General features: G+C 57.0%; 40 protein-coding genes and 1 pseudogene (1 of these 41 only partly in view). 22 read left to right on the forward strand and 19 right to left on the reverse strand.

Annotation, left to right across the window (positions count from 1 at the left end; genetic code table 11):
- The 6 genes in view from ABJI08_RS20360 to ABJI08_RS20385 are tightly spaced (at most 33 nt apart) and all read right to left on the reverse strand, a layout consistent with a single transcriptional unit that may run on beyond the window.
- Nucleotides 1-307: the beginning of a class III extradiol dioxygenase family protein gene (locus ABJI08_RS20360; RefSeq protein ID WP_348403691.1), read on the reverse strand. 542 nt of this gene lie to the left of the window's left edge; only the first 307 of its 849 coding nucleotides appear in the window; its start codon is at nt 305-307; its stop codon lies off the left edge, out of view.
- A gap of 3 nt (nt 308-310) precedes the next feature.
- Nucleotides 311-670: a protocatechuate 4,5-dioxygenase subunit alpha gene (locus ABJI08_RS20365; protein ID WP_348403692.1), complete on the reverse strand. Its 360-nt coding sequence runs from the start codon at nt 668-670 to the stop codon at nt 311-313.
- Between the two features lie 15 nt (nt 671-685).
- Nucleotides 686-1573 (reverse strand): amidohydrolase family protein, encoded by an 888-nt coding sequence (locus ABJI08_RS20370; RefSeq protein ID WP_348403693.1) that lies wholly within the window; start codon nt 1571-1573, stop codon nt 686-688.
- Entirely contained in the window at nt 1570-2625 is a 1056-nt protein-coding gene (locus tag ABJI08_RS20375) for a 4-oxalomesaconate tautomerase (protein ID WP_348403694.1), read from the reverse strand. The genes ABJI08_RS20370 and ABJI08_RS20375 overlap by 4 nt, the downstream gene beginning before the upstream one ends.
- Before the next feature lie 33 nt (nt 2626-2658).
- On the reverse strand, nt 2659-3351 hold the full coding sequence (gene ligK / locus ABJI08_RS20380) for a 4-carboxy-4-hydroxy-2-oxoadipate aldolase/oxaloacetate decarboxylase (RefSeq protein WP_348403695.1): 693 nt from the start codon (nt 3349-3351) through the stop codon (nt 2659-2661).
- The gene (locus ABJI08_RS20385; RefSeq protein ID WP_348403696.1) at nt 3348-4085 is read right to left on the reverse strand and encodes a PIG-L deacetylase family protein; all 738 of its coding nucleotides are present in this window, start codon (nt 4083-4085) and stop codon (nt 3348-3350) included. The genes ligK and ABJI08_RS20385 overlap by 4 nt, the downstream gene beginning before the upstream one ends.
- Before the next feature lie 133 nt (nt 4086-4218).
- On the opposite strand from ABJI08_RS20385, the gene ABJI08_RS20390 reads away from it, so the two are divergent.
- The 6 genes from ABJI08_RS20390 (at nt 4219) to ABJI08_RS20415 (ending at nt 9145) form a co-directional block, all read left to right on the forward strand.
- Nucleotides 4219-5424, forward strand: coding sequence for a LysR family transcriptional regulator (locus tag ABJI08_RS20390; RefSeq protein WP_348403697.1), 1206 nt, complete (start codon nt 4219-4221; stop codon nt 5422-5424).
- A gap of 59 nt (nt 5425-5483) precedes the next feature.
- Nucleotides 5484-6449, forward strand: a complete 966-nt coding sequence (locus tag ABJI08_RS20395; protein ID WP_348403698.1) for a DUF1932 domain-containing protein — start codon at nt 5484-5486, stop codon at nt 6447-6449.
- A gap of 21 nt (nt 6450-6470) precedes the next feature.
- Complete coding sequence (gene ligA / locus ABJI08_RS20400) at nt 6471-6875, forward strand: protocatechuate 4,5-dioxygenase subunit alpha (RefSeq protein WP_348403699.1); 405 nt, start codon at nt 6471-6473, stop codon at nt 6873-6875.
- A complete protein-coding gene (locus ABJI08_RS20405) occupies nt 6875-7729 on the forward strand; it encodes a class III extradiol dioxygenase subunit beta (RefSeq protein ID WP_348403700.1) in 855 nt (284 codons plus the stop codon). The genes ligA and ABJI08_RS20405 overlap by 1 nt, the downstream gene beginning before the upstream one ends.
- A gap of 11 nt (nt 7730-7740) precedes the next feature.
- Nucleotides 7741-8685, forward strand: coding sequence for a Gfo/Idh/MocA family oxidoreductase (locus ABJI08_RS20410; protein WP_348403701.1), 945 nt, complete (start codon nt 7741-7743; stop codon nt 8683-8685).
- A gap of 178 nt (nt 8686-8863) precedes the next feature.
- Nucleotides 8864-9145 carry a hypothetical protein gene (locus ABJI08_RS20415; protein WP_348403702.1) on the forward strand — a complete coding sequence of 94 codons (282 nt, stop codon included), beginning with the start codon at nt 8864-8866 and terminating at the stop codon, nt 9143-9145.
- A gap of 70 nt (nt 9146-9215) precedes the next feature.
- Here ABJI08_RS20415 and ABJI08_RS20420 read toward each other — a convergent pair whose 3' ends face one another.
- Both ABJI08_RS20420 and ABJI08_RS20425 read right to left on the reverse strand, forming a co-directional pair.
- Nucleotides 9216-9833, reverse strand: coding sequence for an exonuclease domain-containing protein (locus ABJI08_RS20420; protein WP_348403703.1), 618 nt, complete (start codon nt 9831-9833; stop codon nt 9216-9218).
- A gap of 42 nt (nt 9834-9875) precedes the next feature.
- Nucleotides 9876-12158, reverse strand: a complete 2283-nt coding sequence (locus ABJI08_RS20425) for an adenosylcobalamin-dependent ribonucleoside-diphosphate reductase (RefSeq protein ID WP_348403704.1) — start codon at nt 12156-12158, stop codon at nt 9876-9878.
- 179 nt (nt 12159-12337) lie between these two features.
- Between ABJI08_RS20425 and ABJI08_RS20430 the strand changes: the two genes are divergently transcribed.
- Entirely contained in the window at nt 12338-12769 is a 432-nt protein-coding gene (locus ABJI08_RS20430; RefSeq protein ID WP_348403705.1) for a DUF1489 domain-containing protein, read from the forward strand.
- A gap of 135 nt (nt 12770-12904) precedes the next feature.
- On the opposite strand, the gene hisG is transcribed toward ABJI08_RS20430, so the two are convergent.
- Genes hisG through hisS form a run of 3 tightly spaced genes read right to left on the reverse strand, consistent with a single transcriptional unit; the run spans nt 12905 to nt 16295 of the window.
- The gene (hisG, locus tag ABJI08_RS20435; protein WP_348403706.1) at nt 12905-13594 is read right to left on the reverse strand and encodes an ATP phosphoribosyltransferase; all 690 of its coding nucleotides are present in this window, start codon (nt 13592-13594) and stop codon (nt 12905-12907) included.
- Nucleotides 13591-14676 carry an ATP phosphoribosyltransferase regulatory subunit gene (locus tag ABJI08_RS20440; protein ID WP_348403707.1) on the reverse strand — a complete coding sequence of 362 codons (1086 nt, stop codon included), beginning with the start codon at nt 14674-14676 and terminating at the stop codon, nt 13591-13593. Before ABJI08_RS20440 ends, hisG begins: the two co-directional genes overlap by 4 nt.
- Complete coding sequence (gene hisS / locus ABJI08_RS20445) at nt 14676-16295, reverse strand: histidine--tRNA ligase (protein WP_348403708.1); 1620 nt, start codon at nt 16293-16295, stop codon at nt 14676-14678. The genes ABJI08_RS20440 and hisS overlap by 1 nt, the downstream gene beginning before the upstream one ends.
- 159 nt (nt 16296-16454) lie before the next feature.
- Between hisS and ABJI08_RS20450 the strand changes: the two genes are divergently transcribed.
- The 8 genes from ABJI08_RS20450 to ABJI08_RS20485 all read left to right on the forward strand — a co-directional run bounded on the left by ABJI08_RS20450 (nt 16455) and on the right by ABJI08_RS20485 (nt 23891).
- Complete coding sequence (locus ABJI08_RS20450) at nt 16455-16649, forward strand: SlyX family protein (RefSeq protein WP_348403709.1); 195 nt, start codon at nt 16455-16457, stop codon at nt 16647-16649.
- Between the two features lie 349 nt (nt 16650-16998).
- Nucleotides 16999-17868: a 5-bromo-4-chloroindolyl phosphate hydrolysis family protein gene (locus ABJI08_RS20455; protein WP_348403710.1), complete on the forward strand. Its 870-nt coding sequence runs from the start codon at nt 16999-17001 to the stop codon at nt 17866-17868.
- A 24-nt stretch (nt 17869-17892) separates the two neighbouring features.
- Nucleotides 17893-19092: a toxic anion resistance protein gene (locus ABJI08_RS20460; protein ID WP_348403711.1), complete on the forward strand. Its 1200-nt coding sequence runs from the start codon at nt 17893-17895 to the stop codon at nt 19090-19092.
- On the forward strand, nt 19089-20009 hold the full coding sequence (locus ABJI08_RS20465; protein ID WP_348403712.1) for a DUF2927 domain-containing protein: 921 nt from the start codon (nt 19089-19091) through the stop codon (nt 20007-20009). The genes ABJI08_RS20460 and ABJI08_RS20465 overlap by 4 nt, the downstream gene beginning before the upstream one ends.
- Before the next feature lie 30 nt (nt 20010-20039).
- Nucleotides 20040-21182: an SPFH domain-containing protein gene (locus tag ABJI08_RS20470; protein ID WP_348403713.1), complete on the forward strand. Its 1143-nt coding sequence runs from the start codon at nt 20040-20042 to the stop codon at nt 21180-21182.
- A gap of 119 nt (nt 21183-21301) precedes the next feature.
- Entirely contained in the window at nt 21302-22408 is a 1107-nt protein-coding gene (locus tag ABJI08_RS20475) for a TFIIB-type zinc finger domain-containing protein (RefSeq protein ID WP_348403714.1), read from the forward strand.
- Between the two features lie 12 nt (nt 22409-22420).
- Nucleotides 22421-23092, forward strand: coding sequence for a nitroreductase (locus ABJI08_RS20480; RefSeq protein ID WP_348403715.1), 672 nt, complete (start codon nt 22421-22423; stop codon nt 23090-23092).
- A gap of 34 nt (nt 23093-23126) precedes the next feature.
- Nucleotides 23127-23891, forward strand: a complete 765-nt coding sequence (locus ABJI08_RS20485; RefSeq protein ID WP_348403716.1) for a nuclear transport factor 2 family protein — start codon at nt 23127-23129, stop codon at nt 23889-23891.
- 116 nt (nt 23892-24007) lie between these two features.
- Here the strand turns inward: ABJI08_RS20485 and ABJI08_RS20490 are convergent, their stop codons facing one another.
- From ABJI08_RS20490 to ABJI08_RS20500, 3 genes are all read right to left on the reverse strand, one after another.
- Nucleotides 24008-25075 carry a DUF2235 domain-containing protein gene (locus ABJI08_RS20490; protein ID WP_348403717.1) on the reverse strand — a complete coding sequence of 356 codons (1068 nt, stop codon included), beginning with the start codon at nt 25073-25075 and terminating at the stop codon, nt 24008-24010.
- Nucleotides 25053-27350 (reverse strand): xanthine dehydrogenase family protein molybdopterin-binding subunit, encoded by a 2298-nt coding sequence (locus ABJI08_RS20495; RefSeq protein WP_348403718.1) that lies wholly within the window; start codon nt 27348-27350, stop codon nt 25053-25055. Before ABJI08_RS20495 ends, ABJI08_RS20490 begins: the two co-directional genes overlap by 23 nt.
- A gap of 74 nt (nt 27351-27424) precedes the next feature.
- Complete coding sequence (locus ABJI08_RS20500) at nt 27425-28555, reverse strand: type III PLP-dependent enzyme (protein WP_348403719.1); 1131 nt, start codon at nt 28553-28555, stop codon at nt 27425-27427.
- 107 nt (nt 28556-28662) lie between these two features.
- Here ABJI08_RS20500 and ABJI08_RS20505 point away from each other — a divergent pair, with 107 nt between their 5' ends.
- From ABJI08_RS20505 to ABJI08_RS20515, 3 genes are all read left to right on the forward strand, one after another.
- Nucleotides 28663-29100 carry an Lrp/AsnC family transcriptional regulator gene (locus tag ABJI08_RS20505; RefSeq protein ID WP_348403720.1) on the forward strand — a complete coding sequence of 146 codons (438 nt, stop codon included), beginning with the start codon at nt 28663-28665 and terminating at the stop codon, nt 29098-29100.
- A 97-nt stretch (nt 29101-29197) separates the two neighbouring features.
- The gene (locus tag ABJI08_RS20510) at nt 29198-29824 is read left to right on the forward strand and encodes an HD domain-containing protein (RefSeq protein WP_348403721.1); all 627 of its coding nucleotides are present in this window, start codon (nt 29198-29200) and stop codon (nt 29822-29824) included.
- Between the two features lie 130 nt (nt 29825-29954).
- Nucleotides 29955-33110: a valine--tRNA ligase gene (locus ABJI08_RS20515; RefSeq protein ID WP_348403722.1), complete on the forward strand. Its 3156-nt coding sequence runs from the start codon at nt 29955-29957 to the stop codon at nt 33108-33110.
- 91 nt (nt 33111-33201) lie between these two features.
- Here the strand turns inward: ABJI08_RS20515 and ABJI08_RS20520 are convergent, their stop codons facing one another.
- Nucleotides 33202-33993: a crotonase/enoyl-CoA hydratase family protein gene (locus ABJI08_RS20520; RefSeq protein WP_348403723.1), complete on the reverse strand. Its 792-nt coding sequence runs from the start codon at nt 33991-33993 to the stop codon at nt 33202-33204.
- 116 nt (nt 33994-34109) lie between these two features.
- Here ABJI08_RS20520 and ABJI08_RS20525 point away from each other — a divergent pair, with 116 nt between their 5' ends.
- Both ABJI08_RS20525 and ABJI08_RS20530 read left to right on the forward strand, forming a co-directional pair.
- Complete coding sequence (locus tag ABJI08_RS20525; protein ID WP_348403724.1) at nt 34110-35213, forward strand: pyridoxal phosphate-dependent aminotransferase; 1104 nt, start codon at nt 34110-34112, stop codon at nt 35211-35213.
- A gap of 76 nt (nt 35214-35289) precedes the next feature.
- Nucleotides 35290-35466, forward strand: a complete 177-nt coding sequence (locus ABJI08_RS20530) for a hypothetical protein (RefSeq protein ID WP_348403725.1) — start codon at nt 35290-35292, stop codon at nt 35464-35466.
- Here the strand turns inward: ABJI08_RS20530 and ABJI08_RS20535 are convergent.
- Nucleotides 35447-36658 carry an aminotransferase class V-fold PLP-dependent enzyme gene (locus ABJI08_RS20535; RefSeq protein ID WP_348403726.1) on the reverse strand — a complete coding sequence of 404 codons (1212 nt, stop codon included), beginning with the start codon at nt 36656-36658 and terminating at the stop codon, nt 35447-35449. The genes ABJI08_RS20530 and ABJI08_RS20535 overlap by 20 nt on opposite strands.
- A 232-nt stretch (nt 36659-36890) precedes the next feature.
- Here ABJI08_RS20535 and ABJI08_RS20540 point away from each other — a divergent pair, with 232 nt between their 5' ends.
- Entirely contained in the window at nt 36891-38720 is a 1830-nt protein-coding gene (locus ABJI08_RS20540; RefSeq protein ID WP_348403730.1) for an ABC transporter ATP-binding protein, read from the forward strand.
- 131 nt (nt 38721-38851) lie between these two features.
- Here the strand turns inward: ABJI08_RS20540 and ABJI08_RS20545 are convergent, their stop codons facing one another.
- The gene (locus tag ABJI08_RS20545; protein WP_348403727.1) at nt 38852-39652 is read right to left on the reverse strand and encodes a glutathione S-transferase family protein; all 801 of its coding nucleotides are present in this window, start codon (nt 39650-39652) and stop codon (nt 38852-38854) included.
- Between the two features lie 4 nt (nt 39653-39656).
- Nucleotides 39657-40100, reverse strand: coding sequence for a cupin domain-containing protein (locus tag ABJI08_RS20550; RefSeq protein WP_348403728.1), 444 nt, complete (start codon nt 40098-40100; stop codon nt 39657-39659).
- A gap of 112 nt (nt 40101-40212) precedes the next feature.
- On the opposite strand from ABJI08_RS20550, the gene ABJI08_RS20555 reads away from it, so the two are divergent.
- Nucleotides 40213-41145, forward strand: a complete 933-nt coding sequence (locus ABJI08_RS20555) for a LysR family transcriptional regulator (RefSeq protein ID WP_348403729.1) — start codon at nt 40213-40215, stop codon at nt 41143-41145.
- A gap of 132 nt (nt 41146-41277) precedes the next feature.
- On the opposite strand, the pseudogene ABJI08_RS20560 reads toward ABJI08_RS20555, so the two are convergent.
- Nucleotides 41278-41397, reverse strand: a pseudogene (locus tag ABJI08_RS20560) (IS30 family transposase); the annotation flags it as partial.

The following is a 41397-nucleotide window of genomic DNA, read 5'->3' on the forward strand; positions in this document are numbered from 1 at the left end:
GCCAGCTCAGCTCGGGCGCGCCGGGAAACGGATCCAATGACGGCAGGCCCCAGCCCTCGTCTTCGTTGCGATATTCATGGGCCGCCCCGATCGCGAATGTCGGCATCCGGTCCAAAAAGAACCCAAGACCGTGATCATTATAGATGTTGATCACATAGTCCGGCTTATTGTCTTTGATCCACTGATGTACCTTTGGATAGCCGTCGAAAAACGGTTTCCAATACGGATCGTCCTGCAAATTGTTTTGAATGGCGTTTCCGACTGCCGGAATATGGGATGTCGTGATGCCGCCTAAAATACGTGCCATATCCTATTTCCCCGCATCCAGAAGTTTTTGCCTGAATTCGCCGGTGGTCACACCGGTCTGCTGAGCGCCCACATCCTGCACCCCCAGTTTGAAGATGCCCGCGAATTTTGCGAGGTAGTAAATGTTTCCGCCCGCCGCGATCAGGTCGAGCACATTGCGGTCGCGAATGGCCTTTTTTTGCTGATCATTCAGGCCGAACTGATCCATATAGCCTTCTTCGTCGGCAACAAAAGCGTCACGGCATTTTTGGGCGTTAAAGGAATAACACATCTTGTTCAGCGCATAGCCTTTCATGGCCTGTTTGCCGTCAAAGATCGTCGTCCCGGGAATGTCGATGTGATAGTCAAAACCTGGCTGATCCATCGCCGCCTCCTTTGATTACTGCGCCCAATAAAGACGCATAGGGTTATCCACGAGCAGCTTGCGCTGCTGTTCAGGCGTTCGCGCGATTTTCGGAATATAATCGACCAGTGCACCGTCATCGGGCATGTGTGATTTCATGTTTGGATGAGGCCAGTCCGTACCCCACAAAACACGGTCTTCAAACTTGTCGACAATGGTTTGGTAGAATGGAATGACGTCGTCATATGGCGGACCAGCCACACTCAGCCGTTCCGGGCAGGTGACTTTAGTCCAGATATTTTCATTTTCCGTCATCAGTTTGATAAAACGTTGAAAATCCGGGTGATCGACGCCTTTTGGCACATCCGGGCGCCCCATATGATCAACAACAATGATCCCGGGCAGCTGCTTTAGAAAAGGCTCCAGATCCTCCAGATCGGCGGCCTCGAAATAGACGACAATTGACCAACCAAATTCCTGAATTTTCTCTGCAATACCGACAAAAACCTCGCGCGGCGTGGCATCCACCAACCGTTTGACAAAGTTAAACCGACCCCCCCGCACGCCGGCTGCGTGCATGTCAGACAGGTCGTCGCGGGTGATATCCGGCCCGACGCTGGCCACACCACGCGCCAGATCACCGGCTGTGCGGCAGGCATCCACCATGGCGCGATTGTCTTTGCCGTGACATGTCGCCTGAACAATCACATTGCGGGAAAAACCCAAATGGTCGCGCAACGCATAAAGCTTGTCCTTGCCCGCATTGCACGGCGTGTATTTGCGTTCGGGCGCATATGGAAATTCCGGGCTGGGTCCAAAAACATGGCAATGTGCATCCACCGCCCCTTGGGGCAAAACAAAATCGGGTTTCTTCGGGTCCGGGTGAAATTCCAGCCAGTCCGCGTCCATTTTTTGATCGCTCATGCGAACACCTCTCCGTCCATCAATTTGCGTACAGTCCGTAATATCGCAGCCTGCGCCACGGTGCCGGTTTCATCCAGCGTGGCAATCACAGTCATTTCACCAGTGGGATGTTCCACCGACAACGTGCGGATTTCGCCGTCGCCTGTCTCGGAAAGGGCAAAGGCTGGCGCATCGTCAATCAGACAGGCCGTTGCAACGCTGACCGCGCCCAGCACACCAATTGTCTTGTGGCATCGGTGCGGAATAAAAGTGCGTGTCGACACGGCCCCACCGTCACGCGGAGCACTGACCATTGTCATTTTGGGAACAGACTTGGCAGACACATCCCCCAAATTCATCAGCGGCCCGCATTTCAACCGGATCGCTTCCAGCTTTTCGCGCAGCGCTGTGTTGTCCTCTAGTGCTTCTGGCGTTTCGGTCCCGGTAATCCCCACATCGGACGCCCGGATCACAACACAAGGCATGCCATTGTCGATCATAGTCACCGAGATCCCATCAATCACATCCACCGAATTGCCCGTTGGCAACAACGCACCGCAAGACGACCCTGCCGTATCCTTGAACGCAATTGGAACCGCAGACGCCGTCCCCGGCACACCGTCGATACGGGCAGTGCCAAAATAGGAAACCTTTTTCTCAGGCGTCTGCACTTGCAACTCAGCCACCTGGCCGGTGTTTTCCATATAGACCGAAACCGGGGTTTCTCCGTCTCGCGCAGGCACCAGTCCACGCTCAATGGCGAACGGACCGACACCGGCCAATATATTCCCACAATTTTGCGCATCAGTTACAATGGGTTGGTCCACAAACACTTGCAAAAACAGGTAATCAACGTCGATGCCCGGTCGTTCAGACTTGCGCACAACCGCAACCTTAGAGGTCAGTGGGTCTGCTCCGCCCATGCCGTCAATCTGGCGAACGTCCGGCGATCCCATGACCCGCAACAAAAACGCGTCACGTGCGCCCGCTTCACAAGGCAGATCATCAGCCAGGAAATACCCGCCCTTGGACGTCCCGCCTCGCATCCACATACAACGCACACCGTTGGTCATCATTGAACTTCCTTCTTCGCGTACCCGACTGGATCAGACGTATTTCAGCCCTTTTTCGGCCAGCCGTTCACGCATGTTATAGATATCCAGCCCCAGCTCTCCGGCCTCAAATCGCGCGCGTTTGGCTGCTTCATTGGCCTCTCGCGCACGTGCCTTTTCCAACACGTCGGCGGCCTCTTCCCGGCGCACGACACAAACACCGTCATCATCTGCCACAACGATGTCGCCCGGATTGACCAGCGCACCAGCGCAAACAACCGGCACATTCACGGAACCAAGCGTCTCTTTAATGGTGCCCTGCGCGTGCACGGCCTTTGACCAGACCGGAAAATCCATCTCGCTCAGGTCACGAATATCACGCACGCCGCCGTCGATGATCAATCCGCGACACCCACGCGCCTGTGCTGAGGTCGCCAACAAGTCGCCGAAATACCCCGCATTTGACGGTGTGATCGTGCCCAGCAAAAGCACATCACACGGCTGCAATTGCTCAATAGCAACATGGATCATCCAATTGTCACATGGGGGCGCCAGTATCGTCACCGCGGACCCGGCGATCCGCGCCCCGGCATAAATCGGGCGCATATAATCCGCCAGCAGGCCTTTGCGCCCTTGTGCCTCGTGCACTGTGGCCACGCCGCATTCGGCCAGCCCGTCTACAACCGCCTGATCGGCTCGCTCGATGTTCCGGACCACGACCCCGGTTGTGCCTGCCTGAAAGTTCATTCCAATTCATCCACTGTACGGGGAAAGATGGTCTGAAAGCCTTCGGCATATTGCGCCGCGCGCCCGCCTGCCATGCCACCCGAATTGCGGCGGAAATGATTGGCGCGGTTTTCGGCGACATTCTTGTAGAAATTCCACAGGTGTTCCTGCCCCTGCATGCACTGAATGGCGGCCCATTTCTTGTCCCAGACATCTGTGATGTCCAGAAACACGTCGGGTTTCCATTCCATCTGTTCCGTTTGATGCGGCTCAAACAGGTACAATTGCGGCGCGCCCAGTACTTTCTGACCGGGATTATGACCCCAAGCTTGTGCAATCATCCGGCATTCCAGCGCAAATTGCGTCGTGTTCATGTGGTCGGTGTTGTACGGGTCCCATTTGGAATGGGACATCATGAACTTAGGCTGTATTTCGCGGATCACATCTACCATGCGGTCCTGTGTCTCGCGCCCCAGATCCAGAGGGTAATCCCCAACATCAAAAAACCGAATATCGTTCACGCCCAGCGCGGCAGCGGCGTTTTCAGCCTCAACCTGGCGTGCGGCTTTGACCTTATCGATGGTCATGCCCTCCTGCTTCCACAACTTGGCGCTTTCACCGCGTTCACCGTAAGACAGACATACAACCGTCACCTCATAGCCTTTGGCTTGATGCAGGGCGATCGCGCCGCCCGCGCGCCAAACGAAATCGGCAGAATGTGCGCTGATCACCAACGCTGTTTTCTTATCGGACATCTTGTCATGCTCCAGCTATTCGCGTTTCTATCCTGAGTGGACCTGTTCCCCAGATATTACGTGGACCATTGCAATTTGCCTATTTCGAAATCAGCGCCTAATATAATTTAAAGCTATATGAGGGTGAAAATTGTTGACCGGATTCCCCAATATTCGCCACATGCGCGTGTTTCTGGAAGCCGCCCGCAGCGGCTCTGTCTCAGCCGCAGCTGAACAATGCCATCTTTCACAACCTGCCGCCACTCAGGCAATCTCAAGGTTAGAAACAGACCTTGGGACACCCTTGCTGATCCGGCGACGCCGACAATTTGCGCTGACCCCATCGGGCGCCGCGTTCCAACCCCGCGCCGCCGCAGCACTGCGACACCTGCGCAACGGTGCCCGCGCAGCGTTGCGCTCGAAAACAGACTCTGGTCGCCGCCACCTCAGCTTTGATCGGGCAGTGACGGCCGCTCAGTTGCGCACATTGATAGCGATCGCCAACAGCGGCAGTTTTACAGTAGCGGCCCGCAATCTTGATCTGTCACAACCCACAGTCCACCGCGCGGCTCGCAGTCTCGAAGCCCTGGCAGGTGTACAGTTTTTCACGGCACGCGCTTCTGGAGTAGCACTCACCTCCGCCGCAGAGGCCTTTGTTCTTGGGGCAAAACTGGCACAAGCAGAAATCCGACAGGGTGTCGAGGAAATCAGCCGCGAATTGGGTGAAGACCGTGGCACCTTTGTGCTTGGCAGCCTGCCGCTGGCCAGAACATCCATTGTTCCCAAAGCCATTCACGCCATGATCAGCGCCACCAGCGGCGTTCAGGTTCGGGTTGTTGACGGTCGTTATTCTGAGCTGTTGAGGTCATTGCGCGAGGGCGATCTTGATTGCCTGATCGGAGCTTTGCGTGATCCGCCGCCTGCAGATGACGTCGTGCAAGAAATGTTGTTTCAGGATGCACTGGCGATTGTGGCGCATCCAAAACACCCACTCGCAGACCGCAAGAACCTGTCCCTCCAAGACACTCTGGACTTTCCGTGGATTGCACCGCCTCGCGAAACTCCAGCCGGCCAATACCTGTTCGAGACCTTGCGCATACACGAGCGCGACCAATCCCCTGTGCGGGTTATATCGTCGTCAATGGTCACATTGCGCAGTATTCTTGCCGAAGGAAACTATGTCTCAATCGTTTCGCGCCATCAGATCAGCGTTGACGAATCTCTTAATATGATCACCGCGCTGGATCTGCCGTTGACAGGGCATTATCGCGATATTGGCCTGACATATCGCAAAGGTTGGCGCCCAACAGAAACCCAATCTCAATTCATTGATTACCTGCATAAGTTCAGCAACATTTGATCCACAACAAACTAATGAAATTCGCATAGTATAGCTTTTTCCAATGCAGCCAGAAGCAATTGAATTGGCCGGGAAATGCCGAAGGATGCTACAACATCACGACCACCAAGGAGGCACCATCGTTGATCCCCGATTACCCCAAAATTGCATTTATCGGGTTTGGCGAAGCGGCTCAGGCCTTTGCGCAAGGACTGCGTGACAGCACGACCTCGCTTAACATCACAGGCTTTGACATCAAAACCGACGGTCCGAATGCGCAACAAAAGCGCGCGGAAATGGCGGTACTGGATGTGACCCCTGCCCGGACACCGACGCAGTGCATTCACGGCGCCGACCTCATTATTTCGCTGGTCACCGCAGATCAATCGGAAACCGCCGCCTCTCAACTCGCAGAGGCCGCTTTCGAGGGCGCGCTTTTTTTTGATGGCAACAGCTGCGCCCCGGAAACCAAACGCCGGACCGCGGACATAATCACTGCTGCAGGCGGGCGATATGTCGATGTTGCCATTATGGCGCCAGTACATCCGCGCCTGCATAAAACGCCCTGCCTGTTTTCAGGCACATGGGCACCGGACGCCCTGCAAATGGCGCTGCACCTGGGCATGGCGGCCGAGATTGCGGGCCCGGATATCGGCGCAGCATCGATGCGGAAAATGCTACGCTCAATCATGATCAAGGGGCTGGAAGCGCTGACACTGGAGTGCTTTCTGGCAGCCCGAAGGGCCGGTCAGGAACCGTATGTCTTGGCCTCGCTAGAGGCCAGCTTTCCCGGTTTCAACTGGGCCGAACGCGCGCCCTATATGTTGGAACGGGCCATGACCCACGGCGTGCGTCGCGCCGCCGAAATGCGCGAAGTTGCGCAGACCCTACGCGACCTCGACTTGTCGGCGGACATGGCCACCGCAACGGCCAATCACCAACAAACCGTGGGCGACTTGGGGCTGGACGCGTCCGCGCTGGACGACCAAAGCTTGGAAACCATGACCGACGCCATTCTCGCCGCTTTGCCGCAACCGAAAACCTGAACGAACAGGAAGGAACCGCCCATGGCCATGAAAAAGGATTACGAGGATATTCCCGGCACCTTTGTCTTTGACGCCGACCGGGGCCGAGAAGGGTATCACCTTAACCAGTTCTGCATCTCTTTGCGTCTGCAGAAAAACCGCGATGCCTTTAACGCCGATGAGACCGGGTATCTGGACGCATATCCCATGACGCCTCAACAACGCGACGCTGTGTTGAAACGGGAATGGAACCGGCTGCTCGAATTGGGCGGGAACATCTATTACACCAGCAAACTGGCCGCCAATGACGGGATCAATTTTCAGGATCTGGCGGGCATCATGACCGGTATGGGCCGGGACGCCTATCGCGAAATGATGTTGCACGGAGGGCGCTCGCCCGATGGCAACCGGTATCAATCTGAATGGGACGAAAAGGATAACAACTGATGGCACGTATTACTGCCGGCGTCGGGTGCAGCCACGTGCCCGCAATTGGTGTCGCAATGGACACCGGGATCACCGAACAACCTTATTGGCAGCCTGTTTTTGACGGCTTTGAAAAATCGCGCGACTGGATGAAGGCGCAAAAGGCTGACGTTATTGTGCTGGTCTACAATGATCACTGCACTGCATTTGACGCCTCCTGCATCCCGACATTTGCGTTGGGGTGTGCCGCCGAATTCAAACCCGCTGACGAAGGCTGGGGGCCGCGCCCCGTACCGGTGGTCAGGAACCATCAGAAAATGGCCAGCCATCTGGCACAGTCACTTATTCTGGATGAGTTTGACATTACCATCATGAACGAGATGGAGGTGGATCACGGTCTGACCGTGCCTTTGTCGGTTATGTTTGGCGACAAAACTCCGGACGACGAATGGCCCGCGCTGATCATCCCGGTGTGTGTAAACGTGGTGCAATACCCGGCGCCGACGGGCAACCGGTGTTACAACCTGGGCAAGGCCATCCGACGCGCCGTTGAAAGCTATGAAGAAGACCTGAACGTGGTCATCTTTGGCACTGGCGGCATGAGCCATCAGCTTCAATACAAACGCGCGGGCCTGATCAACAAAGAATGGGACACCGACTTTCTCAACCGCCTGACGTCCGATCCCGTTGGACTGGCACAGATGCCACATGTGGACTACTTGCGCGAGGCCGGGTCAGAAGGCGTTGAAATGGTCATGTGGCACGTTATGCGCGGTGCGCTGGATGATGACGTGACAGAAGTACACCGACATTACCACGTCCCGGCATCAAACACAGCCGTCGGACATATCATTCTGGAAAACAAAGCAAGCTAGGAACGGATCCCATGAGAATTTGTGTTGCTGGTGCATACGGCGCCTTTGGAATCAAACACCTGGATGCGCTGGCCGCCATCGAAGACGTCACCGTGACCTCTGTCATGGGGCCAACCCAATCCAAGATCGACGCGCTGGCAGCGGAACGCGGTATCGGTCACGCCTCGACATCACTCGAAGACTGCATCGCCCGCGATGATGTTGATGCGCTGATCCTATCAACGCCAACCCAGAAACATGCCGAACAGGCCATCGCCTGTATGCGCGGTGGCAAGCCTGTATTGATCGAAATCCCCATGGCGGACTCGCTGGCCGACAGCGAAGAAATCTGCCGGGTGCAAACCGAAACCGGTGTGTTGGCGATGGCTGGTCAGGTGCGCCGCTTTAACCCCAGCCATCAGTGGATTCAAAACAAGATTGCCGCCGGTGAGCTTAAAGTACAGCAGATGGATGTGCAGACGTATTTCTTCCGTCGTTCCAACATGAACGCCAAGGGTGAACCGCGCAGCTGGACAGATCACCTGTTGTGGCATCACGCCTGTCACACAGTTGATCTGTTTCAATATCAAACAGGCGAAACCGCGTCCCAGTGTTTTGGGCTCGAAGGGCCGCACCACCCGGAACTGGGCATCGCCATGGACATGGCCATCGGCATGAAAACCCCGTCAGGCGCCATTTGCAACTTGTCGCTGTCCTTTAACAATGATGGGCCATTTGGTACGTTCTTTCGCTACATCTGTGACAACGGCACGTACATCGCGCGCTATGACGATCTGTTTGATGGCAACGAGACCCCGATTGATCTCAGCGAGGTGGCCGTATCCAACAATGGAATCGAGTTGATTGATCGCGAATTCATCGCCGCGATCCGCGAAGGGCGCCAGCCGAACGGGTCCGTACACGAAGTCCTTGCGGCAATGAAAACTCTGGACCGGATCGAACAAAGCTTCGCCTAAACGATTGCTTTTCAATCCTTCTAGCAGGTCAGATGCATACCGCTCTGACCCGTTTTCACGCGGCAAAACCCGACCATGAGCATATTCACGCCGTGTTTTATTGACGGATCGACCTCGGGTTTTCTAAACTAAACGCACGGCTGCACGTGAACAGTCCCCCTTAAATGGAGGCCCCTAAATGCACCCTGCTCTTAAAACCCGCCGTCGTATCATGGCCCATGCCAGTGTTATTTATGTGCGCGCGGACCATGACCTGCACCGCGCGCTGGACGACGCCCGCCAGTTTGTGCCGGACGTCACGGATCACAATATATGGCGCATCGGCCAGCCCGGATCGCGCATTCGCAGACTATACGAAGAAAGGCACCGCGCGCTGGAACGCCTGCAAGTGGCGCGTCTCAAACTACAGATGGCCCGCGACCGGCTTATTGCGCGCTCGAACGCGTCTCAGCACGTCTGACATTGGCCGCGTTTTATGCCTGTGACGATTGAGCGGGTCTTAAACATTTCTCGTCGCCGCCCAGTACGCGTCATTCAAAGTTAAAAACCAACTGCAGCGACGCATTCAGCATACTGATCTTACGCCCCATAACTTCCTCCGCCTTCAGAACAACCTCTGCGGCGGCACGCGCATCTTCTCCGGCATCATGGTGTTTAAAACGCAGCCCAAGAACTTTTTTGAGATTGGCCAATCCATGCCCACCATTCCCCCGCAACTCTGGCCAGGCTTGACGGGCGATCGTGACGCTGTTTGACCACACCGACTTCAACACTGGCAACTTGGCGAGCCCACACGCCGCGTCAAAAGCTCTCTCATCGTAGCGGCTATGTTGAATCAGCGGATATGCCTCAAGGAGCGGACGTAAATCCGTCAGCACCGCCTCGAAACCGGGTGCATTCTTGACGGTCAAGGCATCAATCCCATGCAATCGCGTATTGCCTGCGGCAAATGGCGTGCGGGGGTCAATATAGGCACTATAGGTCGCTATTGAGCTGTCAAATCCAACGAAAGCGAGGCCGATCTGACAGATACTCGCGACGTCATATCCTGCGGTTTCGACATCAACGGCGATGAACCTGAGACTCTCGGTCAACGGTTCGCCTTGCTTGAAACAGGCTGGCAGAGTGAAGAGTGATGGATTTGTCATGGCGATGACCTTCCCACCAATTCACAACTTCCTAAAACCCGCTCACCCACATTTGGAATGCCCGCAACTGGCACAGGTCATGCACCCTTCGACCATACGCATGTCGAACTGTCCGCAGCTGGGGCAGGATTTGCCGCGTGGTGTCTCGCCCACGGCGACGACTTCTGCCTTTGGGTCGGTCTTTAATCCCATGCCTTCGCCTTCGATGAATCCGATGGCAATCATGTGACGTTCAATGACGCCGCCGATCGCCGCCAGAATAGACGGGATGTACTTACCTTCCATCCATGCCCCGCCGCGCGGATCAAACACCGCTTTCAGCTCTTCCACGACAAACGACACGTCGCCGCCCCGCCGGAACACAGCCGAAATCATTCGGGTCAATGCCAGCGTCCACGCGTAATGCTCCATGTTTTTGGAGTTGATAAACACCTCAAACGGACGTCGATGACCATTGATAATCACGTCATTCACCGTCAGGTAAATTGCATGCTCACTGTCGGGCCATTTCAGCTTATAGGTCGCGCCTTCCAGGGTTTGCGGACGTTCCAGCGGCTCGGACATGTAAATCACTTCGCCACCATCGGCCACGTGATCACCGGGGTTTTCGCCCGGCGCTGTTTCGGCGCTTTCAGACACCGCCAATACGGACCCGGTAACGTCATTAGGGCGATAGGTGGTGCAGCCTTTGCAACCGGTGTCCCACGCCTGCATATAGACATCCTTGAAGGCTTCAAAATCAATGTCTTCCGGGCAATTGATGGTTTTGGAAATCGAACTGTCGATCCATTTCTGCGCCGCCGCCTGCATGCGCACATGGGCTGCGGGTTCCAGTGTCTGAGCATTCACGAAATACTCGGGCAGCTCTTTGTCGCCAAACTTGTCTCGCCACATCTGCACGGCGTAATCGACCACCTCTTCCTCGGTGCGCGATCCGTCTTTTTGCAGAACTTTGCGCGTATAGGCATAGGCAAACACCGGCTCGATGCCCGAACTGACATTCCCGGCATAAAGCGAGATTGTTCCGGTGGGCGCAATAGACGTCAGCAAGGCATTTCGAATGCCATGTTCGGCAATCGCTTCCTTCACATCTTCGTCCAACTGGCTGACCAGCCCACCCGCAAGATATTTATCTGCATCAAACAGAGGAAACGCGCCCTTGTCCTTGGCCAGATCAACCGACGCCAGATACGACGCTCGCGCGATTGCTTTCATCCAGATTTCGGTCTGTGTGGCGGCCTCTTGGGAACCATAACGTTGACCCAACATCAACAGCGCATCCGCCAAACCGGTGACACCCAAACCGATACGTCGCTTGGCCTGTGCTTCTGCAGCCTGCTGCGGCAGTGGGAAACGCGATGCATCCACCACGTTGTCCATCATGCGCACGGCAGTGGCCACAAGGTCGCTCAATTCGTCCTGATCCAGCGCCGCGTCGGCTTCGAACGGGTTTTTCACCAGCCGCGCAAGGTTGATCGATCCCAGCAGACACGCCCCATAAGGCGGCAAAGGCTGTTCGCCGCACGGATTGGTCGCCGCAATCGTTTCAACATAATTCAGGTTGTTCATCTTGTTGATGCGGTCGATGAAAATCACACCCGGTTCAGCATAGTCATAGGTGGACTGCATGATCTTGTTCCAAAGATCACGCGCGTCGACGGTGTGATACACCTTGTCACCAAAGCTCAGCTCCCACGTCCCGCCGGCTTTGACCGCTTCCATAAAGGGGTCCGTGACCAACACCGACATGTTGAACATGCGCAATCGGGCAGGATCGGACTTGGCGGTGATGAACTGTTCGATATCCGGATGATCACAGCGCATCGTCGCCATCATTGCGCCCCGGCGCGACCCCGCCGACATGATCGTGCGACACATGGAATCCCACACATCCATAAAGCTCAGCGGCCCGGACGCATCCGCCGCAACCCCCAACACATCCGACCCACGTGGCCGGATGGTCGAGAAATCATACCCAATGCCACCGCCCTGTTGCATGGTCAGAGCGGCCTCTTTCAGCATGTCGAAAATCCCACCCATGCTGTCCGGGACCGTGCCCATCACAAAACAGTTGAACAAGGTCACATTGCGCGCAGTACCCGCGCCTGCTGTGATCCGGCCCGCAGGCAGATATTTGAAATCTTCCAAGGCCGCATAAAACTTGTCTTCCCAAGCCGCCGGGTCGCTTTCGACCTTCGCCAGATCACGCGCAATGCGGCGCCAGCTATCCTCAACCGTTTGATCGATCGGTGTGCCGTCCGCCTCTTTGAAACGGTATTTCATGTCCCAGATATTTTCAGCGATAGGGGCAGCAAAGCGGCTCATCAACGTGATTCCCTTTTTGTCAGCAGATGTGAGAAGAGGTGCCAGACTAACCCGAATTTACTGTTTCACACAATCGCAATTGTCCCGGAAACGGACCTTAACAGACACAACTGCTTGCCCCGCGCGACAGCCCAACTACAATATACGCGTCCGTCATGGGACGAATCTGTGGGGAAGCTGTGGATAAGTTTGTACATCTGATCAAGCTCAGCGTGGGCACCGAAAGCGTCGAGACGCTGACCGACTGGCAAGCGTCCCGCGCGGCGCAATCTCCGGATGGTTTGCCACGTCACATCACCCGCATGTGGCCCAAACGAGAGGCCGAAATTCTGAAAGGCGGGTCGATTTTCTGGGTGATCAAAGGCACGATCCAGTGTCGTCAGCGTGTCGTGCGGATGGACGAAGTGATTGGCGCCGACGGCATACGACGCTGCGCCATTGTGCTGGACCCGAAGCTGCATCGCACGCAATCCGCACTCAAACGCCCGTTTCAGGGCTGGCGTTATCTCAAACCCGAAGACAGCCCGCCTGACCTGCCCGGATCACGTGAAAACGACGATACGTTGCCGGATGATCTGAACCGGGCTTTGGCCGAAATTGGCGTGCTTTGAGTCACCGACACCTGTGCCTCGGTACTCAACCCAACACAAACGCACCCAGATTAGTGCCCTGATCAAAATCCAAACGAAACGGGCCATACATGGCTGGCCCGTCGCAGTGATCGACCTTACCCGGGCTTGCGAAATCTAGCGCAGCATATCCAGAAACTGGTTCAACGTTGCACGTTCCTGATCGGTTGTTTTAGCAACCCGGCTCCGCCACAGCGTCGCCTGCGATCTCAGCAACGGCCCGTCCGACAATATCTTCAGATGGTTCGCCCGCAATGTCTCACCCGTCGAAGTGATGTCGGCCACGCCTTCGGCTGTCAGGTTCTTGACTGTGCCCTCGGTGGCACCCTGACTGTCGACCAGTTGGTAATCCGCCACGCCATTCTCGCGCATATACTCGCGCACAAGGCGGTGGTATTTGGTGGCAATCCGTAATCTGAACCCATGCCTGGCGCGAAATGCCGCCGCTGCCGCGTCCAGATCATCCAGCGTATCGACATCCACCCAGCATCCCGGCACGGCGATGATCAAATCTGCCTGACCAAATCCCATCAGTTCGATTTCCTGAACCTGCTGTTCCCAGCGCCCCAGTTTTTCGCGGATCAGATCCGTACCGGTCACGCCCAGATGAAGACGCCCCGCCGCCAGTTCGCGCGGGATTTCCCCAGCCGACAGCAGAACCAGATCAACATCACCAATGCCTTCAACCGCGCCGGCATATTCCCGGTCCGACCCCGTGCGCGACAATGACACACCGCGCGCCTTGAACCAGCTGAACGTCTTTTCCATCAACCGTCCCTTAGACGGAACTCCCAGCTTGATACTCATGCCCCGCCCTCCACAGACAGCAACAGACCGGGGCGGATCACCCCCCCAACCGCGGGAATTTCACGTCCCTGCCCCAACACGCGGGTCAGCGCGTCATAGCGCCCGCCCGTTGCAATCGCAGGCAGATCAGGCCGCCCCGGGGCAGAAAACCCAAAAACAAAGCCGTCATAATATTCCATCGACGTACGCCCATAGCTGGCCTCAAAGCCCAGATTGTCGACGTCAACACCGCGCGCCGCCAACGCTTCGATGCGTTCCTGCAAACGAAACATCGCTTCCGTGATCGCGGGCATATCAACCGCGAGGTCCCGGATATGTTCCAGCGCATAAGGCAGCGTTTCGCGGACATTCAGCAACGCATCGATCAGCTCCACTTCCCGGGCACTGATCGGCGCGGCCTCGGCATCTTCGCGCAGGGCTTCGATCCGCTGTGCAACTTCGTCCTGGCTGCGCATACCAATGTCTGGAAAACGATGCTCCATAGGCGAGGTCTGTTTCAGCAATTCTGTCCGGCTGGCAGGGGCCGGGCTGCGTCCGGAATACCGGTCCAGCAATGCGCGGAACCGACGCGGGCGCCAGATATGGCGCAACAACGCGCGTTTGCGCCGGTCCGTCGTGTTCAACCCTTTGACCGCTGCGGTCAGAATACCAATATCTCCGGTCGACGCGACCAAACCGCAATCGCCCAGTGCATCCCGAATAAGCGAGAACACTTCGGCATCCGACGCGGCCGCATTGCTGCGGTCGAATACTTCGAACCCGACCTGAATGTACTCATTGTCCCGCGTGACGGTATCTTCCTGACGACGGAACACCTCACCGGAATAGGTGTACCGCGCGGGTTCTGCGCCATGTTCCATATGCATCTGCACAACAGGAACCGTAAAGTCTGGCCGCAACATCTGTTCGCCGCGCAATGCATCGCTGGTGACATAGGCGCGCGCGCGGATGTCTTCACCGTAGAGGTCCAGCAACACTTCGGCGGGTTGCAAAATCGTGGTTTCGACAGGGAGAGCGCCCGCCGCCTCAAACGTATCCCGCAGCGACGACGCGCGGGCCCGAATGTCAGCCTTGTTTGGCATCAGTCGTCCTGACCCTCCAGGATTTCACGTACCTTTGCGACAAGGTCCGCGCGGGCGACTTCGAACTGGCTCGGACGCTCTTTCCACTCTTCATGGGTCGCGCTTTGGGCAATTTTCGCCCCAAGGATCAGGTCTTTGAGCTGAACAACGCCTTTTTCCTTTTCATCACAGCCTTCGATCACGGCAATGGGCGCATTGCGTTTGTCTGCGTATTTCAGCTGGTTGCCAAAATTCTTCGGGTTGCCCAGATACATCTCGGCGCGGATGCCTGCATTGCGCAGTTCGGCCACCATGGTCTGGTAATCGGCCATACGGTCACGGTCCATTACCGTCACCACAACCGGCCCCTTATTCACCGCACCCAGACGCCCCTTTTCGCGCAACGCCGCCAAAAGCCGGTCGACGCCGATAGACACACCTGTCGCCGGTACAGCCTGACCAGTGAAGCGTTTGACAAGATCATCATAGCGCCCGCCACCCGCGACCGAGCCAAACTGACGTTTGCGGCCCTTTTCATCAAAGATTTCAAAGGTCAGTTCCGCTTCGAACACCGGCCCGGTGTAGTAGCCAAGGCCGCGCACGACCGAGGGGTCAAGTTTTATTCGATCAACACCATAGTTTTGAGCTGCTAGTAGTTCAGCTATTTGCGAAAGTTCTCGCACGCCTTCTTCACCAACTTTACTACCTTCAACCATTTGCCAAAGATTATGCAAAGTTCCCGAATTTGTGTCGCTAACAGCAAGCTTACAACCGATATTGGAAAGAGATTCTGCGATGTCATCTTCGGTGAAGATGTAGTTCGCACCGCAAAGGAAATTAACCAATCGATTAATCTGTTCGTCCTGAAGCCCTACTCCATCAATGTAGGCACCAGAAGCATCGCGCCTCCCTTTTCCCAACAATTCTCGCAGACCCGTTTCACCAACTTTATCGAATTTGTCGATCGTGCGGAGCACAGCAACGCGTGTAAGCAATCGCGACGCTTCCTCTTTCGCAACATTGAAGTCGGAAGTCTGTGTGGGCAATACTTCACCCAATCCCATCGCTTCAAGCACACCATTCAGAACCTTGCGGTTGTTGACCCGCACCAGATAATCACCGCGCGGAATGCCAACCGCCTCCAGCGTGTCGCTAAGCATCGCGCAAATCTCGGCATCCGCCGCCATGGATGCGGTGCCCACTGTGTCGGCATCGCACTGATAGAACTGACGATATCGGCCCGGACCCGGTTTTTCATTGCGCCAGACCGGCCCCATCGCAAACCGGCGATAAGGTGTCGGCAGATCATTGCGATGCTGAGCATATACCCGCGCCAAGGGCGCCGTCAGATCATAGCGCAGCGCCATCCAGTCGGCGCGTTTGCCTTCGGGGTCATTCTCGTCAAATTCCTGCCACGCAAACACGCCCTCGTTAGGACGGTCCACATCCGGCAAAAACTTGCCCAGCGCCTCGACCGTCTCAACCGCGCTCGATTCCAGCGCTTCAAACCCATAGCGATGATAAACCCCGGCGATCTGATGCAACATCTCAGTGCGTTCGCTGACTTCTGCGCCAAAATAATCACGAAACCCTTTCGGTGTGATTGCCTTGGGGCGGGGGGCTTTTTTCTGCTTGGCCATATTCAGGGTCCCTATGGGAGAACGTTCGCACAGGGCTTTACCCAATGCCCGTCACGGGGGCAAGCCAACCCTGCGCAGCATGGGCTGGCATGGCGACGGAAATTCACCCAAATCGCTGCATTGCTTGACGGCGCACGATCCGCGCAATAGGCCGGTGGCATGAAAAACCTGGAAGAACAGATCGCCCACCTGACACGTACGCTTGAAGACCTGAGCGACGTGGTGGCCCGACAGGACGGCGAAATTGCGCTGCTGACGCGCCGCGTGCAGATGCTTATGGAACGTGAAGCCACCCGGGAAACCGATGGTGGGGGCGGCATAGTCATGGGCGACGAACGTCCCCCTCATTACTGAAAACCAGCGCTCCCGCCGTTTGTTGCCGCATCAAAGATGCAGCGCCGCCCGTTGGGCCCGGCCGCGCCCATGGGCGCGGCGGTCGGCGCCATGACGCAACCGACCCCAAAATCCGGCACGCGACGCCCCAATTGCACATATTATGTCTCTGATCCTGCCATTCGACGGGGTTTTCCGCTTTTGATCTCTGCGCGGCAAACTTCCCCCTAGCTATCAACCGCCATAGTTCTTAAGTTTCTCCACGCCTTAGCAGAGGATCAAACCACATGTCCGGAACCGGATTACAAAAACTCTCGTTTGTTCTTCTCGTCATTCTCATCCTTTACGTGTCGATCGCAGGAGGGGTGTAATGGCGCAGAAATTCGGCGGTAAATTCAGCCCCGGCGGAACGCAGTCCCCGCAAAGTGAGACCTTTCAGGGCGCGCGTCGCAGCCGCGTGGGCGGACGCATCAATCTCTTGTTCATCGCGCCCATGCCTTTGATCTGGCAGGCGTTTGGCAATGGGCCTTCCGCGCTTATCCTCAATCTTGCCGCGCTTGGCACGTTGTTGCTGGCCGCCTGGCTGACCCGCGAAGGGTTGCTGGCGCAGGAAGCCTATGACGCACGCAAAGTTGCACGTCGCCCGGCAGTGCCGCGCAAAATACTGGGCTCTGTGCTCACTGGCGCTGGATTGGCCATCGCCGGTTTTGCGGCCACTGGCGACATCATTGCGCCTGCAATTTATGCCATTGTCGGAACCGCTTTGCACAGCATGGCCTTCGGCATCGATCCAATGCGTAACAAGGGCCTCGAAGGGATCGATCTGTTTCAGACCGACCGGGTGGCACGGGCCGTGGATGAAGCCGAAGAACACCTGCGTGCCATGTCCGACGCCATAAGCCGCGCCGGTGAGCGCACGCTTGAAGGTCGGGTCGAGCGGTTCCAACAAGCCGCGCGCGCCCTGTTCCGCACCGTTGAGAACGACCCGCGCGATCTGACAGCGGCCCGCCGATATCTGGGCGTCTATTTGTTGGGCGCGCGCGACGCGACCATCAAGTTTGCCGATATTTATGCCCGAACCCGCGACGCAGACGCGCGCGCTGATTTTGAATCGCTTCTGGACGACCTGGAAGAGAACTTTGCCACCCGAAACCAGAAATTGCTGCTGGATGACCGCAGCGACCTGACTATCGAAATTGACGTCCTGCGCGAACGCTTGCAGCGCGAAGGCGTGCGATAACTCCAAATTGTGAGGGAACCCAACATGTCCGAAATCATCCGCCAAAAGGCAGAAGCCGTTCTCGGTGAACTTGACGCAGTGACCGCCGTAGAACTGGCCGAACCCATCGAAGCCACCGCCATTGTCCCTTTGGAAAAAGCCGACGCACCGGTTTCTGCGGAAATCACACGCCGCATGGCCGAACTGGACATGTCCAACACAAACTCGATTGTGTCCTTCGGTTCAGGTGCACAGGCAGAGCTGCAGGAAATCAGTCAGGCGATGCTGCAGGACGTGCGCAACAAAGATGTCGGCCCGGCGGGCGATTCACTGCGCACGATTGTGACCACCATCCGTGGTTTTTCCGTCAGCGAACTGGACGTACGCCGCGAACGCTCATTCTGGGAAAAGCTGTTGGGCCGCGCGGCACCTTTTGCCAAATTCACCGCCCGCTTTGAAGAGGTGCAGGGCCAGATCGACAATATCACCGACAATCTGCTGACCCACGAACACAAACTGCTCAAGGACATCAAATCGCTTGATATCCTTTACGACAAAACTCTGAATTTCTACGACGAACTCGCGCTTTATATCGCAGCAGGCGAAGCCAAAATAGCCGAACTGGACAGCAAAGATATTCCCGCCAAAGAAGCTGACGTACAGGCCGCAGACGAAAACGCTCAGGTGATGAAGGCGCAGGAACTGCGCGACTTGCGCGCCGCGCGCGACGATCTGGAACGCCGTGTGCATGATCTGAAACTGACCCGTCAGGTGACAATGCAATCGCTGCCTTCGATCCGTCTGGTGCAGGAGAACGACAAATCGCTCGTCACCAAGATCAACTCGACATTGGTCAATACCGTGCCGCTCTGGGAAACCCAACTGGCGCAGGCCGTCACCATTCAGCGCAGCGCCGAAGCCGCCGCTGCTGTGCGCGATGCCAATGACCTGACCAACGAATTGTTGACCGCCAACGCTGCCAACCTGCGCGAATCCAACAAGGTGGTGCGCGAAGAAATGGAACGTGGTGTGTTTGACATCAACGCCGTGAAACAGGCCAATGCCGACCTGATTGCAACCATCAACGAAAGCCTCCAAATTGCGGACGAAGGCAAGACACGCCGTGCCGCCGCCGAAGAGGACATGAAAAAGATGGAAGCAGAATTGCGCGACACGCTGGCCTCTGCCAAGGCGCGTGAAACCGGCCTCGGCGACACGGCCTCTACCTCTGTTCCTGCCAAGTGAGCATTTTGCGGGCCATAGGTTTGGTGGCGGGGCTTGCTGTGCTCGCCGCCTGCGACACAACGGTTACACCACCACCGGTCGCCGTTGCGCCCAAACCTGTGCGGATTTCTGAGGCCAGCGAATCTCTGCGCAACTACTATGCGCATGTCCAGTCCGACCTTGTTACCCGTGGACTATTGCGCACCGATGGCGGCGGACCGGACACGCCTTTCACGCCGGACATGCTGGCCCGCAATTTTGAACGCATCGCATTTTACGACGAATACGCAATCGACAGCGGGCTGCGCGCCTCCAGCGGGCGCGCCGGACAATTGCGCCGCTGGGCCGGACCGGTGCGCATGAATGTCGAATTTGGCCCCTCGGTGCCCGAGGCCCAGCGCGCCACAGACCGCCAGACACTTCAGGCCTATATCCCGCGACTGGCCCGCGTCACCGGCCATTCGATTTCCCAGAAATCCAGCCGTGCGAATTTTCATGTGCTGGTCATGGGCGAAGACGACAAATCCGTGCTGGAAACCCGCATCAAGCAGATCGTTCCGGGCGCCAGCACTTCCACGCTGAACCTGTTCCGCAATATCCCCAAAACCATTCACTGTCTGGTGGTCGCTTTTTCGTCAGAAACCAATGCAGGGGAATATAACTCGGCGATCGCTTTGATCCGCGCTGAACACCCTGACATCCTGCGAAAATCCTGCATCCACGAAGAGCTTGCGCAGGGTCTTGGACTGGCCAATGACAGCCCCGAAGCCCGTCCGTCGATCTTTAACGACGATGATGAATTTGCCTATCTGACCACCCATGACGAAATGCTGCTGGCCATCCTGTATGACAGCCGCCTTGCCATCGGAATGGACGTCGACCGGGCCCGCCCCGTTGTGCGCATACTGGCGCGCGAACAAGCCGGGCGTATTTACTAAGAACCAACCCCTCCGAAAGGAACCGAACCCATGGGTATTTTTGATTTTCTCACCGGCGAATTTATCGACGTCATCCACTGGGTCGATGACACCCGCGACACGCTGGTCTGGCGGTTTGAACGCGAGGGCCACGAGATTAAGTATGGCGCCAAGCTGACGGTGCGCGAAGGTCAGGCAGCGGTGTTTGTACACGAAGGCCAGCTGGCCGATGTCTTCACCCCCGGTCTCTATATGCTTGAGACCAACAATATGCCGATCATGACGACGCTGCAGCATTGGGATCACGGCTTCAAAAGCCCGTTCAAGTCGGAAATCTACTACGTCAACACGACCCGGTTTGCTGACCTGAAATGGGGCACGAAAAACCCGATCATGGCGCGCGACCCCGAATTTGGCCCGGTCCGCCTGCGCGCCTATGGCACGTATGCGATCCGCGTCGTTGATCCGGCCCGCTTCCTGACCGAGATTGTGGGCACGGATGGTGAATTCACCATGGACGAGATCAGCTTTCAGATCCGCAATATCATTGTTCAGGAATTCTCTCGCGTGATTGCAGGCTCTGGCATTCCGGTGCTCGACATGGCCGCCAACACGGCCGACCTGGGCAAGCTGGTTGCTGCCGAAATCTCGGGCACGCTTGCGGAATACGGGCTGTCGATGCCCGAACTTTACATTGAAAACATCTCGCTGCCCCCAGCCGTAGAAGAGGCGATGGATAAACGCACATCGATGGGCATCGTTGGCGATCTGGGCAAATACACGCAATTCTCCGCCGCCGAAGCCATGACCGCCGCCGCCCAGACGCCCAATTCGGGTATGGGCGCCGGAATGGGCATGGGTATGGGCATGGCGATGGCTCAGCAAATGGCCAATCCCGGCCCATGGGGCAGCCGCCCCGCCGCAGCGGCCCCCGCACACAGCGCCCCTGCCCCTCAGGCCGCCGCCGCACCGCCGCCCCCACCGCCGGTTGAACACGTCTGGCACATTGCCGAAAACGGCCAGACCAAAGGCCCGTTCTCCAAAGCGGCGCTGGGGCGCATGGCCACAGCCGGGGAAATCACCCGCGAAACACATGTCTGGACCGCAGGTCAGGACGGCTGGAAACACGCCGAAGACGTGGCCGAACTGGCCCAGCTCTTCACCATCCTGCCGCCCCCCCCACCGGGTGCCTGAGACATACTTAAGAAATCGGATTGGGCGGCACCCGCGCGTAGGTGCCCCCTTAACCTCTTGCACGAACGGCCCGTGCCTTTCATTGTTCCAAAAATACTCAACTTATTGCGGATAGCTCCATGACCGAAACGCCGCCCCCCGCCCCACAGGACACGCATCGGTTTCCCTGCCCGAATTGCGGTGCTGATTACCGCTTTGCCCCGCAGCAATCCATGCTGGTCTGTGATCATTGCGGCCACGAGGAGCCGACGGAACAAGGCGACCGCACTGCAGCAATCAGCGAACTGGACTTCAAACAGGCCCTCGCCGATCAACTGCCCTCAGCCGAAATTGTCCAGGCCCGCGCGACCACCTGCCCCAATTGCGCCGCGCATGTGGTGTTCGAAGGCGACACGCACGCCACTCAATGCCCGTTCTGCGCAACGCCCGTGGTGGTTGATACCGGAACGCACCGGCTGATCAAACCCAAGGCGGTCCTGCCTTTTCAACTGGCCGAACGCGCAGCGCACAAGGCCATGAACGACTGGCTGGGCAAGCTATGGTTCGCCCCCAACGGATTACAGGAATACGCGCGCAAAGGCCGCAAAATGGATGGCATCTATGTCCCCTACTGGACCTATGACGCCGACACAAAATCCAGCTATTCCGGTGAACGCGGCACGGTCTACTATGTCACCCAAACGGTGATGCAGGATGGCAAGCAGGTCCGGAAACAGGTCCAGAAAATCCGCTGGTCCCCGGTGTCAGGCCGGGTCAAACGCTGGTTTGACGATGTTCTTGTGCTCGCCTCCAAAGCCCTGCCCAAATCCTACACGGACGCGCTCGAACCGTGGGATCTGTCAGCGATTGAACCCTACACGCCCGAATTCCTCGCCGGCTTTCAGGCCGAAGGTTACACCGTCACGCTGGAAGAAGGCTATGATCAGGCCCGTGCCCATATGGACAACGTGATCCGGCGCGATGTGGCGTTTGACATTGGCGGCGACCGCCAACGCATCCACCGCGTCTCGACATCCGTCAGCGACGTGACCTTCAAGCATATCCTGCTGCCCGTCTGGCTGGCCGCATACAAATACCGCGGCAAAAGCTATCGCTTTGTGGTGAACGGCCAAACCGGACGCGTGCGCGGCGAACGCCCATGGTCCGCATGGAAGATCGCAATTGCGGTGATCCTTGGGGCCATTGTCGCAGCCGGAATTGGCTATATCATCGCCCAAAACCAATAACGGACTGCCTGGATGACCACCCACACTGCCTTGCAAGACCTGTTAAGCGCCCGCCATTCCTGCCGCGCTTTTCGCTCCGATCCCGTCCCCCGCGCGGTGATCCAAGCAATTCTGCAAGATGCCGGGCGCGTCCCGTCATGGTGCAACGCCCAGCCCTGGCACGTGCATGTCACCAACGGCGCCGAAACCGACGCCTTTCGCGATGTCATGCTGGCCGCGTTCGATACCGCGCCCTCAACCTGTGATTACGACCCGCCAACCGGCTATTCCGGCCCACGTCAGGACCGCCGCCGCACCTGCGGATTTCAGCTCTACGAAGCTGTCGGCATCGGGCGTGGTGACAAACCCGGCCGCGTGGCTCAGATGCGCGAAAACTATCGGTTCTTTGGTGCGCCGCACGTCGCCCTGATCACGTCGGCGGCGGAACTTGGCACATATGGCGCGCTGGATTGTGGTGGCTTCATCACAGCATTTTGCCTCAGCGCTCAGGCGCAGGGCATCGCCACGGTGCCACAGGCGGCTCTGGCCTTTTACGCCAACGAGGTGCGCGACCACTTCGACATTCCTGAAAGCCAAAACGTGCTCGCGGCCGTTTCCTTTGGGTTTGCCGACACCGATCATCCTGCCAACAATTTCCGCACGAACCGCGCCGCACTTGACGAATTCGTCACGTGGAATGGCTAGGCAGCCGCATATTCAAGACGTCAGAGGCAATCCCATGACCACTCAGAAAGACCTGCTCAAGAAACTGCTTAAGGGTATCGAAACCGGCGATGCCATGGCGGCGTCTGTGGTCAACGAAGACAAATACATCCAGCATAATCCGCAGACCCACGAAGGCGGCGAAGGTCTCGCAGTTCTGTTTGCGCGCCTTGCGAAAACCTCCCCCAAAGTGCGCTTTGTCCGGGTGTTCGAAGACGGCGATTTTGCCTTTGCCCATAACGAATATGACTTCGCCAGCTTGCGGGTCGCCTTTGAAGTGTTCCGGTTTGAAGACGGCCAAGCCGTTGAACATTGGGACAATATCCAACCCATGCGCGGCCCGAACCCATCCGGCCACGCTATGCTGGGCGGCACCACCGAGATCACCGATCCGGACAAGACCGAAGCCAACCGCGCGTTGGCCAGTGACTTTGTGCACACCGTTTTGATCGGGCGAAACCACGACCAGATCGACCGTTTCGTCGTCCCTGATCTGATCCAGCACAATCCCGAAATGTCAGATGGCGCAGAGGCGCTGAATACGGCTCTCAAAGCCACACATCAGGACGGGCCTGCCCTGCGCTATGACCATCTGCACAAAGTTCTGGCCGAGGGTAATTTCGTGCTCTGCATCTGCGAAGGTCACCGCATGGGCGTACATTCCAGCTTTTATGACCTTTACCGCATCGACCACGACAAGATCGTCGAACACTGGGACACAATCGAAGCCATCCCGCCACGCAGCGTATGGAAAAATGACAACGGGAAATTCAATTTCTAAAGCACTTCGCCGAATTCTTGATACATCAAGCATCAATTAACGCATTGAAATCTTTGATTTCAGGCAGCATTGAGTGACTCAGGTTTTTCGCGAAGTGCTATAAGCCGCAAAAGGCTTCATTCTCCGGGCACCAGCATGCTTTTGACATCACCGATGTCCACATAAGGTTGCGCCGTGGGATGCACGCTTTCGGACATGTCGCGGCCAAATACCCGGCGCTTTCGCAACCAGAACAATTTGCCCCAACTGCGCCACGTGCCCACCATTTCCACATCAACCTGCATAGGAAAACGCGCGCGCCAGTTTTCCGGCAGCGTCAGATCGCAATGCTCCATACACTCAAGCATCCAGACCAACGAAATATTCGACAAGGGCCGGGCTTCGTCAAACCCACTCAGCATACCGCCGACATCGCCATGCGCCCCGCGAAACCACACTTGTTCCGCGTGACCTTCCCAACCTTCGGGGCATTCCCACAATAGCGGCGCAAAAACCTCTCTGGTTTCGTCCAGCGCGAGGGCGTGAAACCCGTGTTTCACCACCGCGCTCAATTGCGGGTTGTGAAATCTGTGCCGCGCTTCGGTCAGCCGCCACAAAACCGGCAACCGCAGCCCCAGCGCCTTGACGCTATCCCACACACCCAGCATTTCAATCGACACGTCGTCATGACAGTTGGCTTTTGCAAATGCGACGGCGGCATCACTGTCGGGCGAGCATTCGTAATGGCGATAGGCAGTGCGGATATTGCGTTCCGTGGCGCAGGACGCCTTGATCAACCCAACCCTGTCGATCACCCCGGCCAGCGACCGCACGGCAAACGCACCACGTGAATAGCCCATCAGAAAAATCCGGTCACCCGGGCGATAACGCGACGCGAGGTATCCATAAGCGCGCCGGATTTGCCGGTTAATCCCACGCCCCATCGTCACATCAAGCGTTTTTCGCCAGCCCTGCCACTGCACCCCCGCCTCGTAGTACAGAGATACCTCAGACCCCAATTCCTGTAACAGGCGATAGGTCAACCCGGCATTGGTCTCAAGCCCGCGTTCCAGCGTCGACATTGTTCCGTCAAGAATGATCACATGTGTCAGCGGTCCACGTCTGGCCACAGCGGGGGAATGGCCTGTGCTCAGCTTTTCGCTCAGCCATCCCCGAATTTTGTTATGCAGCTGGCTCAGTGACATCCTGCAACATTTCCCAAACTCTGAGCGGTGTGAACGGCATATCAGCCTGCCGCACGCCACGCTCCCACAAGGCGTCCTGAACCGCATTGGCAGCCGCCGCCATCGCGCCGACGGTTCCCGCTTCGCCACAGCCTTTCATGCCCATTACATTTGCCGTCGATGGCACCGCTTCGGTGGTGAAACCAATCATCGGCATGTCGCCAGCGCGCGGCATGGCATAATCCATGAACGTTGCGGTCAAAAGCTGGCCGTCTTCGTCAAAAACCACATGCTCCATCAATGCCTGCCCGATGCCTTGCGCCACACCGCCATGCACCTGCCCTTCGGCCAGCATCGGATTGATCAGATTGCCGAAATCATCCACCACATTATAGCGCTCAAGCGACACCTGCCCGGTTTCCGGATCAACCTCGACCTCGGCCACATGTGCCCCGTTCGGGAACGACCGAGCATCAAGCGTTGTGTGCGCCTCATGCATCAACAAATCAGCCCGCCCGTCCAAACGCGCCATTTCTGCCGCCTCCAACAGGGTTGGCGTCAGGTTTGACCCTTCGGCGCGGAATTGTTCATGATCAAACACGACACTGTCCGCATCTACACTCATCTTATCCGCCAGATAAGTCGTAAACGCCGCCACCATCTTGTCCACCGTGGCCAGCGTCGCGGTATTCTGCACCGTGACCGAACGTGATCCACCGGTGCCACCGCCGCTGGCGATCCGGTCGCTGTCGCCCTGTACTACCTCGATCAGATGCACGGGAATGCCGGTCTGATCCGACAGGAATTGCGTGTAAACCGTTTCATGCCCCTGACCGTTGCTTTGGGTTCCGACAAATATCGACGCGGTGCCGTCCTCATTGAATTCCACCTTCGCGCTTTCCGAAGGATCGCCCAAAATGCTTTCGATATAGTAACACAAGCCCAATCCGCGCAGTTTACCTGCCGCCGCACTGGCCGCTTTGCGTGCCCCAAAGCCATCCCAATCTGCGAACTCTGCCGCGCGATCCAAAACCCTGTGGAAATCACCAACATCGTATGTTTCGCCCGTCGCGCTTTTGTACGGGAACGCATCTGCCGAAATGAAATTGCGTTTGCGCAGCTCAAGCGGATCAACGTCCAATTCACGCGCAGCACGGTCCATTAGCCGCTCCAGCGCATAGATTGCCTCGGGGCGTCCCGCCCCGCGATAGGCATCCACCGGCGTGGTGTTGGTATAAACGCCATCAACCTGCAACCACGTGGTCTGAACGTCATAAACCCCCATCAAAACCCGGCTGAACAGAACGGTCTGAATGGCTTGCGCGAACTGGGAATTATACGCCCCCATATTGCAAACAGATTTCACGCGATAGGCCGTTGCCTTGAGATCTTCGTCAAACGCCATTTCCACGACCGAGACCAGATCGCGCCCGCCATTATCCGACAACATCGCCTCGGTCCGGTCCGCCATCCAGCGTACCGGCTGGCCAATCTCGCGCGCCGCCTGGGCAATCACAAAGGGTTCGTTATAGGACATACCCTTCATGCCAAACCCGCCACCTGTGTCCGGGTTTGTGACCCGCACCAGATCGGCGTTCATGTCAAATATGCGCGCCATATCGGATTTGGGCACCCAAACCCCCTGACCGTTGATCGCGACATGCACCCGACCATCCTGCCATTCGGCATAACTGCCGCGCGGCTCCATCGAGTTCACGATGATCCGGTTGTCACCAATATCCATCGACACCACATGCGCCGCGGATTGAAACGCTGCCTCTGTCGCCGCCTCGTCTCCGAGGGCCCAGTCAAACGCAAGGTTCTCTGGCGCCTCCGGGTGCAGCAGTTCGCCGCCCCGGGCCAAAGCCATAGACGCTGGCAAATCGTCAAAATCGAACAGGATCATTTCCGCTGCATCGCGCGCCTGCTCCATCGTTTGGGCAACGACAACTGCAATCGGCTCGCCGACATAGCGCACCCGACCTTTGGCCAGCAAAGGCCGCTCAGGGCTGGCACCTTTCGTTCCATCCTGGTTCTTCACAAGCTCCCCGGACAAGGTCGCATCCAGTCCCGCCGCCATTAAATCGCCCTGCGTCAACACAGATTTGACACCGTCAGCGGCGCGCGCATCGCTAACATCCAGCTCGGTTATGTCGGCATGTGCCACAGGCGAACGCAGGAAATAGGCATGCAAAGCCCCCTCAGGAGCAATATCATCAACATACCGTCCCTGCCCGGTCAAAAACCGAGAGTCTTCCAGCCGCTTGACCGGTTGGCTTTTGCCAAATTTTTCCATGAACGGATCTCCTGCGCGCTGTCCTTAACATCGAATGTAAACAGCATCCGTGCAGTGTCCAGAGGGCATCGCCCTCACAATTCAGCGACGGTCACAATCTCCTGGCGCCCATATCCGTTAAACCCTGTGGAAATCGACGTCGAATAAGCCCCCATCGCACGGACCAACACATGGTCCCCTTCCGCAATGCTTATCGGCAAAAGCATAGGGTCCGGCAGGCGATCTATGCTGTCACAGGTTGGCCCAAACACAATTGTTGGTCTGACTTCCCCCTGCACGTCGGCCCCATCGGCTCTGAGCACAGTCACCCTGTCAGGCAATCCAATGTCGCGCAGCTCGGTCAGCGCGCCATAAACACCGTCATTCAGGAAAATTCCACCTTCTCGCACCGCCTTAACCCGCAAGGCCAGCGTAAATGCCTCGGCGACCATTGCGCGCCCGGGTTCGCACACCAGTTTCGGGCGCGATACGCCAAAGGCGCGGGTGGTTTCTGATGCGATCCGATCAAAGATAGCTTCCAGATCGGGCGCGTCCCCGGTGCGATGCGCCGCGAACCCACCACCAACGTTCAGACGGCACAACTCGACGCCCGCACGCCGCGCCACATCAGCAGCCTCCAGAATGTAAACCGCCCAGGCCTGTGGATCGCTGCATTGTGTGCCGGGATGAAAAGTCATTGAGGTTGCAAACCCCATGTCTCGCGCCCTGATCAATAAATTGACCGCCAGATCAGGGTCCGCGCCAAACTTTTCGCCAAAATCATAGGCCGCGCCGGGCACAGGCATCCGCAATCGCACCGAAATCTCGGTCCCCGCGCGCGGAACATCACGCAACTTGTCCAGCTCACGCAAGCAATCCACGGACCAGCTGGCGATACCATGCCCCACAGCCCCGTCAATTTCCGCGATGGACCGCACGGGATTATGATAGTGCAAAACCGCATCCGGTTTGGCGGCGCGCACCTGCTGCATTTCCCTTAACGAAGCGACATCAAACGCGCCCAACCCGGCCCCCACGAGGTTTTCCAGAACACAAGCATGATCATTGGCTTTGACCGCATAGCTCACCAACCCGTCAAACCCCGCCTGAAACCGGTGCAGGGTCGCCTGCAAAACGGCAGGCGCGAAATAAAGCACAGGCGCGTCAGGCTGGAATTTTTTCAGATGCCATTTCGACGACGGCCAAAGAGCCGGATGATTGCGCATGTCTGCCTCATGTCCTGTTTCTTTTCAGACTGAGACAGGTTTTGGTCGAAATCACGCGACAATTGCTACAATATGCAACTCTGAATCACCTAAGCGACGGAGCAAATATGCAATTAGACGAAATTGATCACAAGTTGCTGTCGCTTTTGTCCGAAAACGCCCGCGCACCGGTGGCCACGCTGGCACGTCAACTGACTCTCGCGCGCACCACCGTGCAAACCCGGATTGACCGGTTAGAACAAAGCGGCGCCATTGCCGGATACACAGTGACGCTGGGCGCAGCCGCCCGCCCCCGCATCCGCGCTACGGCGTTGGTTTCCATTGAATTGCGCGCGGGTCCGTCCGTATTGCAAAAGCTCAAAACCCTAGCCGCGGTCGAAACGGTGCACACCTGCTCTGGCCGGGTCGATCTGATTGTGCAACTGGCCGCCGACACCACGACCGAGCTCGACGAAACGCTTGATAAAATTGGCGAAACCAAGGGCGTGCGCAGCTCCGAAAGCCTGATCCATCTCAGCACCAAGCTAAACCGCATTCGCGCCTGAGCATTGATCCTTTCCACTCGAATACAGAAAATCTTGCGTTCCCTGACGATTTCAGGTCCGCTCAGACCATCGAAAATGCAAAAGGCGGCGCACGAAAATGGACAAGGTCAGCTTTACCCGCATGAAGGACGGCACCAGGGAAGAATATGAATTCCTGACCGCGCATGAAATTGATCACACCAGACACACTGCTGACCGATTGCTTAAGGCACTGGTCGATCTCGACGAAAGCTTGTCAGGCTATCAGATCACCCGTCTCGGCCATTCGCTGCAATCCGCCACCCGCGCCTGGCGCGACGGTGCGGATATTGACTGGGTCGTTTCGGCACTGCTGCACGATATCGGCGACATTTATGCGCCCTACAATCACGATGAGTATGCCGCCACGATCCTGAAACCGTTTGTGCGTGAACAATGCGCGTGGGTGGTGCAAACCCATGGTGATTTTCAGATGCTCTACTATGGCCACCATCTGGACGGGTTTGATCAGAACAAACGCGACCGCCACCGCGATCACCCTTGTTTTCAGGACAACGTGGAGTTTTGTGAACGCTGGGATCAGGCAAGCTTTGATCCCGGTTATGACACGTACCCGATCGCGTTTTTTGCCGACATGGTACGCGCCGTGTTCGCCCGACAGCCTTATGATCCGGCCGTCATTCAGCCCGGAATACGTGTTGCGCTGCGCGATGAAAACGTCGCCGCAGACCGGAATCGGGCGTAATCCAGCGGAGCGCGCCCAAGGGCGCGCACAGGATCAGCGCCTGCGGCGCGGTAAAAACCAGCATTCCCGCCTTCCCCTTTGCGCCTGCATTCGATAGAGCATCCGGCGACGACAAGAGGGATCAAAACCGATGGCGATGGAAAAAACCTTTAACGCAGCCGAGGCCGAGAGCCGGCTTTACGCCGCCTGGGAACAGGCCGGGTGCTTTAGCGCAGGCGCAAATGCAAAGCCCGGTGCTTCGACCTATTGCATCATGATCCCGCCCCCGAACGTCACCGGCGTGCTGCATATGGGCCATGCCTTCAACAACACGCTTCAGGACATCCTGATGCGTTGGAAACGCATGCAAGGCTATGACACGCTTTGGCAGCCCGGCACCGACCACGCGGGCATCGCCACCCAGATGGTTGTCGAACGCAAGCTGGCCGAAACCCAGCAGCCTTCGCGCAACGAACTGGGCCGCGAAAAATTCCTTGAAAAAGTCTGGGACTGGAAAGCTGAAAGCGGCGGCACCATTGTCAATCAGCTCAAGCGTCTTGGCGCGTCGTGCGACTGGGATCGCGAGGCCTTTACCATGTCCGGCGCCCCCGGTGCGCCTGCGGATGTGGCCAGCGGCAATTTCCACGACGCCGTGCTCAAGGTCTTTGTCGACATGTACAACAAGGGCCTGATCTATCGCGGCAAGCGGCTGGTCAACTGGGATCCGCATTTTGAAACGGCGATTTCCGATCTTGAGGTCGAAAATGTCGAAGTTGCCGGTCACATGTGGCATTTCAAATACCCGCTCGCCAACGGCGCGACTTATGCCTATGTCGAGAAAGACGAAGACGGCAACATCACGCTGGAAGAGACGCGCGATTATATCTCGATCGCCACCACCCGGCCTGAAACCATGCTGGGCGACGGCGCAGTCGCGGTGCACCCATCAGATGAGCGGTACGCGCCTATTGTAGGCAAGCTGTGCGAAATTCCGGTCGGCCCCAAAGAACACCGCCGCCTGATCCCGATCATCACCGACGAATACCCTGACAAGGATTTCGGCTCGGGTGCTGTGAAAATCACCGGCGCACATGACTTTAACGACTATCAGGTCGCCAAACGTGGCGGCATTCCGATGTATCGCCTGATGGACACCAAAGGTGCAATGCGCGCGGATGGCGAGGCGTATGACGCCGCCGCCGCCATCGCCATGTCCGTCGCCAAAGGTGAGAAGACGCTTTCTGAAAACGAAGCCGATGCTGTGAACCTTGTGCCAGACGACCTGCGCGGTCTCGACCGGTTCGAGGCGCGCAAACTGGTGGTCGATCAGATCACGTCCGAAGGCCTCGCTGTGATGATTTCGGAAACCAAAACGGTCAAGGACGAAGACGGCAACAGCTCGGAAGTCACCCAGATCGTGCCGATGGTCGAAAACAAACCAATCATGCAGCCCTTTGGTGACCGCTCCAAAGTTGTGATTGAACCGATGCTGACCGACCAGTGGTTTGTCGACGCTGAAAAAGTTGTTGGCCCCGCGCTGGACGCGGTGCGCAATGGCGACGTCAAGATCATGCCCGAGTCCGGTGAGAAAGTGTATTATCACTGGCTGGAAAACATCGAGCCCTGGTGCATCTCGCGCCAGCTGTGGTGGGGTCATCAGATTCCGGTTTGGTATGGTCTCAATCTCAAGGCGGATGGTGTTTACGACGACGAAGGTGACGGCGTTCTGGACCTCGTTGAAATGGGGCGCCTTTTGGCTGATCAACAGTTGATAATCGGCGACGAAACGCATCACTGCGCAGCGTCCTTTGACGATGTGAAGGCGCAGTTCTCTGACGACGAAGCGCGCCTGCCAACGCCGTTGAACCATGCGGCCGTCGTTGAAGTCGAAAATCGTAACGAAGCCGTTAAGAGTTTTGCTGCCAGCTTGGCGGCATACGAGGTTTCACAAGATCCAACCAAACTGGTTTATCCGGTCTGGCGCGATCCCGACGTGCTCGACACATGGTTCTCCTCTGGCCTTTGGCCCATCGGCACGCTTGGCTGGCCCGAAGACACAGCGGAAATGCAAAAGTACTTCCCGACCTCGGACTTGATCACAGGTCAGGACATTCTTTTCTTCTGGGTCGCGCGCATGATCATGATGCAACTGGCCGTGGTCGATCAGATCCCGTTCGACACGGTCTACCTGCATGGCCTCGTGCGCGACGCCAAGGGCAAGAAAATGTCGAAATCCACCGGCAATGTCATGGACCCGCTGGAAATCATCGACGAATACGGCGCCGACGCGCTGCGGTTTTCCTCGGCGGCCATGGCCGCGCTTGGCGGCGTCCTGAAACTGGACATGCAGCGCATCGCGGGCTACCGCAATTTTGGTACCAAGCTCTGGAACGCTGCGCGGTTTGCCGAAATGAACGGCGTATTTGAGGCCGACGTAATACCGACGCAATACCGACGTGACGCCGAAGGCATCCAAACTGCCAATAAATGGATCATCGGAGAGACAGCGAAAGTACGCGAAACCGTCGACGACGCGCTTGAAAACTACCGGTTCAACGACGCGGCCAACGCGCTCTACGCCTTTGTCTGGGGCAAAGTCTGTGACTGGTATCTGGAGTTCTCAAAGCCTCTGTTCAATTCAGGCGACGCAGCCGTAATTGCCGAAACCAAGGCAACGATGCGCTGGGTCATTGACCAATGCCTGCTGCTGTTGCACCCGATCATGCCCTTCATCACCGAAGAGCTGTGGGCAGAGCTGGGAACGCGTGAGAAAATGCTGGTGCATGCAGATTGGCCCACGTATCAAGCCGCTGATTTTGTGGATGAAAATGCAGATCTTGAAATGAACTGGGTGATCTCGGTGATCGACAATGTCCGCTCGGCGCGCGCCCAGATGCACGTGCCTGCGGGGTTGAAAATCCCGATGCTGGTCAGCGAATTAGACGCCGCAGGTCGCGCCGCATGGGGCCGCAACGAAGCGCTGATCATGAAGCTGGCCCGCATCGACAGCCTGACCGAAACGTCCGAGTTCCCTAAGGGCTCGATCACGGTTGCGGTCGAAGGCGGCAGCTTTGGTTTACCTTTGGCCGATATCATTGACATCGACGAGGAAAAGGCGCGGCTGGAAAAAACGCTTGGTAAGCTAGCCAAGGAACTGGGCGGATTGCGCGGCCGTCTCAACAACCCGAAATTTGTGGCATCCGCCCCGGAAGACGTGGTTGAAGAGGCGCGCGAAAATCTTGCTGCCCGCGAAGAGGAAGAGGCCAAACTCAATGCGGCTCTGGCCAAGCTCGCCGAGCTGGACTGACCTGTTGAATTTCAGCGCATTGCGCCGAGGCTGTCACAAGTCTTAGAATGGCCACCTCCGTAGGTCGGACAAGTTTGTCCGACCTACCAGTTCACTCAAAATTCGGATTTCGTTTCTGAATGTTAGCGCCGATCACCTCCATCTGATGCGGTTTCCCGATCAACGTGGATTGCACCCGGCTTTCCTCTAGCAACACAGCATCGACATCATCCAAATTCTCTTCGGAAAATCCAATCAATGCCTTGGCCGCCCGAACCGCAGAAGGGCTCTTAAGGGCTATGTCTCCCGCCAACGCCATTGCCACATCCATTGGCGCGCCTGCCACTTGCGTCACCAATCCCCAATCCAAAGCTTGCTGCGCGTCAAAAGGCATCGCCGTATATGTCAGTCGCCGTATAACATCGCTTCGTGTCAGATGCGGCAACAGCGCCATGCCACCCATATCCGGTACAATGCCCCACTTCATTTCCATGATCGACATTTTCGTATCCGGTGCCGCGATGCGGATATCAGCGCCCAGCGCGATCTGACACCCGCCGCCATACGCCACGCCTTGCAATACACAAATCACCGGTACAGGCAATTTGCGCCACACCATAGATGCCTGCTGAAACAGGTTTGCATTCCCATGAGACCGCGGCATCAGCATCTCTTCCGGATCTTGCCCCGCCATCGCGCCAAACGACATCACGTCCAGCCCTGCGCAAAACGCTTTGCCTTCGCCCGAGAGCACCACAACCCGAACGTCATCATTGTCCATCAACCCTTCTCCGGCAGCCACAATGGCCTGCATCATCTCCGGGTCCAGCGCGTTCATCTTGTCGCCGCGGGTCAGCGTCACGCGCGCTATGTGGTTTTCGATTTCAACTGAGACACGGGCCATGGGCACCTCCTTTGGGCTGGCTGCACCCAGTCTTTCCTGCACCTGCAACGAAATCCACCCTAACGTAGGGGCATTTCAAACTTGCCGTGACAACCCACTTCGGCCACTCTTAAGAAATGACAGGACCCCGATTTACAAAGCTCGCTCAAAGCTTGCCCGCCACAGTTCCCTTTGTCGGCCCCGAAGCACAGGAACGCGCCATGGGCCATCCATTTGCCGCGCGTCTGGGGGCAAATGAAAATGTGTTTGGCCCATCGCCCAAAGCTATTGCCGCCATGCAAAAGACCGCTGCAGACATATGGATGTATGGCGATCCGGAAAGCTTTGAGCTGCGCGATGCTCTTGCTGCGCATCACCGCATCCGACGTGAAAACATCGTCGTGGGTGAAGGTATTGACGGGCTTTTGGGCTATCTGGTGCGCCTGCTGGTCGGTCCCGGAGATACTGTGGTCACTTCCGACGGGGCCTATCCGACGTTCAATTATCATGTCTCGGGATTTGGCGGCACATTGCACAAAGTTCCCTATCGCGACGACGCAGAAGACCTGTCTGCACTGCTCGCCAAAGCGGCAGAAGTGAATGCTAAGCTGGTTTATTTTGCCAACCCCGACAACCCGATGGGCAGTTGGTGCAAGGGCGAAGACATCGCAGACCAGTTCGGCGCCATTCCGGATGGGTGCGTGCTGCTGTTAGATGAAGCATATGTCGAGCTGGCCCCAAAAGGCACCGCAGCGCCTATTGATATTGATGATCCGCGCGTGATCCGAATGCGCACCTTTTCCAAAGGGTATGGTATGGCCGGCGCCCGGGTGGGCTACGCGATGGGAGAAGCCAGTTTCATCCGCGCGTTTGAAAAAATCCGCAACCATTTCGGTATGAATCGCGCTGCTCAGGCCGGGGCATTGGCGGCCCTGCAGGATGCCGACTGGTTGGCACAAACACGCGAAAACGTCGCTGCGGCTCGCGATACGATCACAGATATCGCTTCCAAATACGGTCTTTCCGCCTTGCCCTCGGCCACAAATTTCGTCGCCATAGATTGCGGCAAAGACGGGGAATACGCCAAAGCAATACTCGATGGGCTGGTCGCGCGCGGCATCTTTGTGCGTATGCCTTTTGTCGCGCCTCAGAACCGGTGTATCCGTCTCAGCTGCGGACCACAAAGCAATCTGGCACTGTTTGACGAAGCGCTCGAAGCTGTTTTGGCAGAACTCGGCTGATCACACGGGCAGTCACGAAAAATTTTTCGCCAAGCTCGCGATCCGGCGTTATCCTTGTAACTCAAGGAGTCCACGCATGTCCCGCCCAATTCAAAGAGTCGAGGATTACACCAACACCTGTCTTGTGATGGGGTTCGTAAACCTGCTCTGGATATTTGGCACACTGTGGGTGCTTTGGGGTATGCCTGCGGTGATGGTTCTGGCCGTCATTCTGAACGCAGGCATAAACCGTATCAGCTCGCGTCGCGACTAGCTTGGGCAATCACCTTTGACGCGGCTTCCAACCCTCCTGAACCGTGCGGAATGTCCAACGCCACAAGACCGGTTTGCACCGTTGCCAACAGTCCCAGTATCATCTGAGCATTCACATGCCCCATATGACCAAACCGGAAGAACCCGTCGCTTGCGGGATCTTCGTCGGTTGCCATGCCCAGTCCTATCCCAAGCGTGATACCCGCTTTGTCCTGACACCAGCGACGCAGCGCGGTCCCGTGCGGCGCGCCCAGCCTCAGCGATGTCACTGCATGGCTGCGAAATGCAGGATCTGCAATGTTTAGCTCCATCGGTCCGCCCTGCCCCCAGGCATCCACAGCCGCCCAAATCGCCTGTGCCAACACCTTGTGGCGCGTCAAAACATGCTCCAGACCCTCGGACATGATCATATCAAGTGACGCGCGCAATCCATAAAGATGGTGCGTTGGTGCTGTGCCACAAAACAACAGCGGGAATGCTTCAGGGTTCGCACGCGGTTGCCAATCCCAATACCGGCTGACGCGCGGCATCCGGGCCCGCACGGCCGCCGCCTTGTCGTTAAAGAAAACAAAGCCCACGCCCGGCGGAACCATCAGGCCTTTTTGGCTGGCCGCGACCATGACATCGACACCCCAGGCGTCCATCTCAAAACGATCACACCCCAGGGAAGCGATACAATCCACCATCAGCAACGCGGGGTGCCCGACTGCGTCTATGGCCTGCCGCAGCGCCAGGATGTCGGACTTCGCCGAGGAGGAAGTATCCACATGTACCGCCAGTACAGCCTTGATGGTCTGATCGGTGTCGTTCGCCAATGCGTCGGCCACGCGGTCCGGATCAATCGGGCTACGGCGTCCGAAATCAAGCACGTCTATCTCTGCGCCCAAACCAACCGCCATTTCCGACCAGCCGTGCCCAAAGGCGCCGGTCGCAGGAACCAAAACACGATCTCCGGGGGCCAAGACGTTAGACAAAGATGCCTCCCAGACTGCATGTCCGTTGCCCAGATAGATCGTCGCATTATGGCGTGTGCCCGCAACTTTTCTGAGATCCGTCAACACAGTGTCCGTCAGGTCAATCAGTTCACCTTCGTAGATATTGGGCGACGCGCGGTGCATCGCCCGCAAGACGTCATCCGGAATAACCGAAGGCCCCGGAATCGCCAGATAAGACCGCCCCTGACTCAAGTCCATGTTCACCACTCCCGCTTTAGCGATCCGACCCTATCCCGATGCGGGCCGACGTCAACAACCCGCAGTCATCAATAGTGTTTTTCTGCTGCATACGCCCAATTTTCACACCGCTGACCCATTGGCTCTGGTTTTGCGTTTCCCGGCCCTGTAAACCTGCCAGACCATAGTCCAACGCACAGGCCCCATATTGGCACAGCCCGAAACAGAAACAGCCCACGACGCCCGTTCTTTGATGCTCTGGGTTTGGCGTGGCTACCTCAGCAAATATAAGTGGCTTCTGTTTATCTCCGCGGTGCTTATGGCCATTGAGGGTTCATCGCTTGGCGCGTTCAGCTACATGATGAAGCCGATGTTTGACTCTGCCTTTACACAAGGCAGCACGGATGCGCTCTTGGTGGTAGGACTGATCTTTGGCGGCATTTTCGCGGTGCGTGGCGCAACAAGCATTTTGCACAAGGTTCTGATGACTGCGATTGCGCAAAAAGCTGCGGCTGATCTGCGTACCGACCTGCTGGGCCACCTAATGCGACAGGATACCGCCTATCATCAGACACATCCGCCGGGGTTTCTGCTCCAGCGCATTCAATCAGACGTGCAATCCATAAACAACGTCTGGGGTGCCTTCATCACCAGGGCAGCTCGCGATTTCTTTTCACTGATCATCCTGCTCGGCGTCGCAATCAGCATCGATTGGAAATGGACCCTGCTGGCCTGTATCGCAACGCCGCTTCTGATCCTGCCTACATTCGTCGTGCAGCGATTTGTGCGTCGTCGCGCGCGCGAAGTCCGTGATCTTGGGGCCAAAATCGCGACCCTGCTGGACGAGATATTTCACGGAATTGTGCCAACCAAACTAAACCGCCTCGAAGACTATCAGACCGAAAAATTCACAGTGTCCACCAAAAAGCTGGTGCGCTCCGAAGTGCGCGCGGCAACCGGTTCGGCCACTATCGGCGCCATGGTGGATTTCACCGCAGGCATCGGCATTTTCTGCGTTCTGCTTTACGGCGGTGGCGAAATTGTTGCTGGTGATAAGACCGTTGGCCAGTTCATGAGCTTTTTTACAGCGATCGGCATGATGTTTGAACCGCTCAGGCGACTGGGCAGCATTGCCGGGATTTGGCAGATCGCCGCCTCGTCGATTGAGCGTATCAAGGAACTTCTGGACATCCAGCCCACCCTGATTGATCCCGCACGCCCTCTTGCGCCCCCAAAAGAAGTACCCGGCGTGGACCTGCAGGATGTTCATCTGTCCTATGGAGATACGCAGGTGCTACAGGGCGCCACGTTCACCGCTGAACCCGGCAAAACCACTGCAATCGTGGGCGCATCCGGCGCGGGCAAATCCACCGTTTTCAATATCCTGACCCGTCTGGTTGACCCGCAATCCGGCAACGTGCTTGTCGGCGGGGTTGGTGCAGCCGATCTGACATTGGCAGATTTGCGAGGCCTCTTCTCTGTAGTCTCTCAGGACGCCATGTTGTTCGATGAAACGCTCCGGGAAAACATCCTGCTGGGTCAATCCAACGTCGACCCGGAACGGCTGGAGCAGGTTCTCAAGGCCGCCCATGTTGCGGATTTCCTGCCCAAACTGGCCGACGGGCTCGACACAGAGGTCGGTCCACGCGGCACCAACCTGTCGGGAGGCCAACGCCAGCGCGTGGTTATTGCCCGTGCCCTGTTGCGCAACACACCGATCCTGTTGCTGGACGAAGCCACCTCTGCGTTGGATGCACAATCCGAAACCGTGGTGCAAAAGGCGCTTGATCTGCTGTCACAGGGACGCACCACACTGGTAATCGCCCACCGGCTTTCGACGGTGCGCCAGGCTGACAAGATTGTGGTCATGGACAAAGGCATGGTCGTAGATCAGGGCACGCATGACGAATTGTTGGAGCGGGGCGGAATTTACGCCGAACTCTATCGACTGCAATTCAACACAGAAGGCGAAAGCGCTGAAGCAAAAGCTTTGAAAGCCATTGAGAACCCCGAAGTGGTCACCGCCCAGCCCAACAAATCCATCTTTGGACGCATGCTTTCGCGTTTGCCCTGGGTCCGCTGAGTATGGGGTCAGTTGCGAATAGGGGCGAAATCCTGCGCTAAGGGTTTACGCCTCTTTATGTTGGCTTCGAGCCCAATTTAACCGATGCCGCGCGGCGCATGAATGTCCGGTTCTGGTTTTCGACGCCATGGTCAGGCGACAAGTCCGAGTTCTTGGTCGGTGGCTGTTGCCGAATATTTTTCCCTGGGGGGCATAGGTCTTGATTGCCAAGGCGGCTCGAAGGCGAAGCTTGAAACATTGCGCCCTTCTGGCAAGGCACCATTTCCCGCTCCAAGCGCGTAGTCGTAGTACAACTTGACAATCTCTTCATCGGTCACCTGCTTTGTCGCCGGATGCGCCACGCATGCGCCATGCCACGCTCGAACACGGTCATAGTCCTTGCCTTCGGGAAGTTTGAAACCCTCGTAGTATTCAAGGAACCAAAATCGCTTGAACATTGGCGTGAAGACGGCCTCTGCCAAACCGAAGTCCTTAAACAGATATGGACCGGTTGGGCTGTGATGACTCAGGAAATCGTCAATGCCCCGATACAGCGCCAATAGCTTGTCTAGATGTGCCTCCCGCTGTGCCGGGTCCTGGTTCATGACAAAGAGATAACCTGCCATCGTGAACGGGCCCTCGCGGGCAATCAGCATCGACTCAATGGCATGTTCGACCGGGTCGCTGCGGCGCAGCGGTGCCCCCGGCAAGGCTTCGTCAAAATAGCGCAGGATGACCAGGCTTTCCTTGAGAATGCGCCCGTCGCTGGTTTCCAGCACCGGCAAGGCAGTAGTGCCTCGGGTCTTGGCCAGCAAATCCGGATCGCGCGGCTTGGTGATGTCCACGACCCGGAATTCCACGGCATCTGTTAGCCCCCGCAGAGCCAGTAGGATTTCCAGACGTTGTGAAAATGGGCAGGCGGGAATGTGATAGACGATGTGCTTTTCGGTCATGTGATTAATCCAACGCGGGGCCGGTGAAGGCCATGTTGTGCCGCTTGGCGCTCTCCTCGATAGCAGGCATGTCTTCGGGGATGCGGCATTGACCGGCAGCCATGTCTGCAAAAAAACCTTCGAAACCGCCGGGGGTCAGGATCACGAAATGGCGGCAAGGGCCGTCATCGGTCACCTTGAATGTATGTTCCTTGCCGCGTGGGATGAACACGCTTTTGCCCGCACCGGCGGTGAACTCTTCGCCTTCCAGCCAGAACTTGCAAGTCCCGGTAACGATCACAAAGGTTTCGTCTTCGTTCTGATGCACATGTCGCGGCGGGCCGCTGCCTGCGGGGGACCAGCTGTCCACAATGGACATCGCTCCACCGGTCTGTTCTGGATGAAGGATTGTTTTGTATTGTACGCCGAGCCATTCGATGGCTCCGTCGATTTGGGCCAGATCTTTCATTGTTTCGCTCCCTCGGTATTGGATTGAAACGAATGCGCTTTCGTTGACAGATAGCTACATTATAGCCAACCTATCAGGCAAACCGCATTTTCTGATATAGGGTATCGGCCAAGTGAATTTTGCTACACTCGATCTCAATCTTTTGCGCGTGTTGGACGCTCTCTTTCGCGAAGGCTCAACCGTAAAGGCAGCCGATCGGCTGGCCATGTCACAATCCGCTGTTTCCGGCGCACTATCACGTCTTCGCCATGCCTTGGATGACACGCTTTTTGTCCGGCAGGGGAACCGATTGGTTGCTACGGATTATGCAGCTGGGATCGAAACCGGTTTGCGAGAGGAATTCGAACGTCTGGAGCTCCTGCTGGTCCCGCCCACTACATTTGACCCGCAAACCGCCGAAGGCACTTTCCGAATTGCTGGCAGTGATTTTTTCGCGGAACTTCTGATGCCGCCTTTGGGTGATCTTCTGCAAAAGTCAGCGCCCAATCTTCGTGCTCAGCTCGTTGATCTGGTTCCGAACGATTATGTGGCCAGCCTAGAACACCGCAAGGCCGACATTGCGTTGGTCCCCGATTTGGTACTGCCGGACTGGGTCAATCGAGAACCGCTCTTCCATTCGCCGTTCCACGTTATCGCCCGCAAAGGCAATCTTGGCATTGAGGGGCTTAAGGACCGGACGCAGATGCCAATGGATACCTTTTGCGCGCTTCACCACGTTCTGTTCTCTCCTGAAGGAAACCTCGCTGCGATGGGTGATGCTGCGCTGACGCGCGTTGGTAAACGACGACAGGTCGCGATGACTGTTCCTGTGTTCAGCGGCGTTTGCCGCGCGGTGAGCGAAAGCGATCTCATCGCGCTTGTGCCCGCGCAACTTGCTGAGAAAGTGGCCAAGGCATTTGGGCTGCATGTGTTCAAACCTCCAATGGAGATTGAACCGGCGTTGATCATCGGCATCTGGCACAAGCGTTCCGACAATGCCCCGATGGCGGCCTGGATGCGGAGCCAAATCTTCGAATTATTGAAGAGTTTGGATTTAGACTGTTAGTCAAGCTGTTCTACGCGGCGCCGGTCGGTTAGATAAATAACGATACTTCGAAAAACAGAATCGAAATGGATTCAATCAGTCAATACAGACATTCGCGCAGGCGCAGCGAACGACCGTATTGTCCCTGTGGTTTCAATTGATCGCTGCAACACAAGCTTCAAATTTCTCCGCTGGCGTTTGGTAATGCAAGGTCTTTCGAGGTCGCTCGTTGAGCTGGCGAGCGACGGCGCTGAGTTTGGCTTGGCTAAAGCC

Origin of the sequence: Shimia sp. (assembly GCF_039969785.1) — a bacterium.
Lineage (GTDB): Bacteria > Pseudomonadota > Alphaproteobacteria > Rhodobacterales > Rhodobacteraceae > Shimia.

Excerpts from the sequence above, each read along its gene's own strand:
- ABJI08_RS20495 (WP_348403718.1), bottom strand. The coding sequence starts at position 27,350 with ATGGAAAAATTTGGCAAAAGCCAACCGGTCAAGCGGCTGGAAGACTCT.
- ABJI08_RS20520 (WP_348403723.1), bottom strand. The coding sequence starts at position 33,993 with ATGGCCCGTGTCTCAGTTGAAATCGAAAACCACATAGCGCGCGTGACG.
- ABJI08_RS20385 (WP_348403696.1), bottom strand. The coding sequence starts at position 4,085 with ATGTCCGATAAGAAAACAGCGTTGGTGATCAGCGCACATTCTGCCGAT.
- ABJI08_RS20525 (WP_348403724.1), top strand. The coding sequence starts at position 34,110 with ATGACAGGACCCCGATTTACAAAGCTCGCTCAAAGCTTGCCCGCCACA.
- ABJI08_RS20415 (WP_348403702.1), top strand. The coding sequence starts at position 8,864 with ATGCACCCTGCTCTTAAAACCCGCCGTCGTATCATGGCCCATGCCAGT.
- ABJI08_RS20450 (WP_348403709.1), top strand. The coding sequence starts at position 16,455 with ATGAAAAACCTGGAAGAACAGATCGCCCACCTGACACGTACGCTTGAA.
- ligA (WP_348403699.1), top strand. The coding sequence starts at position 6,471 with ATGGCCATGAAAAAGGATTACGAGGATATTCCCGGCACCTTTGTCTTT.
- ligK (WP_348403695.1), bottom strand. The coding sequence starts at position 3,351 with ATGAACTTTCAGGCAGGCACAACCGGGGTCGTGGTCCGGAACATCGAG.
- ABJI08_RS20365 (WP_348403692.1), bottom strand. The coding sequence starts at position 670 with ATGGATCAGCCAGGTTTTGACTATCACATCGACATTCCCGGGACGACG.
- ABJI08_RS20480 (WP_348403715.1), top strand. The coding sequence starts at position 22,421 with ATGACCACCCACACTGCCTTGCAAGACCTGTTAAGCGCCCGCCATTCC.
- ABJI08_RS20370 (WP_348403693.1), bottom strand. The coding sequence starts at position 1,573 with ATGAGCGATCAAAAAATGGACGCGGACTGGCTGGAATTTCACCCGGAC.
- ABJI08_RS20405 (WP_348403700.1), top strand. The coding sequence starts at position 6,875 with ATGGCACGTATTACTGCCGGCGTCGGGTGCAGCCACGTGCCCGCAATT.
- ABJI08_RS20455 (WP_348403710.1), top strand. The coding sequence starts at position 16,999 with ATGGCGCAGAAATTCGGCGGTAAATTCAGCCCCGGCGGAACGCAGTCC.
- ABJI08_RS20505 (WP_348403720.1), top strand. The coding sequence starts at position 28,663 with ATGCAATTAGACGAAATTGATCACAAGTTGCTGTCGCTTTTGTCCGAA.
- ABJI08_RS20375 (WP_348403694.1), bottom strand. The coding sequence starts at position 2,625 with ATGACCAACGGTGTGCGTTGTATGTGGATGCGAGGCGGGACGTCCAAG.
- ABJI08_RS20540 (WP_348403730.1), top strand. The coding sequence starts at position 36,891 with ATGCTCTGGGTTTGGCGTGGCTACCTCAGCAAATATAAGTGGCTTCTG.
- hisG (WP_348403706.1), bottom strand. The coding sequence starts at position 13,594 with ATGAGTATCAAGCTGGGAGTTCCGTCTAAGGGACGGTTGATGGAAAAG.
- hisS (WP_348403708.1), bottom strand. The coding sequence starts at position 16,295 with ATGGCCAAGCAGAAAAAAGCCCCCCGCCCCAAGGCAATCACACCGAAA.
- ABJI08_RS20490 (WP_348403717.1), bottom strand. The coding sequence starts at position 25,075 with ATGTCACTGAGCCAGCTGCATAACAAAATTCGGGGATGGCTGAGCGAA.
- ABJI08_RS20485 (WP_348403716.1), top strand. The coding sequence starts at position 23,127 with ATGACCACTCAGAAAGACCTGCTCAAGAAACTGCTTAAGGGTATCGAA.
- ABJI08_RS20550 (WP_348403728.1), bottom strand. The coding sequence starts at position 40,100 with ATGAAAGATCTGGCCCAAATCGACGGAGCCATCGAATGGCTCGGCGTA.
- ABJI08_RS20460 (WP_348403711.1), top strand. The coding sequence starts at position 17,893 with ATGTCCGAAATCATCCGCCAAAAGGCAGAAGCCGTTCTCGGTGAACTT.
- ABJI08_RS20420 (WP_348403703.1), bottom strand. The coding sequence starts at position 9,833 with ATGACAAATCCATCACTCTTCACTCTGCCAGCCTGTTTCAAGCAAGGC.
- ABJI08_RS20500 (WP_348403719.1), bottom strand. The coding sequence starts at position 28,555 with ATGCGCAATCATCCGGCTCTTTGGCCGTCGTCGAAATGGCATCTGAAA.
- ABJI08_RS20545 (WP_348403727.1), bottom strand. The coding sequence starts at position 39,652 with ATGACCGAAAAGCACATCGTCTATCACATTCCCGCCTGCCCATTTTCA.
- ABJI08_RS20475 (WP_348403714.1), top strand. The coding sequence starts at position 21,302 with ATGACCGAAACGCCGCCCCCCGCCCCACAGGACACGCATCGGTTTCCC.
- ABJI08_RS20470 (WP_348403713.1), top strand. The coding sequence starts at position 20,040 with ATGGGTATTTTTGATTTTCTCACCGGCGAATTTATCGACGTCATCCAC.
- ABJI08_RS20535 (WP_348403726.1), bottom strand. The coding sequence starts at position 36,658 with ATGGACTTGAGTCAGGGGCGGTCTTATCTGGCGATTCCGGGGCCTTCG.
- ABJI08_RS20410 (WP_348403701.1), top strand. The coding sequence starts at position 7,741 with ATGAGAATTTGTGTTGCTGGTGCATACGGCGCCTTTGGAATCAAACAC.
- ABJI08_RS20515 (WP_348403722.1), top strand. The coding sequence starts at position 29,955 with ATGGCGATGGAAAAAACCTTTAACGCAGCCGAGGCCGAGAGCCGGCTT.
- ABJI08_RS20440 (WP_348403707.1), bottom strand. The coding sequence starts at position 14,676 with ATGCCAAACAAGGCTGACATTCGGGCCCGCGCGTCGTCGCTGCGGGAT.
- ABJI08_RS20510 (WP_348403721.1), top strand. The coding sequence starts at position 29,198 with ATGGACAAGGTCAGCTTTACCCGCATGAAGGACGGCACCAGGGAAGAA.
- ABJI08_RS20425 (WP_348403704.1), bottom strand. The coding sequence starts at position 12,158 with ATGAGCCGCTTTGCTGCCCCTATCGCTGAAAATATCTGGGACATGAAA.
- ABJI08_RS20530 (WP_348403725.1), top strand. The coding sequence starts at position 35,290 with ATGTCCCGCCCAATTCAAAGAGTCGAGGATTACACCAACACCTGTCTT.